Raw genomic sequence first — 55,675 nt, forward strand, 5'->3', positions numbered from 1 at the left:
CGGCGATCAACTCCTCGGGGCTCGTCTGGCCCTCCGGGTTGCCGATGCGCCGCGGGAAGGAGACGTCGAACTGCCCCGTGTTGGAAGAGTCGAGCGTGACGGACCCCTTGCCGGAGTTGAGACCGCCGGTCCAGTGAGTCGTGGCGTTGCGACTTGCCATGTTCGCTCCTCGTTTCGGCTGTTTGCGGCTTGTCGGTATCTCCGACCATAGGGTTTCGGGCTCACCGCAGCCCGACGAAGAACATCATCTCCTCCACGGCGTGGCCGAAGAACTCGTCGGCCGGATCGACCGTGCCGACGAACTGCCCGTTCAGCTCGAAGCTGATCGTTCCGAACAGCTGGGTCAGCGCGATGAGCGCGCGCAGCACGATGGGGACGGGCACCTCCGGCGCGAACAGCCGCACGAGCACGGCCGCCTGCTCGCGCAACTCGTCGGAGATGTGTGCGGTGGAGGGCGGCGGCCGCAGCCCGCCGGTGGCCCAGCCGGTGCGCAGCGCGCCGACGAGCGCGGCCGGTGCCCTGCCCGCGGGCGCGATCGTGTCCTGCGGCGCACGGTAGCCGGGTATCGGCGAACCGTAGATCAGCGAGTACTCGTGCGGGTGCGCACGCGCCCAGTCGCGCACGGCGTGGCAGCCCCGGCGCCACTGCTCGCAGGCATCGATCTCCCGGGCCACGGCGCGCTCGGCCGCCGCGCCCAGCGCGTTGTAGGCGTCGATGATCAGTGCCGTCAGCAGTTCGTCGCGGCTGGGAAAGTAGCGGTACAGCGCCGAGGACACCATGCCCAGCTCCCTGGCGACGGCGCGCAGGGACAGGCCGTGCGCTCCCGTCTCGGTGAGCTGTCTGCGGGCCTCGTCCTTGATCGCGACCGTGAGCTCGGCCCTGGCGCGTGCGCGGGCGGTGCGGGGGGCTGACATGCGCTCAGTGTGCCAGCGAAGAGAGCACCGCACAATTTAGAGAGCACCGATCTTGACCGTGAGCGCCGATCTGGTGTTCACTGAGCTGAATCGAGAACAGTGCTCTCCCAAGATCAGGAGATGACATGGCCGACGAACAGCCCCGCTACCTCAAGCCGAAGAAGTCGTCCAACCTCTTCCACGCCTCGGTCCAGGGGCTGACCAATCTCGGGGTCAGCATCATGGGCAGCCGGGTGCTCTACGTCCGAGGCCGCAAGACGGGCGAGTGGCGTACGACTCCGGTGAACCTACTGGTGTTCGAGGGCGAGCGGTACCTCGTCGCGCCGAGAGGCCACACCCAGTGGGTGCGCAACCTGCGCGCCGCCGGGGAGGGCAAGCTGCGGGTGGGCCGGAGGGTGGAGCGCTTCACCGCGGTGGAGCTGCCCGACGAGGACAAGCCGCCACTGCTGCGGGCCTACCTGAAGCGCTGGGCATGGGAGGTCAGCATGTTCTTCGAGAACCTCAAGGCCGACTCGCCGGAGGAGGACCTGCGCCGCGCGGCTCCCGGGTTCCCCGTCTTCCGCGTCGTCGCCGCCCACGGCAAGCCGTGACGGCCGCCGGCACCGCGGTGGACGCGGTGCCGGCGACCCATCTCCGCAGGTCTCGGTCGTGAGTGCGTGACAGTGTTCTAACTCGCGTGCGCACTCACGAGAGGTGACCGTCGCGGAGCAGCCGCGCGGCCGCCAGCGCCAGCGGGTCGAGGTCCTCGCCCTCGCTGTCCATGAGGCGGAGCAGCTCCGCCTTCATCCGCGGGTCCCAGAACATCCGGATGTGGGTGCAGATCGCCTCCGCCGCCCGCTCCGGCGGCTGGTGGCGGAACTGCACGGCGATGTCGTTGGCCATCCGGATCTGTGGCGATGTGGTGGTACTCATCGGCTCAGTCCACCAACGCCGGCTGTTCGTCCTGCGCCGCGCCCGCGGAGTCCCCCGAGCGCTTCAGGCCCACCTGCACCGCCGTCACCTTGTACTCCGGGCAGTTCGTCGCCCAGTCGGAGTTCTCGGTGGTCACCACGTTGGCGCCGGTCACCGGATGGTGGAACGTCGTGTAGACGACCCCCACCGGCATCCGGTCGGCGAGCACCGCTCGCAGTGACGTGGTGCCGACCCGGCTGGACATGGTGACCTCGTCGCCGCTCTCGATGCCGCGCACCTCGGCATCGTGCGGGTGGATCTCCAGCACGTCCTCCTGGTGCCAGGCGACGTTCGCCGTGCGCCGGGTCTGCGCGCCCACGTTGTACTGGCTGAGGATGCGGCCGGTGGTGAGGATCAGCGGGTACTTGCGCGTGCTGCGTTCCTGAGTCGCCACGAACGGCGTCTGCACGAACCGGCCCTTGCCGCGGACGAACGCGTCCACGTGCATGGTCGGCGTGCCCTCCGGGGCCTTGTCGTTGCACGGCCATTGCACGCTGCCCAGCTTGTCCAGCTTCTCGAACGACACCCCGGCGAAGGTGGGCGTGACCGCCGCGATCTCGTCCATGATCTCGCGTGAGTGCGAGTACGACATGTCGTAGCCCATGGCCTGCGCGATGTCGCACGCCACCTGCCACTCGTCCTTGCCCGTCTTGGTCGCCATCACCGGCCGCACCCGGTTGATCCGGCGCTCGGCGTTGGTGAACGTGCCGTCCTTCTCCAGGAACGAGGTGCCCGGCAGGAACACGTGCGCGAACTTGGCCGTCTCGTTGAGGAACAGGTCCTGCACCACGAGCAGGTCGAGTGCTTCGAGGGCCGCGTTGACGTGCTGGGTGTTCGGGTCGGACTGCGCGATGTCCTCGCCCTGCACGAACAGCCCCCGGAACGTGCCGTCGGCGGCGGCGTCGAACATGTTCGGGATCCGCAGCCCCGGCTCCGGCAGGATCGGGCGCTCCCACAGCTTCTCGAACACCTCGCGCACGGCGTCGTCGGACACGTGCCGGTAGCCGGCCAGCTCGTGCGGGAACGAACCCATGTCACACGAGCCCTGCACGTTGTTCTGCCCGCGCAGCGGGTTCACCCCGACGCCCTCGCGGCCGATGTTGCCGGTGGCCATCGCGAGGTTCGCCATGCCCATCACCATCGTCGAGCCCTGGCTGTGCTCGGTGACGCCGAGGCCGTAGTAGATCGCCGCGTTGCCACCGGTCGCGTAGAGCCGCGCCGCCGCGCGCAGTTCCTCGGCCCGCACACCGGTGATCGGCTCGACCGCCTCCGGGCTGTTCTCCGGCCGGGCGATGAACTCCGCCCACTCGTCGAACTCCTCGCACCGCTCGGTGACGAACGAGCGGTCGACGAGCCCCTCGGTGACCACCACGTGCGCCATCGCGTTCACGACGGCGACGTTCGTGCCCGGCGCGAGCTGAAGATGGTGCTGCGCCTCGATGTAGGGCGAGCGGACCAGGTCGATCCTGCGCGGGTCGATGACGACGAGCTTCGCGCCCTCTCGCAGCCTGCGCTTCATCCGGGAGGCGAACACCGGGTGGCCGTCGGTCGGGTTGGCGCCGATCACCACGATCACGTCGGACTGGGCCACCGACTTGAAGTCCTGCGTACCGGCGGAGGTGCCGAACGTCTGCTTCAGCCCGTAGCCCGTCGGCGAGTGGCACACCCGCGCGCAGGTGTCCACATTGTTGTTGCCGAACGCCGCCCGCACCATCTTCTGCACCACGTACACCTCTTCGTTGGTGCAGCGGGAGGAGGTGATGCCGCCGATCGAGCCGACGCCGTGCTCGGCCTGGATGTCCCGCATCTTCTCGGCCACGTAGCCGATCGCGGTGTCCCAGTCGACCTCACGCCACTCGTCGGTGATCTTCTCGCGGACCATCGGGCTGAGCTTGCGGTCGGGGTGCGTGGCGTAGCCGAACGCGAACCGTCCCTTGACGCAGGAGTGGCCCTCGTTCGCGCCGCCGTCCTTGTACGGCACCATGCGCACGAGCTCGTCACCGCGCAGCTCGGCCTTGAACGAGCAGCCGACGCCGCAGTACGCGCACGTGGTGAGCACGCTGCGGTTCGGCATGCCCAGCTCCACCACGGACTTCTCCTGCAGCGTCGCCGTCGGGCACGCCTGCACGCACGCGCCGCACGACACGCACTCGGAGTCCATGAACAGCTCGTCGGCGCTCGGCGAGACCTTCGAGTCGAACCCGCGGCCCTCGATGGTCAGCGCGAACGTGCCCTGCACCTCGCCGCACGCCCGCACGCAGCGGGAGCAGGCGATGCACTTGGACGGCTCGAAGTCGAAGTACGGGTTGCTGGTGTCCTTCTCCAGGTCGAGGTGGTTCTCGCCCTCGTAGCCGTAGCGCACCTGGCGAAGCCCGACCACACCGGACATGTCCTGCAGCTCGCAGTCACCGTTGGCGGAGCAGGTGAGGCAGTCGAGCGGGTGGTCGGAGATGTAGAGCTCCATCACGCCCTGCCGCAGCTTCTCCAGCCGCGGCGTCTGGGTGCGTACCTTCATGCCCTCGGCCACCGGTGTGGTGCACGAGGCCGGGGTGCCCTTTCGGCCGTCCACCTCGACCAGGCACAGCCGGCACGAGCCGAACGCCTCCAGGCTGTCGGTGGCGCACAGCTTCGGGATCTCGGTCCCGCTCAGCGCGGCCGCGCGCATGACGGAGGTGCCCTCGGGCACCTGCACCGGCATACCGTCGATCTCGACCGACACCGTCGCCGGGCCGGGCTTGGCCGGGGTACCGAGGTCTGGTTCCTTCAGCAAGCTCATTCGTTTCGCCTCCTCACGGCGTCGGAGTGAAGTCCTCCGGGAAGTGGTCGATCGCGCTGCGGACGGGGTTGGGAGTCAGACCGCCCATCGCGCACAGCGACCCGTCGGTCATCAGCTCGCAAAGATCGTTCAGCAGGGACAGGTTCCCGTCGGCGTCCTCGCCGCCGACGATCCGGTCGATCACCTCGACCCCGCGCGTGGCGCCGACCCGGCACGGCGTGCACTTGCCGCAGGACTCCTCCGCGCAGAACTCCATCGCGAAGCGGGCCATCGCCGCCATGTCCACCGTGTCGTCGAAGACCACGATGCCGCCGTGCCCGACCATCGCCTCCGCCTCGGCGAACGCCTCGTAGTCCATCGGCAGGTCGAGCTGCGAGGCGGGCAGGTACGAGCCGAGCGGCCCGCCGACCTGCACGGCGCGGACCGGCCTGCCGGTCAGCGTGCCGCCGCCGTAGTCGTTGACGAGCTTGCCCAACGGGATGCCGAACGCGGTCTCGAACACTCCGCCGCGCGCGATGTTGCCTGCCAGCTGGAACACCTGGGTGCCGCGCGAACGCTCGACACCGAGCGCGGCGTAGGCCTTGCCGCCGTCGGCGAGGATCGCCGGAACGCTGGCCAGTGTCAGCACGTTGTTGACGACGGTCGGCTTGCCGAACAGCCCGGTGATCGCGGGAATCGGCGGCTTGGCGCGCACCATCCCCCGCTTGCCCTCCAGGCTCTCCAGCATGGAGGTCTCCTCGCCGCAGATGTACGCGCCCGCGCCTACCCGCACGAACAGGTCGAAATGCAGGCCCGAGCCGAGCACGTCCTCGCCGAGCCAGCCCTGCGCGTAGGCGATGTCGATGGCACGGCGCATCGTGTTCACGGCGTCCGGGTACTCCGAACGGATGTAGATGTAGCCCTCGCGGGCGCCGACCGAGTGCGCGGCGATCGTCATGCCCTCGATGAGGCAGAACGGGTCGCCCTCCATGAGCATCCGGTCGGCGAACGTGCCGCTGTCGCCCTCGTCGGCGTTGCAGCACACGAACTTCAGCTCGCCCGGCGTGTCCAGCACCGTCTCCCACTTGATGCCCGCCGGGAAGCCCGCGCCGCCGCGGCCGCGCAGCCCGGACTCGGTCACCTCGGCGACCACCTCGGCCGGTGTGGCCTCGAGCGCCTTGCGCAGACCGGCCATGCCGCCGCCCGCCACGTAGTCCTCGGGCGAGAGCGGGTCGATGACCCCGACCCTGGCGAAGCACAGCCGCTGCTGGTCGCGCATCCACGGCAGCTCGTCGACCACTCCTTGCCGCAGCGGGTGGTCCGCGCCTTCGAACAGGCCGGCGGCGACCAGTTCGGGCACCGCGCCCGCGGTCACCGGGCCGTAGCCCACCCTGCCCTCGCCGGTCTCCACCTCGACGAAGGGTTCGAGCCATAGCATGCCGCGCGAGCCGTTGCGCACCAGCCGGATCTGCTCCCCGGCGTCCGCGGCCTCCCGCTGGATCGCCGCCGCCACCGCGTCGGCGCCGACCGAGGTCGCCGCCGAGTCGCGCGGCACGTACACCGTGATCATGTGGTCTCCTGTGTTCTGCGGGGCACCCGCGCCCGGTCGGCGTTCGTGAGCGGGGGCTTCGCAAGTTTCGCTCACGACGCCTCCGTGTTCTGCGGGGCACCCGCGCCCGGTCGGCGTTCGTGAGCGGGGGCTTCGCAAGTTTCGCTCACGACGCCTCCGTGTCCGCCAGGATCTCGATCAGCCTGCTCCGGTCGAGCCGCCCGTACATCCGGCCGTTGATCTGACCGGCGGGGCCCAGCGCGCAGTTGCCGAGGCAGAACACCTGATCGAGCGTCACCGAGCGGTCCGGCGTGGTCTGGCCGGGCTTGACCCCGAACACCTGCTCGGCGTCGGCCACCAGCTTCTCGGCGCCGACCGACTGGCAGGCCTCCGCGCGGCACAGCCGTACCGTGGCCGCACCCGCGGGCTCGGAACGGAAGTCCGAGTAGAACGTGATGACGCCGTGCACGTCGGCGCGGGACATGTTGAGCTCCGCGGCCAGCAGCGGCACGACCTCGGGATCGATGTAGCCGAACTCGGCCTGGATGGCGTGCAGGATGGGCAGCAGCGCCCCCCGCTCGTCCCTGTGCGCCTCGACCACGGCGCGTACCCGCTCCGCGACCGGGGCCCCGGCGCTGTCGATCGCCATACGGCCTCCTTCCTCTCGCGGTCATCGCGCGACCACGATCGCGTGGACGGGCCCTCTGCGCGCCGGGCGATCTGACTGCCCGGTGCTGGGCGGGCACCCCCACCATAGCTGTATACCGTATACACCGACTATGGTACTCGTGCGGTGACGGGGACAACAAGGGTACTTTCGGCAGGGTCGCACTGTCAGGACCGCGCGCCTCGCCTAGTGCGGCTGGTTGCGACTCGTGAGTGGCTACACGAGTTAGAACTCGCCTCCGCACTCACGAGCGGTGACCAGCGCTCGTGCCCACGATCACCCTGGTTGTGTTTGGCTGGCGGTATGGATTTCGAGTCGGTCGCCGACGAGCTGTACGGCGTGGACCGCGACGAGTTCACGGCGGTGCGCGACGAGCGGGCCGCGGCCGCTCGTGCGGCGGGCGACAAGGAGCTGGCCAAGCGGATCGGTGGCCTGCGCAAACCGACGAGCGCCGCCGCGCTGGTCAACGGCCTCGCGCGGGCCCGGCCGGACGAGGTGGGCCGGCTCGGTGAGGTCGGGGACGCGCTGCGCGAGGCGCATGCCGAGCTGGCCGGTGAGCGGCTGCGCGCGCTGTCGCGGCAGCGCCACGAACTCGTCCGGGCGCTCACCGAGCAGGCCGTCGAGCTCTCCGGCACGAAGGTGAGCGAGTCGGTGACCCGGGAGGTCTCCGAGACACTCGAAGCCGCGCTGGCGGATCCGGAGGCCGGGCGCGCGGTGGCCGAAGGCAGGCTCACCTCGGCGCTGCGGCCGGATACCGGCTTCTCGGGCGACTGGATGGCGGTCGGGCCGCCGAGGAAACCGGCGGCAGGCGGTAAGGACGGCAAGAGCGCGAACGGCAAGAAGAAGGACGGCAAGAGCAAGGACGACAGGGCCGAGATCGCCCGGCGCAGGCGCGAGGAGCTCAAGCAGGCCAGGGCGGCGCTGGCCGAGGCCCGTTCGGCACGGGACGACGCCGGTGCTGAACTGCGCGCCGCCGAACGCGAGGAGGCCAAGGCCCGCAGGCGCACCGAGGCGGCGCGCAAGGCGCTCGACGCGGCGGCCGACGAGGTCGAAAGGGCCGAACGCGCCGTGGCCGAGCTGAACCCCTCCTCCTGAACGTCCTTACGAGCCGGTGGCGAGAGCCAGGTACTTGGTGTCCAGGTACTCCTCGATTCCCTCGGCGCCGCCCTCCCGGCCGAAGCCGGACGCCTTCACCCCGCCGAAGGGTGCCGCCGGGTTCGACACGATGCCCGTGTTGATCCCGGCCATCCCGGTCCGCAGCCGCTCGCCGACCCGCAGCGCACGGTCGAGGTCGCGGGTGAACAGGTAGCCGACCAGGCCGAACTCGGTGTCGTTCGCCAGCGCGACGGCTTCATCCTCGTCGGCGAACGTGGTGATCGGCGCGACCGGGCCGAACACCTCCTCCCGCAGGATGCGTGCCTGCCCGGGGACGTCCGCGAGCACCGTGGGCGGGTAGAAGTACCCGGTCCCGGTCCCGGTCCCGGTCCCGGTCTCCGGCTCGCCGCCGGTCGTCGCACGTGCCCCTCGCTCGCGGGCGTCGTCGACCAGCTCGCGCACCTTCTGCCGCTGGTCCTCGCTGACCAGAGGTCCGACGGCGACGCCGTCCTCGGTGCCGTGCCCAGTCTTCAGGGCGGACATCTTCTCGGTGAGCCGCCGGGTGAACTCCCCGGCGACCGACTCGGCGACGTGGAAGCGGTTCGCCGCCACGCACGACTCGCCGTTGTTGCGCATCTTCGCCGTCACGGCGCCCTGGACCGCGGCATCGAGGTCGGCGTCGGAGAACACCAGGAACGGCGCGTTGCCGCCCAGCTCCATCGACATCCGCTGAAGGTTCGCCGAACACTGCTCGACGAGCGTGCGGCCGACCTCGGTGGAGCCGGTGAAGGACAGCTTGCGCACCCGGGCGTCGGCCAGCACCGGGTTCACGATGCTGCTTGCGGACGTGCTCGGCACGACGTTCAGCACGCTGCCCGGCAGCCCGGCCTCGCGCAGCAGCTCCGCCAGGTTGAGCATCGACAACGGGGTGAGCTGCGGTGGCTTGACGATCATCGTGCAGCCGGCCGCCACCGCGGGCCCGATCTTGCGTGTGCCCATCGCGAGCGGGAAGTTCCACGGTGTGACCAGCAGGCACGGGCCGACCGGCTGCTTGGTGACGAGCGTGCGCCCGCCGCCCGCGGGGTTGCGCGTGTAGCGCCCGTCGATGCGCACCGCCTCCTCGGAGAACCAGCGGAAGAACCCCGCCGCGTAGGAGACCTCGGCCCGCGACTCGGTGAGGCTCTTGCCCATTTCGAGTGTCATCAGCCGGGCCAGGTCCTCGGCGCGGTCGGTCATCAGCTGCCACGCCCTGCGCAGGATCTCGCCGCGCTCGCGCGGCGCGGTCCGCGCCCACTCGTCCTGCGCGGCGACCGCGGCCTCCACGGCGGCCTCCGCATCGGCGCCCTGGCCGTCGGCGATGTCGCACAGCCGCTGCTCGCTGCCTGGGTCGTCGACGCCGAACGTGCCGCCGCCATCAGCGTCGCGCCACTTGCCGTCGATGAGAAGCCGCTTGGGAACGGTGGCGATGACGTCGTCCATGTGCGCTGGCTACCCGGGTCGAGGTGGGGTGACACCTGGCAGCGGAAACGTCGATGCAACCGGAACCCGGCGCCGGTGCGTCCTGTCCGGTATGCGTGCTCTCCCTGCTCTCGCGCTACTCATGATCGCCGCCGCGGGCTGTGGTTCCTCGGTGGGTACCGGTGACGGGCGGCCGTGCACCGAGATCGGCGCGCGAGTCGGCATCGGGGTGCAGGTCGCGCCGCCGCCCGCGGGCACGAGCCTGCGCGAGGCCGCCGTCGAGGCGTGCTGGGAAGGGTCGTGCCGGACCGTGCCGGTCGAGCTGTCCCCCGCGACCGAGGTCGCGGAGACCACCTGCACCGGTGAAGGCCCGGACGACCCGTGCTCGGCCCGGCTGCGGGAGACCGGCGGGTATACCGGGTTCGCGCCCATGTCCGGCCTGCCCACCGGCCCGGTCCAGGTGACGCTCACGGTGACCGACGCCGACGGCGAGCGGTTCGCGCACCGCACGCTGGAGGTCACGCCGGAGCTCGTCTACCCGAACGGCCCCGACTGCGAGCCGGGCGGGCCGCAGGCTCAGCTGGAGGTCGACGAGCAGGGCCGGGTGCGGTAGCCGGGGCGGCCGGCTCACTTCGCCGCCGCGGCCTTCGATCTGGCGTGATACGTGTGGTGCCGTGGGAAGAGCTCCTCCAGCGTCAATGGCTGGCTGGTCAGGCTGCGCACGCCGACCTCGCTGAGCTGCCTGAGCACCTGGTCGAGGCCGTTCGTCTCGACGTCGAACCGCACATGGTTGCCGTCGACCCGCAGGTTGTGCACGTGGGGTTCGGAGAGCCCGTCCGGCCACGGGCGCGGTCCGGCCAGCTCGGCGGAGATCGAGGTGCGGGTGAGGTGCCGCAGCTCGTCGAGGGTGCCGGACTCGACGGCGCGGCCGCCCGAGACGATGCTCACCCGGTCGCACAGGGACTCGACCTCGGCGAGGACATGGCTGGCGAGCAGGATGGTGCGGCCCTGTTCGCGTTCCTCGTGGAGGGCGTACTGGAAGGTGGCCTCCATTAGCGGGTTCAGGCCCGTGGTGGGCTCGTCCAGGATCAGCAGGTCGATGTGCGAGGACGGCGAGGAGAGCGCCGTCACGACGGCCACCTTCTGCCGGTCGCCCTTGGAGTAGTCGCGGCACTTCCTCGTGGGGTCGAGGTCGAAGCGCTCGACGAGTTCCTTGCGGCGTCGCTGATCCAGTCCGCCACGCAGCCGCCCGAGCAGGTCGATCACCTCGCCGCCGGAGAGGTCCGGCCAGAGATCGACGTTGCCGGGCACGTAGGCGAGCCGGCGGTGCAGCTTCGCGGCGTCCCGCCACGGATCGCCGCCGAGCAGGCGCACCGTCCCCTCGTCGGCGTGCAGGAGACCGAGCAGGATCCGTGCGGTGGTCGACTTGCCGGATCCGGTGGGCCCCAGGAAGCCGTGCACCTCGCCGGTGGCGACCGACAGATCGAGGCCGTCGAGGGCCACCGTCCGGCCGAACGACTTGCGGAGGCCGGAAACGAAGATGGCGTCGTCCACGATCGCAAAAGTACAGTTGTTTTATAAAGTTGTGAAGTTAAGAAAATATATTGACCGGATGATCGCCGCCCGCCGTACCGGAGAGGATGGAAGGCATGTCCGACCGATCCCAGCCTGAGCGTGATCCCGGCTCGGCACGCGACGAGGAAGCAGTCCGCAGCTACATCGAGGACCTCGCGCTGACGCTGACGCAACTCGGCATGCCGCGGATGCCGTCGCGGGTGTTCGCCGCGCTGACCGCCTCCGACAGTGGCCGGATGAACGCCGCCGAACTCGCCGAGAAGTTGAGCGTCAGCCCCGCGGCCATCTCCGGCGCCGTCCGCTACCTGGAACAGGTCGGGATGGTCGGAAGGGAACGGGGACCCGGTGAGCGGCGGGACCACTACCGGCTCTACGACGACCTCTGGTTCGCGTCCTTCCTCAAGCGCGACCGAATGATGCGGATGTGGCGCGACGCCACCGTCCAGGGAGTGGCGGCCCTCGGCGCCGACACCCCCGCGGGCAGGCGGCTCGCCAGCATGGCGGACTTCCTCGACTTCATGGTGAAGGAGATCCCCGCGCTGTTCGAGCGGTGGCAGCAGGAGCGGGATGAGCGCGAGCGCCGCGCGGGCTGACCTGGTACCCGGCTCGTGAGTGGCTACACGAGTTAGAACTCGCGTAGCCACTCACGACCCTGCGGCTCGGCGACCCCGGAGAAATTTCTTCGGTTCTCGTGTATCTGGACGGCCTCCCGCTGCGTCCTATGGGGCAGTAACGAGTTCGATCGCCTGGAGGATGCATGAGCGCCGACCACCCCTGCGTGGCGGAGATCGCGACGATCCGCGATTCCCTCGCCGGGATCGGTGACCCGTGGCGGTGCGGCGAGACCCGGCTGAGCAGGCTTTCCGCCGAGTCACGCAGGGCGAGGCTCGGCGTCCCCGCCCCGTCCGCAGAGGAGATCACCGCGCGGGCCGACGTCCCGGCCCGGATGGCCGACGTCGCGCTCCGCGCGGCCGGTGCGCCGGTGGCCGCCGTGCACGCACCGACCCCGCACCTTCCCCCGGCGTTCGATCTGCGCGATGTCGGTGGCCGCAACTACGTCACCCTGGTCAAGGACCAGGGCGAATGCGGCTCGTGCAGCGCGTTCGGCGCGATCGCGGCGCTGGAGAGCACGGCGGCGTACACCAGGGGCGCCCCCGGTCTCGGGCTGGACCTGTCCGAGGCGCACGCGTTCTTCGGCCACGCCGCGGCCCGCGAGGCCATAACGCCCGACGGCACCTGGCCGGACGAGCTGCTCCAGGACTTCGTCACGCTCGGGGTGACGTTCGAGGACCACTACCCGTACTCCGACGACGACTCCGGCTCGCTCGACCCGCGCTGGACCGACCGGGTCGCCCGGGCGGAGGACGTCGTCGACCTCAGCCGTGATCCCGCGGCGATCAAGCAGCACATCTACGGCTACGGGCCGGTCACCGCCTGCCTGGTCGTCTACGACGACCTCTTCCACTACACCGGCGGCGTCTACCGGCACACCACCGAGCAGACCAGCGGCGGGCACTGCGTCGCGCTCGTCGGCTGGGACGACGAGGCGGGCTGCTGGATCGCCAAGAACTCGTGGGGCCCGGAGTGGGGCGAGGACGGTTTCCTCCGTATCGCGTACGGCGAGGCCTACATCGAGGACTACCCCGATCCGCGGCCGACGACCCTCGGCTGCACCGGGGTGAACTTGCGGGGCTGGCTGCCCGCGCAGCGCGCGCTGCGGTTGTTCGCCACCGCCCACGACGCCAACGGCTGGGTCTACCTGGAGAACCTGGGCTGGACCCGCCTGTCCGGAGGAGCACACAGCACCACCAACAAGCTCGCGATGCTGACCTTCGCCAGGGCGAACGGCGGCGTGATCGCGCCGTACATCGTCGACGACGAACTCAGCATGATCCAACTCGTCCAGTGAAACACCGAACAACCACAGCACCGAACAACGACGACCGAGGGGAGCACGATGTCCGACGACACCGTGACCGAGAAGCCCGAGCAGGCGGAGCCGGTCGACCCGGACAGCCCGGACGCACCGCCGCCCGCACCCCCGACCGGCTGGGACCCGTACGCCCCGCCGCCTGCGCCCACCGGCTGGGATCCGTACTCGCCGCCTCCCGCGCCGCCCGCACCGGCCGGCTGGGACCCGTACGCGCCGCCGCCTGCGCCCACCGGCTGGGATCCGTACTCGCCGCCGCCCCGGCCGGCCACGCCGCCTGCGCCCCCCGGCTGGGATCCGTCCTCGCCGCCGCCCCGGCCGGCCACGCCGCCTGCGCCCCCCGGCTGGGATCCGTCCTCGCCGCCGCCCCGGCCGGACCCGCCGCCTGCGCCCACCGGCTGGGATCCGTACTCGCCGCCGCCCCGGCCGGACACGCCGCCTGCGCCCACCGGCTGGGACCCCTACACGCCGCCACCCGTGCAGGGCGGTGCCGCGCCGCCGCGGCCCGCCCCCGTCGGCAACGGCTCCGGTGCGGTGTCCGGTGGCTGGGTCCACCACCGGTTCATCACGCACCTCTGGTCCTACAACGCCTCGCCCGGCGTGTGGGCCGGGGTGCAGGGCGTCGGCTGGAAGCGGCTCTCACCCGCTTCGGAGTCGGGGCACAGCCATCTGACCATGCTCGCCCTGCTGGCCAGGAACAACCGGCTGGCGGTGTCCTACCACGAGGACGCGCACGGGCAGATCGACCAGCTCGTGGTCTGAGGAGCTGCCCGCAGAGGCTGGTGGCGGCCGGCAGTCGAGGGGGCCGTCGGCCGCCACCACCCCGGACCACGGTCCGGGAGCAAGAAAACGGGAGGGGCAGTGGCACTGGTCCGGCTCGCGCAGTCCGATGCGGGGCGCACAGCGGAACTGCGTGTCGGGGACACGGTGGAGCTACGCCTACCGGAAATCCGGACGTCCGGATACCAGTGGTCACTGCGCCTGCCGGAAGGGGTCCGGCTGGTCGTCGACGAGTACGTCCGTGGGGGTGATGACCATCCGGAAGCGGAGTCCCGCGGGGCTGGGACTCCAGGGGGAGGTGGGGTACGCCGGCTGGCGCTCGACGTCGTGGGCGCCGGTCGGCACCTCATCGAGGCCGAGTTGGCGCGGTCCTGGGAGACCAGGCCGCGCCGCTCGGTCGTTTTCGTACTGTCCGCTAGGCCGAACGAGTGAGCTATGTATCCCAGTTTCCCCAGTGCCCTCCTTTGTTCCGACAAGCCCGAGATACTGCCAGCGCCGACTTGACTAGCGCGTACCTGGAGGGCTGCTGCGGTGACCGACGCTCGAACCGCCGAGGCGGATCCTCCGTGGGAGGGTCTGCGGGGTCACGACCTGTACGCGGCATGCATGCACGAGGCGCGGGTGGGTAACCGTGCGGCCATGAACCGGCTCGTTACCGAGCTGACTCCGCTCGTGTGGCAGGTGGCGCGGGGCAACGGGCTCGACGCGCACACCGCCGAGGACGTGGTGCAGACGGTGTGGCTCGCCCTGTTCCGGCACCTGGACCGGCTCACCGACGCAAGGGCGCTGGCCGCCTGGTTGATCACCACGACGCGCCGGGAGGCCCAGCGTGTCGGCAAGAAGCCGCGGTCAATGCCGTTGACCGACGAGCTCGCGGAGGCCGTGCCGAGCACCCAGCCCGCGCCTGAGGCGGAGGCCGTGCGCGTGGACCGCGACCGGCGGCTCTGGCAGGCGTTCGGCGAGCTGCCGCAGCGGTGCCAGGAGCTGCTGCGGCTGACGGTTCTCGCGGGGCGTGCGGAGTACCGGCTCGTCGCCGAGACCCTGCGCATGCCCCACGGCAGCATCGGTCCGACCCGGAGCCGATGCCTGAAGACGATGCGGGACCTGCTGGAAGCTCAAGGGGGCAGCGCATGAAAGAGGGCACCTACCCTGACGACGACACGCTGCTAGCCGAGCTCGGCCGGGTCGTCGACCAGGTCGACCCGCCCCCGGCGGGTCTGGCCGAGCGTGTCCAGTTCGCACTCGCCCTGGAAGACCTCGACGTCGAGGTCGCCCGCTGGGAACGGGCGGACGCCATGGCGGGTGTGCGCAGCGTGGATCAGGGCACCATCACGTTCACGGTCAGCGACCTCACCGTGATGATCAACCTCACGAAGGTCGGCATGGGCCATCGCATCGACGGCTGGCTGGTGCCCGAGGGGGAGTACGGGGTCGAGGTCCGGGTCGCGGGGCACGGCTCCTCGTCGACCACCGCGGACGACGGTGGCCGATTCGTGCTCGACTCCGTGCCGCGCGGAACCACCCAGATAGTGGTGTACATCGACGGCGCTTCGTGTCGCCGCACGGTGGTCACACCCGCCGTTGTGCTGTAGCTCGTCCGGGCGAAGACCGCGGTTGACTGATGTGCTCATATAGACCGCGTGCGCGGTGCCTCCCAATCGAATCGAGCCCTCGCCGCCGTCCTGGACCTGCATCGCCGGGCCAACGACGCGGCCGGCAGCGCACACAACATCGAGGCCATCCGGCTGCTGCGCCGCGCACTGCGCCGCCTTGACGCGGCGCCGGATACCGGAGCCGACCGCGTCGCGGCACGAATCCGGGTGCTGATCAGCCTGGCGCTGGCCACCTCCGAGGTCGGTTCCACCGCTGAGGGCTTCGCGGGCCTGCGTGCGGCTGAGGAGCAACTCGGCAACCTGCCGGACGGCCGGGACCGGCGGACCCTGCCCGCGGTGATCTCCGGACAGCGTGCCCTGCTGCTGTTCCGCATCGGCCGCCCGGCCGAGTCGCTGGCGCTGTTCGACGCCATCATCCCGACGCTGGAACGCGGTGGCGGTGACAGTGACGACGACGGGCTGCTGCTCACCCGCACCGTCACCAACCGGGCCCAGATCCATGCCGAGATGGGCAACCTCGACGCCGCGTCCAGGGACTTCCAGCGAGCGCTCACGCTGGCCGCCGAACACGGGCACACCCGGCTGGCCGGCAAGGCCCGGCACGGGCTCGGCGACCTCGCGCAGCTCACCGGGGATATCCCCGGCGCACTGCGCCACTACGACGAGGCGGCCCGGATCCTGGAGTCCGCGGCACCGGGCTGGGTGGCCAGGGTACGGCTGGACCAGGCGCGGGCACTGCTGGTCGCGGGCCTGGCGGAAGAGGCGGCCCGGCATCTCGACGAGGCGCTGCCCGACCTGCGCCGCAACCGCGTGATCCAGGACGTCGCCGAGGCGGAGGTCGCGCGGGCGGCCGCTGCCATGCTCCAGGGCGACTACGAGATGGCCCGGCGGCTCGCGGTCGCAGCCCGCCGCCGGTTCCTGCGCCGGGGCAACCGGCCGTGGGCGGAGGTCGCCGCGCTCACCCGGCTGCGCGCCGACACGATGGCGGTGCTGGCCGGGGACGCCCGCCCGCCCGCGCCGCTGCCCGCGAACCTCGTCGGTCTCGCCGACCGGCTCGCCGATCTCGGCCTGCGCGACGAGACGGCGGCGGCACGGCTGCTCGCGGTCCGGCTGCTGTTGCGCCGTGGCTCGGTGGCAGCGGCGAAGGAACAGCTCGCGCGCGTGCCGAACCCGCAGCGGACCTCGCCGGTGGACCACCGGATGCTGCTGCGGCTGTGCCGGGCGGAACTGGCCGTCGCCGAGGGCCGGGTGCGCTCGGCGCTGGCGCAGGCGCGCAACGGGCTGGCCGAGCTCGGCTGGGCCAGGGACCGCATGGGCGGCCTCGACCTGCTCTGCGGCACCGCGGTCCACGGTCAGGAGCTGGGCGGGCTCGCCGTCGGGATGGTGCTCTCCCGGGCACGTGGGCAGGCAGGTGCCCGGCGGCTGTTCGCGTGGCAGGAACGCACCCGCGCGCAGGTCTACCGCTACGAGCCGCTGCCCGCGATCGACGATCCGGTGCTGGCGAGGCACATCACCGAGATGCGGCAGGTACAGCGCACCGTTCAGCAGCGCAGGCTCGGGGGCAAGCCTGTGACGATGCTCGAACACCGCTACGCCTGGCTGCAGCGGGAGGCCAGCAGGCTCGGCTGGTACACGAGCCAGTGGGGCAGGCCCCGTCCGGTGTCCGCGCCGGAGGAGGTCGCGGAGCGGCTCGGCGACCGGGTACTGGTGAGCCTGGTCGGCAACGGTGACTCACTGGCGGCCGTGGTCGTGCGTGACGGCCGGTTCCGGCTGGTGCGGCTCGGTTCGCTCGCCGAGGCCGTGGAGATCACCAAGCAGCTGCACGCCGATCTCGACGCGCTCGCCCCGGACCAGCTCCCGGAGCCGCTGGTTACCGCTGTCAGCGGCTCCGCCCGCCGGCGCGCCGCCCGGCTGGACGAGCTGCTGGTCCGGCCGCTGGCGGACCAGCTCGGCGACCGGGAGCTGGTGATCGTCCCGCTCGGCTCGCTGTACGCGCTGCCCTGGGCGGCGCTGCCGTCGCTGCGGGGCAGGCCGCTGTCGGTGGCGCCGTCGGCGACGGCCTGGCTGGCGGCGGTCAGCGGCCCACGGCCCGAACCGGTGGTGCTGGTCGGCGGGCCCGGCGTGCCCGGTGCGGTCGGGGAGGTGCGGCAGCTGCGGGCGGTCTATCCGGGTGCGCGGCTGGTGGAGGGCGAGGACGCCACCAGCGCCGCCGTGCTCTCCGCGCTGGACGGCTCCGGGCTGGCGCACCTGGTGGCGCACGGCGCCCATGAGCCGGCCAACGCGCTGTTCTCGCGGCTGGAGCTGGTGGACGGCCCGCTGTTCGCGCACGAGACGGCGCGGCTGGGCCGGCCTCCTGAGCGGGTCGTGCTCGCGGCGTGCGAGCTGGCGATGAGCCACATCCGGCCAGGCGAGGAGGCGCTGGGATTCGCGGGCGCCCTGTTGGCCAGCGGCTCGCGGACCGTGGTCGGCGCGGTCGCCAGGGTCGGCGACCGTGCGGCGGCGGACGCCATGACCGACCTGCATCGCAGGCTCGCGGCGGGCACCTCACCGGCCGTCGCGCTCGCCGAGGCCACGGCGGTGGACCCGCTGCGCCGGCCGTTCCTGTGCCTCGGCTCGGGGTGAACCCGGCGCTCAGCCGCGCTCGGCGGCGCGGACCAGGCGGGCGGAGAGGAAGCGGATCGCGCCGAGCAGCAGGACCCGGGCGAGCGGTCCCGTGCCGGGCAGCGCCTCGGTGAACGAACCCCGCCAGCACAGCTCCGTGCCGCCCTCGGCGACGGGCGTGAACAGCACCTCGGCGCGGTAGTCGCGCACCGGCGCGGGCGGGCCGGCGAAGGTGTACACGTGCCTGCGATCGGCCTCGTACTCGATGGTCTGCTCGTGCATCAGGAGCGGCCAGGCGCCGACCTTGCGGATCGCCCCCACCCCGCCCGGGTCGGGGTCGCCCCGCCGTTCCCAGCCGGACACGACGATCAGTGGCTTCGCCCACTCCGACCACAGCGCGCCGTCGGTCTCCAGCCGGAACAGCTCCCGCGGCGGCGCACTGCTCGTCCGCCGGACCTCGAACGAGTACGTCCCGCCCACCGTCGGCCTCCTCTGCTCACGCGATTCACTCGATGTCCGCAAGACCCTAAACGGCGTCAGTCAAGATGGCGGCGTGCGCCCGTCCCGTGCCGACTTCGCCCCGCCGCGCTGGCTGGTCCACCTGCTGCGCAGCACGACCACGCCGGTGCCCTGGTCACGGGCGGTGCGAGCCGCCGTCGCGCTGTCCGCCCCGCTGGCCGTGGCGTTCGCGCTCGGCGACGTCCGGATCGGCGCGCTGGTGTCCACCGGGGCACTGCCGACGCTGCTCGCCGACTCCGCGGGGCCGTACCGGTACCGGGCACAGCGCCTCGGCGGGGCCGTCGGCGCCGCGGTGGCCGGCTTCGCGATCGGCCTGTTCACCAGCGCCGACCCGGCACTGTCCATCCCCGCGGTCGTACTGGTCGCCGCGATCTCGGCGCTGATCAGCGCCGCGGGCAGCAACGCCTCCGTCGCCGCGCTGCAACTGCTCGTGTTCACCGTGCTCGGCACCGGCCAGCACGCGCTCGGCACCGAGCCGGAAGCCGCCTTCGTGGCCTTCTGCGCGGGCGGGGCGTGGGGGCTGCTCGTGGCCCTCGTCGGCTGGACGGTGCACGCCACCTCGCCCGAACGCAGCGCCGTCGCGCAGGTCTACATCGAGCTCGCCGGGATGCTCTCGGCCGGCGACGCGGCTACGTCGCTGGCCGCCCGGCAGCAACTGACCAGCGCGCTGAACACCGCCTACGACCGGCTGCTCACCGCCCGCTCGTGGCTGTCCGGGCGGGACGCGACCTACCGGGAACTGCTCAACCTGCTCTCCGCGAGCACTCCCGCGGTGGAGGCGTCGGTGGCCGTGGTCAACGCGGGCAGCCGGGTGCCCCGCGAGCTGGTCGAGCACTTCACGGCACTCGCGACGGCCGTGCTGGCCCGGGCGCCGCTACCGGAGCCGCCGCGCGGGAGTTCCGACGACCAGGCGGTCGCGGCCCTCTACGCGGCACTGGCCAGGATCGGCAAGGGCGAGCCCCGCGAGCGGCGCGCCCGTGTCCCGCCCTGGCAGCGGGTCGCCGAATGGGGGCGCTCGCTCACGTCCGGTCCGCTCACCTGGATCGCCGCGCTGCGCCTGACCCTCTGCGTCGCGCTCGCGGAACTGGTCGGCGTGCTGGTGCCGACCGAGCGCTCGTACTGGATCACGCTCACGGTGGGGATCGTGCTGAAGCCGGACTTCGGCTCGGTGTTCGGCCGCGCCGTGCTGCGCGGGCTCGGCACGGTCGTGGGCGTCGGGTTCGGTGCGGCCGTGCTCGGGCTGGGCGTGCACGGTCTCGCCCTCGTGGTGCTGGTCGCGCTGTTCGCGGCGGGCGCGGCGATCGGCAAGGTCCGCAACTACGGCATCCTCAGCGCGTTCATCACGCCGCTCATCATCGTGCAGATGGACCTGACGGCCGGTGGCGACTGGCCGCTGGTGCTCGCCAGGCTGGTGGACACCGCTCTGGGCTGCGCGATCGTGCTCGTGTTCGGCTATCTGCTCTGGCCCGGCAGCAGGCGGCCGAGGGTCGGCGGGCGGCTGGCGGAGGTCGCCGAGACCGTCGCCGGTTACGTCGAGCGCGGACTTCTGCCCGCCACGACGGCCCACGACCGGGCCGAACGCTCCCGCTGCCGCCGCCGGGCCTACCGCGGGCTCGCCGACCTGCGTACCGCGTTCCAGCAGGTGGTGGTCGAGCCCTCCGCCGCGGGCAGGCAGGCGGCCGCGTGGTGGCCGGCGATCGTGGCGCTCGAACGCGTCACCGACGCCGTGACGGAGGTCGTCGTCGCGGTGGAGCACGGCGCCGAGCCGCCCGGCGAGGCCGCTGTGCGCCTGCTCACCGGCGCGCTCGGCGAGCTCGCGACCGCGGTCCGGCAACAGCGCGAACCCGCCGAGGTGGAGCTCCCTGGCACCGACCGGCTCGCCGGTGTGACCGACGCGCTGGAGGCCGCGTTCGACGCCGTACGCGGCCCCGGCTTCACGCGGACTTGACGGTTCCGGTGTTTCTGCTCATCAAACGGGTGCCCCACGTTGCGAACGCGCGGAAATGCTGGTCCATTGAAGATATGGACTTCAACAACCTGAAGAAGAAGGCGCAGGACGCGCTGGGCAAGAACAGTGGCAAGGTCGAGCAGGGGCTGGACAAGGCGAGCGGCTTCGCCAAGTCCCGGTTCGGCAAGCAGGCCGACAAGATCGACGGCGCGACGAGGAAGGCGAAGGAGTTCCTGCACAAGCAGGAGGGCGGCGGCAAGGGCGGCCCCGAGGGCGGTGGCCAGCAGCCGCCGAGGTGACCCCGGATGTGGCATCGGCCGTGGTGACGCACCGGTGCCACATCGGTCCCGCCGGGGCGCGGCGAGTCAGGTGACCTCGCCGATCGCGGTGTCCCCATCGATCGCGGTGATCCGCCCGCCACGCTCGCCGAGCGCCAGCAGGCCGTCGCGGGCGTCGGGTGCCGCGAGGTTCACCCGTACCCCGGTCCGTGCGGCCGAGCGCTGCTCGGCGAGGGACCGGACGCCGTTGTAACCGGCCTGGATCGTCGCGGCGAGTCCGCCGGTGGAGGCGAGCGAGCCGCGGGCCGCGCCGAGCTTGCCGAGTGCCTCGTCCAGGACCGGCAGCAGCGCCGCGCGGTTGCCCTCGGCCATCGCGCGCACCAGGTCGGGTCGCGTGCCTGCCACCCGGGTGCCGTCGCCGAACGAGCCCGCCGCGAGCGTGGCCGCGAGCGGCCCGCCGTAGGCACCGACGGCGGCGAGGACCGCCGCGAGCAGGTGCGGCAGGTGCGAGATCCTGGCCACCGTCTCGTCGTGCGCGCTCGAACCGAGGGGCACCACCTGGGCGCCGGTGTCCAGCGCGAGCGTGGTGACCTCCGCCCAGGCCGCCAGGTCGGTGTCCTCCTCCGCGCACACCACCCAGACCGAACCCGCGAACAGCGTCGAGGAGCCCGCGGCCCAGCCCGACTTCGCGGTGCCGGTCATCGGATGCCCGCCCACGTAACGGCAGCCGGGAGCGAGTTCGCGCACCGAGTCGAGCACCGGCGCCTTGACGCTGGTGACGTCGGTGAGCAGGCATCCAGGAGCGTGCTCGCCGACCTCGCGGAGCACGTCGCCGACCGCGGTCAGCGGCACCGCGAGCACCACGATCGCTTCATGCTCGGCCGCCCTGCGCAGCGCGCCGGGCAGGTCGGTCGACACGTCGTAGCCGTCGGCGCGGGCCTTCCCGGCGTCCACCGCGGAGTCCGTCGCGCCCCACACCGTCCTGCCCGCGGTGGCGGCGGCGCGCAGCAGCGAGCCGCCGATCAATCCGAGGCCGATCACGCACACGTCTCGCACGGGGCACATCCTGCCTTACCCGCGCAAGGTGTCGAGCGCGAACGCGGCGTACAGCGCGACGCCGTGCGGAAGCGCCGCCTCGTCGTAGCGCACCCGGTTCGAGTGGTTCGGCGCCACCTCCTCGACGGCGACCTCCGGCGGGCACGCGCCGAGGAACGCGAAAGCGCCAGGCACCCGTTGCAGCACGTACGAGAAGTCCTCGGCGCCCATGATCGGGTCCGCCAGCTCAAGCGCGTGCCGCTCGCCGAGCACCTCCCCGGCCAGGCGCAGGACCCGTTCCGCCTCACCGGGATCGTTGACCGTCGGCGGGTAGCCCGGCTCGATGTCGACCAGCACGCGGCAGCCGTGCGCGGCGCCGACGCCCTCGCACACCTTCGCCAGTTCCGCGCGGACGAGCTCCCTCGTGCCCTCGGACAGCGTGCGGATCGTGCCCTCCAGCTCGGCCGTCTCGGGGATGACGTTGGACGTCGTGCCCGCGCTGATGCGGGTCACCGAGAGCACCGCAGGCTCGAAGACGCTCACCCGGCGCGTGATCATCGCCTGGAGTGCTCCCACCATCTCCGCCGCGGCGGGGACCGGGTCGAGCGCGTGGTGCGGCGCCGAGCCGTGGCCGCCCCTGCCGGTGACCCGCACGAAGAAGCTGTCGGCGGAGGCCAGGATCGGGCCGGGCCGGGTGCGGATCTGCCCGCTCGGCGCGTTGGCGTAGGTGTGCAGCGCGAAGGCGCGGTCCACCCGGGAGCCCGCGGCGTCGAGCACCCCCTCGTGGATCATGTGCCGGGCGCCGTGGAAACCCTCCTCACCGGGCTGGAACATGAACACCACCGACCCGGCCAGCTCGTCGGCGCGCGCGGCGAGCAGCCGGGCCGCCGAGGCGAGCATCGCGACGTGCGTGTCGTGACCGCACGCGTGCATCGCGCCGGGGATCTCCGAGGTGAACTCGGCCCCGGTGTCCTCGGTCATCGGCAGGGCGTCCATGTCACCGCGCAGCAGTACCGCCGGGCCGGGTTTACCACCGCGCAGCACCGCGGTGACCGAGGTCGTCGACCTGCCCTGGGTGATCTCCACCGGCAGGTCCTCGATCGCGCGCAGGATCGCCGCCCGGGTCTCCGGCAGGTGCAGGCCGAGCTCGGGGCGCCGGTGCACCTCGCGGCGCAGGGCGACGGTTCCTGGCTGGAGCGCCCTTGCCTCGGCCAGCAGGGCGGCGAAGCGGGCGTCGGGTAGCGAGGGCAGCTCGGTGGGTCCGGTCATGGTCTCGATAGTGGCACGCGTCGTGCGCGATTTCGGTGATCGGGAAGGTCTCCGCGGGTATACGGTGGGGCACATGGCGGTGAAGGAACCGATCACGGGGTTCGGAGTGGCCGTCGTGCGCGAGGACGGCCGGTGGCAGTGCACCGCGTTGGACGCGGCCGCGCTCGCGGAGCTTGACGCCGCGATCACGGAGTTGCGCAAGATGCGTTCGCCCGGCGCGGTCTTCGGGCTGCTCGCCGTTGACGACGAGTTCTTCGTGATCGTCAGACCGAGTCCCACCGGGGTGTCGCTGCTGCTCTCCGACGCCGCGGCCGCGCTGGACTACGACATCGCCGCGGACGTGCTCGACCTGCTCCGCGTGGACCCGCCGGACGAGGACGACGAGACGGTGTGGCCGGAGGGCGACCTCGAGATCCTCAGCGATCTCGGGATGCCCGGCGCCGAGCTCGAGGTGATCGTCAACGAGGTTGAGCTCTACCCCGACGAGCAGCTCCAGATGATCGCGCAGCGCTGCGGCTTCGACGACCAGTTCTCGAAGCTGCTCGACGAGCTGTGACCCCCGGCGGCACCGAGGCCGAACGAGCGGTCCGGGCGGCCCTCGCGGTGGCACGGGAGGCCGGGGACACGGCCGACGTGCCGGTCGGTGCCGTGGTGTTCGCGCCGGACGGGACCGTGCTCTCGCGGGCGCGCAACGCCCGCGAGGAACTGGGTGATCCCACCGCGCACGCCGAGGTACTGGCGCTGCGGGCGGCGGCGCGCGAGTTCGGCGAAGGCTGGCGGCTCGAGGGCTGCACCCTCGCGGTGACCGTCGAGCCGTGCACGATGTGTGCCGGTGCGCTCGTGCTCGCCAGGGTGGCGCGCGTGGTCTTCGGCGCGTGGGAGCCGCGCACGGGTGCGGTCGGCTCGCTCTGGGACGTGGTGCGCGACCGCAGGCTGAACCACCGGCCCGAGGTGTTCGGCGGGGTGCTCGCCGACGAGTGCGCCGCGCTGCTGGCCGGCTTCTTCGCGGGTCAGCGCGACCCCGCGGACCCTTTCGAGGCGCGCTGAGGGCGTGCAGTACGCTTGTCGGCGGTAGCGTGTCCGAGCGGCCTAAGGAGCACGACTCGAAATCGTGTGACGGTTAATCCCGTCCGTGGGTTCAAATCCCACCGCTACCGCTCTGCCGGACAGAACGCCGGGTGCCCCGAGAACGGGCACCCGGCGTTCTGCCGTTCGCAGCAGGCCGGCCTCGTGAGTGGCTACACGAGTTCTAACTCGTCTACGCACACACGAGGCGCGGCGGCACCGGTCCTGGGGCGGACTGTAGGTTCTGCGGAGTTACGGTCGGATTACTTCGCTCCGCTAAGTGAAACTCTGTCGCTCCCCCCAACGATGCGGAGAGTATGGCTTCTGAGGGGAACCGCAGCACACCCGTGTCCGCGATCGGCCGGGCGGCAGTCGTGCTGCTCGGGGCCACCCTGATGGTGGCCGGTCTGCTGGTGGCGGTGCCCGCGCCGCCGACCTCGGCCGCGCCGACCCTGCCACCCGGCTTCGTGCTGCGCGACCAGCCGAGCGGGCAGGCGCCGTGGGCCCTCACCGACTTCGCGTACCTGCCGGGCAACGGCGGGCTGCTGAGCACCGGCAAGGAGGGCACCGTCGCGTGGGTGTCGCCGGAAGGGCGATCCCGGACGATCGCCCAGCTCCCCGCCGCCACCGAGGGCGACCTGGGCCTCGTCGGCCTCGCGGTGGCGCCTGACTACGGCACCTCCCGCCGGATCTACCTCGCCAGGTCGGTCCCGGTCGGTGGCGGCCGGGTGTACCGGCTCGAACGCTATGCCGTGACCGGCTCCCCCGAGCCGACGGGGCTCACCCTGGAGCGGGTGCTGTTCGAGGAGCCGGGCGGCGCGGTCGTGCACGGCCTCACCGGGATCGTCGCCGCACCGGACGGCACCCTCTGGGTCTCCTTCGGCGACGACGCCGACTACACCAAGGTCGACCCCAGGGCGCTGGGTGCACTCGACCTCGACGTGCTGCGCGGCAAGATCCTCCACCTGACCGCCGACGGGCTCGGCGTTCCGGCCAACCCCTACTACGACCCCGCGAACCCCGACTCCGCCCGCAGCAAGGTGTACGCCAGCGGCTTCCGCAGCCCGTTCCGGCTGTCGCTGGACGCGCGGACGGGACAGCCCGTGGTGGGTGACGTCGGCTGGAACACCTGGGAAGAGATCGACGTGGTGCAACCCGGCCGCTCCTACGGCTGGCCGTGCTGGGAGGGCTCGGCACGCACTCCCGGCTACACCGACCTGGCCGGCTGTTCCGGCGTCGCCAACACCGAGCCGCTCGTGGCCCTGCGGCACGGCACCGGGACCGACCAGGCCAACAGCGTCACCGGCGGCATCTTCTACTCCGGCACCAGCTACCCCGAGCAGTACCGGGGCGCGTACTTCTTCGGCGACTACACGCGGAACAAGCTCTGGTCAATGCGCTTCGACGTGCAGGGCAACCTGACCGAGCCGCCCCAGAGCCCGCCACTGGGCGTCGACATCGGACGGCCGGTGAAGTTCGCCGCGGCGGCCAACGGCGACCTCGTCTTCGCCGACATCGGCACCGGCAAGCTGAGCAGGCTCAGCTACACCGAGGGCAACACCGCGCCGGTCGCGAAGGCGGAGCTTCGCACCGATCCGGCGACCCGGACGGTCACGTTCGACGGCGCAGGCTCCTACGACTTCGACGGCGACGCGCTGAGCTACGCATGGGACTTCGGTGACGGCGCGACCGGCACCGGGGCGCAGGCAACGCACACCTACGGCGAGAGCCCCGAGCGGTTCACGGCGACCCTGACGGTGACCGACACGCTCGGCGCGAGCGACACCACGGAGATCGCCGTGCTCCCCAGCAACCACTCGCCGGAGCTGGATCTGGTCACGCCGGGCGACGACGTGGAGTTCGCAGTCGGGGAGCCCGTCCAGCTCAGTGCGACTGCGACGGACGCCGAGGACGGCGCGCTGACCGTCAGCTGGACGAGCAGCATCCAGCACTGCCCCGAGGATGCCACCTGCCATGCCCATCCCGGTGTGAGCGGGGACGGCCCCGCGTACTCGCTGCCGTTCACTGATCATCCGGACTCGCGGATGGCGCTGACCGCCACGGTGACCGACAGCGAGGGCATGTCCGCGAGCCGGACCTACACCGCCTGGCCCCGGGAGCACCTGCTGACGCTGCACAGCAACGTGCCCGCGTCGCTGCAGATCCCCGTCGAGGGCGGCGTCAGCTCGGCGATGGTCGCCGAGGGTGCGACGTTCGACGTGATCGCGGCGGACACCGCGCGCGACGGTGTCTCCTCGTTCGCGGCCTGGACGGACGGCGTGGGCAGCCGCTCGCGGACATTGACCATGGGTGGCGAGGACCTCACCCTGAACGCGCACTACTCGACCCCGATCGAGCAGCGCTACGAAGCCGAACCGGAGCTGCGCGCGCTGCTGGGCGCGCCGACCGGCCCGGAGATCGTCGACGGCGCCGTGCACCATCGGGCCTACGAGCAGGGCAAGCTCTACTGGTCGGCGGCGACCGGCGTGCACGAGGTGCACGGCAGAAACCTCGACCGCTACCTCGCCCTCGGCGGGCACGGCCGGTTCGGGCCGCCGAGCACGGACGAGCGGCCGACGCCGGACGGCGTGGGCCGGTACAACCACGTCTCGGGTGACCCGGCGACGGGCCCTGCGTCGATCTACTACTCGCCGGGCACCGGCGCCCACGGAGTGTGGGGCGAGATCCGGCGGAAGTGGGCGGCGCTGGGCTGGGAGCGGGGCCCGTTGGGGTACCCGCCGACGGACGAGCGGCCGACGCCGGACGGCGTGGGCCGGTACAACCACTTCGCCGGTACCCCGGCAACGGGCCCCGCGTCGATCTACTACTCGCCGGGCACCGGCGCCCACGGTGTGTGGGGCGAGATCCGGCGGAAGTGGGCGGCGCTGGGCTGGGAGCGGGGCCCGATGGGGTACCCGGCGACGGACGAGCGGCCGACGCCGGACGGCGTGGGCCGGTACAACCACTTCTCGAAGGCGGCGTCGATCTACTGGTCGCCCGGCAACGGTGCGCACGAGGTGTACGGTGCGATCCGCCGGCGCTGGGCCTCGCTCGGCTGGGAGCGGTCGTACCTGGGCTACCCGACCAGCGGGGAGTTCAGCGTCAGCGGCGGCAGGCGGAACAACTTCCAGCACGGCTACATCCGCTGGTACAGCAGCACCAGCGCCGTCGTCGACCGCCGCTACTGACTCGCCCGCCCTCGTGAGTGTGAAACCGCGTTCTAACTCGGTTTCACACTCACGAGGGCGCGGACCNTCGGGTGACCCGGCGACGGGCCCTGCGTCGATCTACTACTCGCCGGGCACCGGCGCGCAGGGAGTGTGGGGTGCGATCCGGCGGAAGTGGGCGGCGCTGGGCTGGGAGCGGGGCCCGATGGGGTACCCGGCGACGGACGAGCGACCGACGCCGGACGGCGTGGGCCGGTACAACCACTTCTCGAAGGCGGCGTCGATCTACTGGTCGCCCGGCAACGGTGCGCACGAGGTGTACGGTGCGATCCGCCGGCGCTGGGCCTCGCTCGGCTGGGAGCGGTCGTACCTGGGCTACCCGACCAGCGGGGAGTTCAGCGTCAGCGGCGGCAGGCGGAACAACTTCCAGCACGGCTACATCCGCTGGTACAGCAGCACCAGCGCCGTCGTCGACCGCCGCTACTGACTCGCCCGCCCTCGTGAGTGTGAAACCGCGTTCTAACTCGGTTTCACACTCACGAGGGCGCGGACCACGTGACCGGCGCGGACCTCGACGTCCAGCGTGTGCCCGCCTTCCAGAGGGCAACGAGCGGCGATCGCGCGGCCGTCCAGTTCGCCGGCCTGCCGGACCCACTCCAGCCAGGCCAGCACGTCCGGCGCGGCGCCGGTGACCGTTTCCGCGGGCAGGCCCCACGCGGCCTCCACCCCGGCGACGGCGCGCAGGTAGCAGTGCAGCGACCACGGCACCGTGGCCAGCCGCGCGAGCACGGCCAGCGCCGCGTTCTCGTCCGGCACCGTCACCTCGCGGAGACCCTCGGCGAGACCCACCGGCCGCGCGTCCGGCCGCACGCGCAGCACCACCCCACGGCGCCCGTCCGGCGGCGGTGCCGGAAGCCGGACCGGCGGTCCCGGGAGCAGCTCCGGAACCGCCGGGCCCCACGGGCGGACGGCCGCGACGAGCGCATCCAGCCCGCCGCACGCCGTCGTCCGGCCCGTCGGCGCCGTCACCAGCCAGCCGCCGGGACACGCGCTCACCCGCAAACCCGGCCGGGCGGCCAGCCGCAGCGCCGCGTGCGCGGCGGCCGTCCTGGCCGGCAGGCCGGCGAACCACGGCCGTGTCCAGTCGGCGGCCGTGCGATCCCCGCAGGCTCCGCACATCTACGGCATCACATCCCCGGAGTTCGGGCCGAGCGTCTGCCCGACGAACAGGTTCCCGCCCGGATCGCTCGCCAGCAGCACCGCGGCCGGGGCCACCTCCTCCGGGGTGCCGAACCGGCCGAGCGGCAGCTCGGCCCGCTTGGCCACCTTCCATTCCTCGGTGATGCCCGCGACCATCGGTGTCTCGATCGGCCCAGGCGCGATCGCGTTGACCAGCACGCCCCGATCGGCGACCTCCAGCGCGAGCGACTTGGTGAGCCCGAGCACCCCGGCCTTGGCCGCCGAGTAGTGCGCCAGCCCGCGGCCGCCCTTGATCCCGAGCTGCGAGGCGATGTTGACGACCCGGCCGAAGCCACGCTCGACCATGCCCGGCACGACGTGGCGGCAGCACAGGAACACCCCGGTGAGGTCGACCGCGATCGTCTCCGCCCACGTCTGCGCCGACATCTCGGTCAGCGGCGACTCGGTCAGGATGCCCGCGGAGTTGACCAGTACGTCGATCCGGCCGAGCCGCCGGTTCGCCTCCTCGACCGCCGCGCGCACCGAGTCCTCGTCGGTGACGTCGATGCGGACGGCGGCTTCCGCACGGTCGGCCACGACCACCTCGGCGCCCTCGCGGGCGTAGGCCGCCGCGATCGCGCGGCCGATGCCGCCGGTCCCGCCGACCACGAGCGCGGTCCGGTTCTCCAGTAGTGGCAAGGGAGCCTCCTCAGGTCGGCATCCGGACGGTGAGCCCACCGTCGACGATCACGGCCTGCCCGGTGATGTACGACGCCTCCGGCGAGGTGAGGAAGCGGATCGCCGCCGCCACCTCCTCCGGCCGTCCCGCCCGGCCGAGCGGGATGCCCCGCCCCGCCCGGTCGAGCCCGTCCGGGCCGAGCGAGTTGACCGGGTCCAGCGACTGCGGCGTGACGACGTATCCGGGAATCACCGTGTTGACACGGATTCCGCGCGGCGCGAGCTCCACCGCGAGACTCCGGCACAGCCCGAGCACGCCCGCCTTCGCCGCCGCGTAGTGCGCGTGCTCGGCCCAGCCGTACACGCCGCCCGCGATCGACGACACCGCCACCAGCGCACCGCCGTCCATCAGCGCGGCGGCCGAGCGCAGGGTGCGCAGCACCCCGGCGAGATCGACCGACAGCATGTCGTCCCACGCGGCGTCGGTGAGCTCGGCGAGCGCCGCCCTGTGCAGCACCCCGGCGTTGGCCACCGCGATGTCGAGCCTGCCCCATTCGGCCACGGCTCGCTGCGCGAACGCCTCGACCTGCGCGGAGTCGCGCACGTCCACCTCGTGCACCACGCATTCGCCACCGGCCGCCCGGACTGCCCTGACCGTCTCCAGTGGATCGTGCGGATCGCCCGGAAAGGTGCCGAGCACGGTCCGCACACCGCGCTCGGCGTAGGCGACGGCGAGCCCGCGGCCGATCCCGCTCGCGGCGCCGGTGATGGCCGCTACCGTCATCCCTCGAGCACCTCCGCCTTGCGGGCGCCGAACATCACGAACCCGGAGAGGAACGTGCCGACCGCGCCGACGATCAGCGCCGCCTCGCCCCAGTCGCTTCCGGCCGCGAGCAGGGCCGTCACGATCGCGCCGGCCAGGATGGCGCCCGGCTGGGACAGCGCGTTGAGGAACGCGGTGCCGGTGGCGCGGCAGCGCGTGTCGTAGCACTCGCCCATGTAGAACAACAGCGCGGCGTACGGGCCGACGAGGAAGAACATGCCGAGGGAGTAGAGCACGATGACGGCGATCGTTGCGTCGGCGACGGTGAGCATGAGCGCGAACAGCACGCCGGAGGTGATCCAGCCGAACGCGATGACGTTGCGGCGTCCCAGCTTGTCCCCGATCCAGCCGTGCGTCACGTAGCCGAGGTAGCCAACCGCGTTGATCACGATCAGCATCAGCAGCGAGTTCGAGAAGCTGACCTGCTTGCCCTCGGTGAGCACCGTGGTGCCGAGCACGCTGAACACCTGGATGCCGAACCAGTTGGTGAACCAGGCGAAGCCGAGCACGAGCGTGTTGCGCAGCGCAGCGCCGCGGAAGATCGCCACCAGCGGGGTGGACGCCTGGTCCTCCACCCCGTAGGCCCTGGCCAGTTCGGCGGCCTCCGCGCCCTTGCCTGCCTTGCGCAGCTTCCGCAGCTCCAGTTCGAGCTCGAACTGCGGGCTCTCCCGCAGGCCCCGGCGCATCAGGGCGATCAGGAGCGCGGGGAACACGGCGAGCAGGAAGCAGCCCCGCCAGCCGATCAGCGGCAGGAACACGGCGACGAACGCGGCGGCCAGCAGCACGCCGAGCGGCCAGCCGCCCTGCACGAGGCTGTAGACGAGGCCACGCCGCTTCTTGATCGCCTCGTCCTCGGTGACCGCGTAGATTTCGTTGAGGTACGTGGCGTTCACGGCCTGCTCGGAGAGCCCGAGACCGCCGAGCGCCCGCACGCCGACGAGGTAGGCCGCGTTCGGTGTCGCGGCGGTGGCCGCCGAGGCGAGCGCCGTGCCGGACACCGTGAGGATCATGCCCTTGCGGCGGCCGATCCGGTCCACGACCGGCCCGACGCCCAGCGCGAACACCGCGGTCCCGACGGAGACCAAAGTAGACACCAGTGCCGCCGTGGCCGCGGTCCAGCCGAACGCCCCGGCGATCTCGGGCAGCAGGGTGCCGAACATGATGTAGTCGAAGACGGCGAACAGCCACGCGAAGAAGGCGATGATCGTCGCCTTCCGGGTGGCGCGGACACCGATGCGCGGGAACGTCTTCGTCGTTCCCGGCGTGCTTGCCGTGGGAGTTCCGGACATGGGAGTGCCCTTCCAGGAAGACACAGTGCGTACGGGTCGGGGAGCGGGGTCAAGCGCGCGGGGACCGCGCCAGGAAGTCGTCGGCGATCTCGTCGAAGGTCGCCCAGCGCACACCTTCGTGGCCGCTGATGTGCTCGATGAGTCGTTGCAGCATCAGCAGTGTCTGCGGGCGGCCGGACACGTCGGGGTGGATCGTCATGGTGAACGCGGCGTAGTCCAGCTCCTGGTACACCCAGTCGAACTGGTCGCGCCACAGCTGTTCCAGGTGGCGCGGGTTGACGAACCCGTGGCTGTTGGCGCTGGCCTTCACGAACATCATCGGCGGCAGGTCGTCGAGGTACCAGTTGGCGGGGATCTCGACGAGCCCGGTCTCCTGCCCGCGCACGAGCGGCTTCATCCACTCCTGGGCGGGCCGGGAGTAGTCGATCTTCGTCCAGCTGTCCCCGACCCGCACGTAGTACGGCGTGAAGTCGTCGTGCATCAACGAGTGGTCGTACTTGATGCCGCGTTCCAGCAGGAGCTCGTTGGTGACCGGGGAGAACTCCCACCACGGCGCGACGTAGCCGGTGGGCGGGTTGCCGGTCAGCTTCTCGATGAGTTCGATGCTGCGGTCCAGGATCGCGCTCTCCTGCTCGCGGGTCATCGCGACCGGGTTCTCGTGTGAGTAGCCGTGCGCGCCGATCTCGTGCCCCGCGTCGACCACCATGCGGGTCTGGTCGGGGAACGTCTCCAGCGAGTGGCCGGGAACGAACCACGTGGTGCGCAGGTCGTTGCGCTCGAAGAGGCGGAGCAGCCGGGGGACGCCGACCTCCCCGGCGAACAGCCCGCGGGAGATGTCACACGGGGAGTCCTCACCGCCGTACGAGCCGAGCCAGCCGGCGACGGCGTCGACGTCCACGCCGAACGCGACGAGAATTTCCTTGGCCATGAGCCTTAGTTCCTTTCGGTCAGAGACGAGCGCCCGCGCAGCTCACCGGCGACCCTGGCGGGATCGCGGTAGCAGCCGAGCAGGGCGGTGAGCAGCACGCGTGCCTGTGCGGGACGCAGGTCGCCGACCGGAACGGCCCCCGCCTCGACGAGGTCGATGCCGCCGCCGTTGCGGTACAGCTGCGCGACCGGGCCGGCGTGCACGCGCGTGGAGAGGGCCACGACGACCCCCGTATCGGTCAGCCGGGCCACGGCATCCCGGATCGCCGGGTTCGCGTTGCCCGCGCCGGTGGCCTCGAGCACCACCCCGCTCGCGCCCGCCGCGACCACGGCGTCGAGAGCGACCGGGTCGGTGCCGGGATAGCAGGCCACCACGTCGACCCGGACGCCGCCGAGGTCGAAGGCGGCCAGGTCGAGCGCCGCCGAGCGGGCGGGTGCGGTGGTGAGCTCGACGGTTCCGTCCAGGACGTGGCCGATCGGGCCGCCGTCCGGCGCGGAGAACGCGGCGGGCGCCAGGGTGTGCGTCTTGCGCGTGCCGCGGGCGGTGAAGACCTGCCCGCCGAAGGTGATCAGTACTCCGTGGTCGCGGGCCGCGGTTGCGGCGGCGACCGTGATGGCGTCCGCGAGGTTGCGCGGGCCGTCACCGTCCGGCGCGTCGGCGGGCAGCTGCGCTCCGGTGAACACGACGGGCCTCGGATCGGTGTGGAACAGCTCGGCGAGGAACGCCGTCTCCTCCATGCTGTCGGTGCCGTGCGTGACGACGACGCCGAGCACGTCGGGGTCGGTGAGCGCGGCGTGTGCCCGGTGCACGATCTCGCGCATCTCCCGCGGGGACAGCAGGTAGCTGCCGAGGCAGAACACGTCGGCCCCGTCCAGCACGACCCCAGGATCGACCGGCAGGCGCTGCAGCAGCGCGCTCGCGTCGTCGTGGGCGACGCCCCGGCGGGTCGCGATGGTTCCGCCGGTGGACAGGACGACGACTCTACGCACGCGATGAACCTCCTCGAGCAAATTGCCCAAACGTTTGGGCCAAACGTTTGGGTATCATGGCTCAGAGGATGGCCGGAGTCAATGAACCCGCTGTTACGATCCTGGAAAACCGTTCGGCGGCTGAGGCGGAGCGAGCAATTGGGAGCGGACAGAACGCCGCCGGTGACCCTGCGGATGCTCGCCGATCGGCTGGGGCTGCACGTGTCCACGGTGTCGCGCGTGCTGCACGCCAAGCCGGACGAGAGTCACCGCGCGGCCTCAAGCGCGACGGTCGAGCGCATCCGCAGGCTCGCCGACGAACTCGGCTACCGGCCCAATCCGCACGCGACTAGCCTGCGGACCCGGCGCAGCAACCTCGTCGGCGTGCTCGTGCCCAGGCTGTCGGACATCGTGCTCGCGACGATCTACGAGGGGATCGAGGAGTCCGCGGGCGAACACGGCCTCTCCACCTTCGTCACCAACACGCGCGACGTCCCCGGCATCCAGCGCGCCCGCACGGAGATGGTGCTGGCGCGCAGGGTCGACGGAATGATCTTCGGAGATGCCTATGTCGACGCGGAGTTCCTCGGCGAGGTCGCCGCGAGGGGTGTTCCGTTCGTGCTCGTCAGCAGGCGGGCAGGGGACTATCCGTCGGTGACGTGCGACGACTACCTCGGTGGCCGGATGCTCGGCGAGCACCTGCTCGGCCTCGGGCACCGCGACGTCGCCGTCGTCGCGGGCGAGCCGTACGCGAGCACCGGCATCGACCGCACGGGCGGCTTCGTCGACGCCTACGCCGACGCCGGGGTCGAGATACCGCGGCACCGGATCGTGCACTCGCGGTTCGACGCGCGGGGCGGGCACGAGGCCACCGAAGCGCTGCTCGCCGGGGGCGAGCGGCCGTCGGCGATCTTCGCGGTGAACGACTTCGCCGCGATCGGTGCCTTCGGGGCGGTGCGCGACCAGGGGCTGCGGGTGGGTGCCGACATCGCCGTGGCCGGCTTCAACGACACCCCGTTGGCCGCGGAACTGCCGGTGCCGTTGACCACGGTGCGCTCACCGATGCACGAGATGGGCCGCCGCGGGATCGACCTGCTGGCCCGGCTGCTGCAGGGCGAGCACGTCGAGTCGGAACGCCTGCGCCCCGAACTCATGATCCGCGCGTCCACCCACCCCACCGCCTCGTGAGTCTGAAACAGAGTCAGCTCCGCCTTGCGGGGACACCCGCACCCGAGCTGGTTCCTCACTCACGAGCGGTGAGCAGGGCGCGGAGCTGGGCGAGCAGGTCACCGCGGCTGGTGGCGCCGAGTCGCTGCCGCATCCGGGCCATGTGGTGCTCCACGGTCTTGGCCGAGATGTAGAGCCGGTCGCCGACCTGCCGGTAGGTCAGCCCGGCGACGACGAGTTCGGCCACCTGGTACTCGCGCTCACTGAGCCGGGCGGTGCCGCCCGGCTCGGCCGCCGCATCCCCCGCGGCGTCGGTGCCCGCCCTGCCCTGCAGCATCCGTGCGCAGTCCAGCAGCGCGACCATCGCCTTGCGGTCGGTGGTCCGGATCGCGGCCTGCCCGGCGAGCCGCGCACCGTCCCACCACAGGCCCGCGCCGTGCAGGCCCCGCGCCGCCGCCTCCGCTCGTCCCGGGTCGACGGCTCCGCCGATCACGTCGAGCCAGCATTCGGCCGCCTCGGCGACCGCGGCGAAGTAGGCCCCGTGGCCTGCGCCCGCCGCCAGCGCGGAGGCGTGCTCGCGGGCCTCCTCCTGCCGCTCGCCGATGATGGCGGCATGCAGGCAGCTCCAGTGCAACGGAGTTGTCCACAGTGGAGGATCGCCGAGGGTGTGCAGCAGGTCCCATGCCCGCCGCAGATGATGTGCCAGCCGGTCGCGGTCGCCGAGCCGCGCCGCCGCGACCGCGAGCTCGCCGAAAGGCAGCAGCGTGAACAGGTCGACCGGGTGGCGGATCACCGCCTCGCAGGCTTCGCCCCAGACCAGCCGCAGCGCGGCGAGGTCGCTGGACCGTCGCGCCAGGCCGGCCCGCAACCCCACCGCGAACAACCAGTCCCTCGGGGGCAGCTCCTCGCCGGCGGCGCGCAGCCGTTCCGTGGCGAGTTCGGTGTTGCCGCGCACCATCGCGACCCACGCCAGCAGCAGCCGGTGCCGCGCGGCCAGCGCGGTGTCGCCGCACTCGGCGGCGACCGCCCGTTCCAGCAGCGGCTCCGCGATGCCCAGCTCGCCACAGTGGATGCCGACGACGGCGCCGAGCGCCGCCGGACTGTCCGGCAGCAGCACCGACCGGCCGACGGGCTCCAGCATCTCCGCCGAGCTGACCAATGTAGACAGTGCGGCGGTCGGCGCTCCGGAGATCGACTCCAGCAGCGCTCGCGCGGTGGCCGACATCGCCCCGGCGAGCAGCGTCGGGGGTTCCCCGCCGGACGGCTCGTCGAGCAGCCGCCGCGCCTCGTCGGGGCGGCCGGTCCCGAGCAGGCCGAGTGCGGCGTACACGGTGGACAGGGTGCTGCCGGACCAGCGGTGCAGCTCGGCGCTGCGGGCGAGCTGCCCGCGGTGCGCCAGTGCGGTTCCCGACACCCTGGCGCCATCGGCGCGGTCCGGGGCATCCGCGCTGGCGACCACCTCGTCGGCCAGCCGCAGCGCGGTGTCGAGATCGCCTGCGCGTGCCGCGACCTCCGCCCAGCGCGCGCCGACCGTGATCGCCGGAGTGCCCGCCGCCACGGCGGCGCCGTACAGCCGCGCCGCCAGCGCCGGATCAGCAGGGGCGGCCTCACCGGCCGCGGCCTCGAACGCCGCCGCGGTGTCCGTCCCCGCGGCGACTCCCGAGTCGAGCAGTGGCCGCACCAGCGGAAGCACCGGCCCGCCGCGGTCGAGCCGCAGCCGCACGAGCCGCCGGTGCACCGCCTGCCGCCGGTCCGCGGGCACCAGGTTCCGCAGTGCCCGTGCCGCCAGCGGCAGTAGCGTGCCGTCGTGCGAGAGCAGGCCGGCCGCCCGCGCCGCCTCGATCATCTCGCCGACGTCGTCCTGGCCTCGGCCCAGCAGCTCCCCGAGGAGGTGCACATCGAGCCCGGCGCCCGAGTCGGCGGCGACCAGCAACCGCAGCGCGTCCGGTTCGAGCCGGTGGAACTCGGTCCGGAACTCCGCGAGCGCGGCGGCGGGCACCTCGGGTCGCGGCCGTGCGTCGAGGGCGCGGGCGAGCCGCACCACGAAACCGGGTACCCCGCCGGTCTCGGCGTGCACGAAATCGGTGAGCCTGCCCGGCTCGTGGCCGAGAACGGCCCCGGTCTGCGCCCGGTCCAGCGGGCGGAGCACAATCTGCGCCCGCAGCCGCGCGAGCACGTCGCCGAGCGCCACCGGCCGCGGCCACGGCCGTGCCGCGATCACCAGCCCCGCCCGGTCGTCGGCCGCCAGCCGCAGCAACTCGGCGAGGTCGTCCTCACCCAGCGCGTGGGCGTCGTCGACAAGCACCAGCTCGGCGTCGGTCGGTGCCGCGGGCTCGGCGAACCGCGCCACCGGAATGCCTGCCCGCGCGCATTCCCCGGCCAGGTGTTCGAGCAAGGCGGTCTTGCCGTAGCCGCCGGGTGCCACCACCGCCAGCCGGGCAGGCGCGAGGCGCCCGGCCGCGACGGCCGCGCACAGCTCGCGGGTCGGCTCGTCGAGCACGAGCTCGGTCCGGGTGGCTTGCGGTGTGCTCAACGGCCCTCGTCTCGGTCAGTGGTCGAAGCCGCCTTGCGGGCGAGGGAGAAACGCCGCTTCGGTGGCTCCAGCGGCGTGATCTCCACCGGTGGCCGCTCCGGCGGCGGACCGATGTCGTCCACCTCGCCGTCGTCGTACACCGCGGGCAGCTCCTGGCTGCCGGTGACCAGCGTGCCGGTCGCCGTCCCCACCGGCTCCGCGGGCCGCGCCGCCTCGGTCCGTGGCTGTGCGGCGAGCGCGGCTCCCCGGCAGAGCGCCGTGCCGGGGTCGTCGTCGACGACGATCGGGCACGACAGCGAGGAGAGCATAGTGGTCGCGAGCCGGCCGGCGAGCGGGATCCGTGCCGTCCCGCCGACCAGCACCACCGCGGCCAGCTTCTCGGCAGGCACAGTGGAGGCCATCCGTTCCAGCTGGGCCACGGCCGCGGTCAGCACGGGTCTGGCCAGCGCCTCGAACTCCGCCCGGGTCACATGCACGCCCTCGGTCACGATCACCTCGGGCAGCATCGACAGCCGCTCCTTCGCGGCGGCGCAGGCCGCCCGGAGCCGGGCCATCGCCGCCGGGTCGGCGGAATCGCCGCCCGAGCGCTCCAGCACGTGCTGGACCAGGAGGTCGTCCAGGTGTGCGCCCGCCTCGTGCTCGGCAGGCTCGGAGTGGGTGAGCAGTTCGAACCCGTACGGCCCGCGCCGCAGCACCGCGGTCTCCAGATGCTCGCCGCCGATCCGGCACACCGCCAGGGTGGCGCCGACCTCGACGCCGTGGCGGGCCAGGTGGCTCTCCGCCGCGGTGATCGGACTCGGCAGCGCCAGCACTCCCGGCAGTTCGGCCTGGTCGAGCGCGTCGTGCAGCAGCCCGCGCCGGTAGGCCGACCAGCCCGGCGGGTGGGTCACCACGATGCGCTCGGCCGCGGTTCCCTCCGCCTCGGCGACGCTGTCGGCTATCCAGCCGATCAGGCCCGCGGTGAGCGTCTCCGCCGGGTAGGTGGTGTCGCCGAGCACGAACGGAACGGGATCGCCGACCCGGTTCAGGAACCCCCGGGCGATCCGCTCGGGTTCGGTGGCGGCGCGCTGCAATGCGGCCTGCCCGACGAGCAGGGCACCCTCCGGGGAGACGTGCAGGACCGAGTCCACCCAGGGCGCTCCGGCCTGCAGGGGAACCACTTCCGGGTTCCCCCAGGGGCCCCTGCCCCACCGGCAGACGGCGGCCGTCGTGCGCGTACTACCGAGGTCGATCCCCAGGACGTGGCGCATACTCGACGGTTCCTCACGATTTCTCGGCTACCCGGAAGGGTGCTTCCTTTCGTACCAAAGAGGCACACCCGAATGACACCCCGGTGAGAGTCCGCACCGGATTCCCCTAACCCCCTAACGAACCCCGGTCGCCGGTCCCGGGCGGGTGGGGGGCAGGACCCGGCGCCATCCCCGATGCCCTCGGCGTGCCCGCGCCCATACCGTCCGTATCAGGCGCTTCGCGCCGTGGAGAGTTCACACACAAGGAGAGATTCGTTGTCTATCTCGGACCAGGGCCAGACGCTGCACGACTTCGTGCTCAACCTGCTGGGCGACGCGACCGCGCGTTCCGCGTTCGCCGAGGACCCCGCACACGCACTGTCGTGCGCCGGCCTCAGCGACATCACCGCGCAGGACGTGCAGGAAGTGGTTCCGCTGGTCATGGACTACGCCGACGGTTCCCAGCTGCCCGGCGCGGGCTCGCTCGGCTCCGGCCTGGGTGACCTGCCCGCCGGTGCCGACGGCATCGAGGGCGCGATCCAGCAGCTGCAGAGCGTGGCCGGCGCGGCGGGCGAGGAGCGTTCCGCCCACGACCTCGGCGGCTTCAGCCTCGCCTCGGACGGCAGTGCCGACGGCTTGACCGGTTCCGGCTCGTTCACCAGTGACCAGTTCGCCGCCTGGAGTGGCCTTTCCGCCAGCCAGGACGGCGGCGCGGCGGCCGCGACGGCTTCTTCTGATGCCGGTGAGTTCGCGGCCTCGGGCAGCGGCGGCCTCGAAGGTGCCGTCGGCGGCGTGAAGTGGGCCAACGACCTCGCCAGCGGCGGCGGCAACGGCGAGATCAGCGCCGACGGCGCGAGCTTCAGCAGCACCAACGACTCCGAGCTCACCGGGATGTTCTCGACCGAGGGCGGCGCCGGGCTGGAGAGCAGCGGCGGAGCCCTCGGCTGGGACAACGAGCTCGGGAGCGGCTTCGCCACCACCGACGTCAGCCCGGAGGGCGGCACGAGCCGGCTCGCCGTGGACTCCGAGCAGGGGCAGGCGGCCGCGTTCGGCGGCGCGAGTGCGGAGGGCGCCACCGGCGGCGTGGCCACCGGCACCGACGAGCTTTCCTTCGAGGGCAGCGCCGTCGGCACGCCGGAGGCGATCGCCGCGGGTGGCTCGACCGCGACCCCGTTCGGCACCTACGGCGTCGAGCTGAGTGGCGACCCGGAGCAGCCTTCGGTGCCGGAGTTCGACACCACCGGTGACCTGGCAGGCGCGCTCGACTCCGACGCGCTGGGCCGCAGCAGCGAGACCGCCGCGGCGAGCACCGTGGCGTCCTTCGTTTCCGACAGCGCGCCGTTCGGGGTGCCGTCGGTGCCGGCCCCGGCCGACCTTCCGGACACCGGATCGCTGCCGGTGGACGTGCCCGCCGACGTTCCGGCCGACGTCCCGGCGAACCTGCCGACGGACCTGCCGGCCGACCTGCCCGCGGACGTGCCCGCCCAGCTGCCGGACACCGGCTCCCTGCCCACGGACGTGCCCGCCGACGTCCCCGCGGACCTGCCGACGGATCTGCCCGCCGATGTGCCGGGCCTTTCGGACCTGCCGGTGGCCAACCCGCTGCCGGAGCCGCAGGAGCTGCCTGGCGAGGTGCGCGACGGGCTCGAGAACAACCCGGTGAGCGACGCCGTCGGTTCCAGCCCGCTCGGCGGAGTCGCCGACGCGGGCAACCTCGAGCTGCCCGCCGAGGCGCCGGCCGTCGGCGATCTGGATCTCGGCTGATCTCGGAGCGGTAACAGGCTGGGCTCGTGAGAATCACGGGCCCAGCCTTCACTGCGCAGAGTAAACAGGGCACACTTCCGTGCGATGATGGCTTCGCCCTGGCTCGACGTCCTGGATGACACCATCCGGGCCTGCGCCGCTCACGAGCGTGAGGACCTGGCCGAACGCCTTCGGATCCGCCGCACTCAGCTGGTGGAGCCGAAGGTGCGGGTGGTCGTGCTCGGCGAGTCGAGCCAGGGCAAGAGCCAGCTCGTCAACGGATTGCTGAACGCCCCGGTGTGCGCGGTCGGTGACGACCTCACCACCACGGCACCCGCTGTGATCGAGCACGCGGAGGCGCCGGTCGCCACGCTCGTCACCGGCGACGACGGCGTACGGGCCATCGAGTCCGCCGACCGCACGCCCGCCCCCATCGAGTCGGTCACCGCCAAGGCCAACGCCGACGCCAACGCCGTGCGGGCCGAGATCGGCCTGCCCCGGGAGTTGCTCGCCACCGGCCTCGCGCTGATCGACACCCCGCCGATCGGAGCGCCCGCGGCCCGGCACACCCGCAACGCGCTCTCGGTACTGCCGCAGGCCGACGCGGCGCTGCTGGTCTCCGACGCGACCCGCGAGCTGTCCCCGACCGAGCTGGACCTGCTCACCCGCGTCACGCAGCTCTGCCCGACCGTCGTGGTCGTGCTGACGAAGATCGACCTCGTGCCCGGCTGGCGGCAGGTGGCGGAGCGTAACCGCGCACATCTCGCGCGGGGCGGGCTGCCCGCGACCGTCCTCCCGGTCTCCGCGTCGTTGCGGCTCGCCGCCGCCCGCACCAAGGACTCGTCGCTCAACGAGGAATCGGGCTTCGGCGCGCTGGTGCGGCACCTGCACCGGGACATCGCCGGGCACGCCGACCAGCTGCGCAGGCGTTCGGTGGCCGCGCTGACGCAGATGACGGTCGACCAGCTGCTCGGCCCGTTGCGCGAGCGGCTGGCCGAGGCAAGAGCGGGCGACACGGACGAGCTGACGGCGCGCTACCAGGCCGCAGGCCGCAGGCTGGAGGAACTGCAGCGGGAGTCGGCCCGCTGGCAGACACTGCTTTCCGACGAGGTCGCCGACCTGATGGCGGATCTCGACTTCGACCTGCGCGACCGGACCCGCCGCATCCTGCGGGAGGTTGACGAGTACTTCGAGGTGGCCGACCCGGCGAAGGACTGGGAGGTGTTCGGCGAGTGGCTGCGCGCGAACCTCACGACCGTCGCCGAGACGAACTCGAACTGGCTGCTGGACCGGTTCGAGTGGATCGCCCGCAAGATCGCCCGGCAGGTCGCGCCGCGCCGCCCGGGCGCCCTGCCCGAGGGCTGGCTTGGCAGTACCCCACTCGACCACGTCGGTGACCTGCGGATGCCCAACGTGGAACGGTTCGGGGTGGGCCAGAAGCTGTTCGTCGGGATGCGGGGCTCCTACAGCGGGCTGCTGATGTTCGGCCTGGCCACGACACTGGCCGGGATGCCGCTGATCAACCCGATCTCGATCGGCGCGGGCGCGGCCTTCGGCGCCAAGAGCGTGTTCGAGGAGCGGGGGAACCGGCTGAAGCGGCGCCAGTCGGCAGGCCGGACCGCGGCGCACCGCTACGTCGACGACTTCTTCCTCACCTACGGCAAGGAGAGCAAGGACACCGTCCGGATGATCCACCGCGAACTGCGCGACCGCTGCACGGCGGTCGCGCACGAACTGCGCTCGGAGATCACCGAGTCGGCGAAGCACATCAAGCAGGTCATCGACGCCGACACCGCCGAGCGGACCACGCGCGCGCGGGAACTGAGCCGAGGCATCGACGAGCTCGCGCACCTGCGTAAGCGGGGTCAGGCGCTGGCCGCGTCCGGCGCCGTTCGTGGGCTGACGGCGTGAACCTGCCGGAGCTGACGTGGTCGCTGCTCGGCCGTGCCCTCGAGGCGTACGCGGACAGCCCGCAGGCCACCGCCTGGCTGCGCAGGCACCTCGCCCGGTTCCACGATCCGGTGCGGCTCGCCGTGGTCGGTCCACGGCGGTCGGGCAAGTCCACGATGATCGACGCGATCGCGGGGGAGCGGCTCACGACACCGGGCACGTCGAGCCCGGAGATGACCTGGTACCACGTGCCGCAGAGCAGATCCCAGCCCGAGCTCATGCTGATCGACACGCCCGCCGTGGACGGCGAGACCGAGCCGCGCGTCGTCGAGGGCATCTGCATGGAGGCGGACGCGGTGCTGTACCTGATGCGCCAGCCGCACGACGACGACCTCGCCTTCCTGCGCGCCGTGCAGGACCACCCCGTCGCGCGCGCGGCGCCGGTGAACTCGCTCGCCGTGCTCTCGCGCGCCGACGAGCTCGGCGGCGGACGGGTGGACGCGCTGATCTCGGCAAGGCAGATCGCGCGCAGGCACCGGCGGGACGCCGGGCTGAGCGGGCTGTGCCAGGATCTGCTGCCGGTTGCCGGGCTCGTCGCGAGCGCGGCCAGGACGCTGCGGGAGGAGGAGTTCGCGGCGCTCGGTGCCCTGGCCGCGCAGCCGAAGCGGGAGCTGGAGCCGCTGCTGCTTTCGGCCGACCGGTTCGCCGCCGCGGGTGAGCGCGCGGAGCTGCTCTCCCGTTTCGGGCTGTTCGGGATCCGGCTGGCGACGACCCTGATCCGCCAGGGTGCGAGCGGGCAGCCCGCGCTGGCCGCGCAGCTGTTGCAGCGCAGCGGGATGGCGGAACTGCGTGATGCGATCGCGCAGTACTTCACCGATCGCCGGGACGTGCTGAAGGCGCGGTCGGCGCTGATCGGGTTGGAGGTGGTGCTGCGGATGGAGCCGCGGCCGGCCGCAGCGGGCCTCGTCGCGGAGCTGGAACGCACGCTCGCCGGTGCCCACGACTTCCGGGAGCTGCGCCTGCTCGCCGCTCTGCGCACCGGTCGGGCGCGGCTGCCCGAGGAGCTGTCCGAGGAGGCGTTCCGGCTCGTCGGCGGGCACGGCACCGGCGCCACGGAACGGCTGGGCATGCAGGCGCCGGAGCCGCACCTGCGGCAGGAGGCGATCAGTGTGCTGCGGCGGTGGCAGGAGTACGCCGAGAACCCGTTGCTCGGCGCGGCGGAGCGCCGCGCTGCCGCGGTGGTGATCCGCAGCTGCGAGGCGCTGGCCACGTCGTGAGCCTGCGGCGGCGGGGTAGCGTCAGCCGCATCGCGTAGCCGAGTCGGAGGAGAGAAGACGATGCCCGAGCCGGAGTCCCCGACCGAGACAGTGCGAGCCTTCCTGGCTGCACTCGAGGAACTCGACATCGACCGGGCGGTCACGTTCGTCGCCGCCGACGTCGTCTACCAGAACGTGCCGCTGCCACCGGCCCGCGGCGTCAAGGCGTTCGAGAAGCAGCTGCGCACGATGGCGAAGTACAGCTCCCGTTTCGAGGCGAGGCTGCACCACATCGCCGCCGACGGACCGGTCGTGCTGACCGAGCGCACCGACGTGCTGGCGGCCGGGTCGTGGGAGGCCGAGTTCTGGGTGTGCGGCACCTTCGAGGTGCGTGAGGGCCGGATCGTGCTGTGGCGGGACTACTTCGACTGGACCACCTTCCTCGCGGCGAGCGTCCGCGGCGGTGCGCGGGCGCTGGCGGCGACGGTGTCGAAGAGGCTCGGGCGACGGGAAAAGCCCGGCAACCGTTAGCGCACCGTTCTTCCGTCCTTCACTCGTCTGGGTAATGATCGCGGGACCATCTCCCCGACGAGAGGACCGCGGGTGACCTCGCCACTGCGTCGAAGGACCATCGCCGGAGCCACCGCGATCGCGGCCGCCCTGGCGTTGGTGACCGCGCCGGCCGCCGGTGCGGCCGGCACCGGCCCCGTGATCGCCGAGGTCTACGGCGGGGGTGGCAACTCGGGAGCGACGCTGACCACCGACTTCATCGAGGTGGCGACCGCCGGGCAGCAGGCGGCGAGCCTGGCCGGGCTGAGCGTGCAGTACCTGCCCGGCTCGCCGAGCGCGTCGAGCCGCTGGCAGTCCACGCCGCTGACCGGCACCGTCGAGCCGGGCGGCCGCTACCTCGTCGCCGAGCGGCGGGGTGCGGGCGGCAGCGTCGAGCTGCCCACGCCGGACGCCGAAGGCGGGATCGCGATGAGCGCGACCTCGGGCACGGTCGCGCTCGTGACCGGCACGGACGTCCTGACCTGCCGCACCGCCGCCGACTGTGCCGCCGAACCGCGAATCATCGATCTCGTCGGCTACGGCGGCGCGACCGTGCGCGAAGGTGCACCCGCCCCGGGGACGAACAACACGACCGCGGTGGCGCGGACCCAGCTTGCCGACACCGACGACAACTCCGCCGACTTCGCCGCGGGCGCCCCGACACCGACGAACGCCGCGGGCGAGACATCGGGCGGCGAGGCCCCTGACCCGGTGTCCGCGCGGATCCACGAGGTGCAGGGCACCACCAGGATCTCGCCGCTGGCGGGTGAGGCCGTGACCGTTCCGGGCGTCGTCACGGCGACGCGGACGTTCGGCTCCAGCCGTGGCTTCTGGTTGCAGGACCCCGATCCGGACGACGATCCCCGCACCAGCGAGGCGCTGTTCGTGTTCACCGGTTCGAGCACGCCCGGCGTGGCGCCGGGGGACGCGCTGAGCGTGACCGGCACGGTCGCGGAGTACTACCCGGACAACCCGGCCACCTCCGACTACCAGTCGCTCACCCAGCTCACCGGTGCGCAGTGGACGGTCACCACCACCGGTGGCGCCGTACCGGAGCCGCTGGCCATCGGACCGGACACCGTGCCGGGTGAGCTGGCCCCGCGGCCCGGCGGCAACATCGAGGGCCTGCCACTGGAGCCGGGCACCTACGCGCTCGACTTCTGGGAGGCACACGAGAGCGAGCTGGCCGGTGTCAGCGACGTCCGGCTGGTCAGCCGCAGCACCGACTACAACGAGCTGTACGTCACCACCAAGCCCGGCGAACACCCGAGCGCGCGTGGCGGCACCGTCTACCTGGGCTACGAGCGGCCCAACACCGGCATCCTCAAGATCGAGTCGCTGATCCCCTTCGCGCAGCGGCCGTTCCCCCGGGCGAACACGGGCGACGTGCTCACCGGCGTGACCTCGGGCCCGATCGAGTACGACCGCTTCGGCGGGCACACCCTGATGGCGAACGTGCTCGGCGAGGTCAAGGACAACGGTCTTGAGCGCGAGGTCACCCGCAAGCAGCGCGGTGGTGAGCTCGCGGTCGCCACCTACAACGTGGAGAACCTGTCCGCCGCCGAGGACCAGGCGAAGTTCGACGCACTGGCGCGCGGCGTCGCCGAGAACCTCGCCGCGCCGGACATCGTGACCCTGGAGGAGATCCAGGACAACAACGGCCCCGCCGGGGTCGGTGACGGCGTCGTCGCGGCCGAGGAGACGCTGCGCCGGTTCGTCGAGGCGATCGTCGCGGCGGGCGGGCCGCGCTACGAGTGGCGGCAGATCGACCCGCGGGACCGCGCCGACGGCGGCCAGCCGGGCGGCAACATCCGGGTCGGCTTCCTGTTCAACCCGGCCCGGGTGGCCTTCGTCGACCGTCCGGGCGGCGACGCCACAACGGCGGTGGCGGTCGAGTCGCGGCGCGGCAAGGCACGGCTGTCGATCTCACCGGGGCGAGTCGACCCGGAGAACCCGGCCTGGGAGGACAGCCGCAAGCCGCTTGCCGGTGAGTTCGTCTTCCGCGGCCGGACCGTGTTCGTGGTGGCCAACCACTTCGCGTCGAAGGGTGGCGACCAGCCGCTGCACGGGCGCTTCCAGCCGCCGACGCGCGGTTCGGAGGTGCAGCGGATCGAACAGGCGCGGGTGCTGCGCGGGTTCGTCGACGAGCTGCTGGCGGCCGACCGCCGGGCGAACGTGGTGGTGGCCGGGGACATCAACGACTTCCCGTTCTCGCCGGCCGTGCGGACGCTGACCGAGGGCGGCGCGCTCACCGCGCTGATCGACACGTTGCCGCGGAACGAGCGGTACAGCTACGTGTACGAGGGGAACTCGCAGGTGCTCGACCACGTGCTGATCTCCGCCGGACCGCGCCGGGTCGACTACGACGTGGTGCACATCAACGCGGAGTTCGCCGAGCAGGCCAGTGACCACGACCCGCAGGTCGTGCGCTTCATCCCTCGGTGAGCCCGCCCTCGTGAGTGCGCACGCGAGTTAGAACTCGGGTGCGCACTCACGAGTGACGGGGCAGGCTCCCTAACCGAGCAATAACGCCAGGACGGGCGCGGGCACCGCCCACACCGACGAGGAAAGATCGGTGATGTTCTTCGTGGCGAGGACACCCCGTCCATACTTTGCTTCCAGCACTCGGCTCTCGGACCGCCAGCCGGACGGCACCCACTTCGACTCGACGGGCACCGTCCAGCGATCGCCGCACGGACTCGCCACCGGCACTGGCGCAAGGTCGACTTCGTTACCCGCTCCGGTTCGGACATACCCGATCGTGTCCGCGTTGGTCAGCCTCCCCGGGCTGGCCGCGTCGAGCGCGCGGGCCACGGCCGTACCGAGTGCCGCCTCGCTCAGGGTGCTGAAGTCTGGTTGGGACAAACCGGGGCGCAGTCGTGAGCCGAGCCACGCCAGGATCGGATCCGCAAGATAGAGCTTCGCCTGCGCACCTGCCACTCGGCGGCCCGAGTCACCGACTTGGGGACACCAGATGGCCGCGAAAGTGGCAACAAGCCGGTTAAGGCGGCTGGTCAGTGCATCGCGGCCGAGCCCAAGTCGGTTGGCCGTATCGCGGATGTTGAGTGGCGAACTTCCCCGGGAATGTAGCTCGGCGATCAGCAGCGGTACGGAGTCCCGGGGCGCCGCGGGATCGATATCGGCCGATAACCACGCCGCCAGGTCAGTGAGGAACTCGGCGGAGGTCATTCCCTCTCGATGATGCTCGGTGACGGCACGAGGAAATCCCCCCGCTTCCAGATAGCGTTGCCACGCCAAATCGAGATCTTCTGTGAACGGTTCTAGTGTCCGAATTGCTTCGGCGGCGTCGGCCGACTGGAGATCAGCGGGGTCGGTCACTGGAGGCAGCGGAACATCCGTACCGATCGAGGCCAGATGGTCCCGGAACGACATCGGCAGCAAAAGACGGAATGGAGTCCGAGCACCCCCTGTACGTCCTGCGCCCAGATCGCGAACCGCTTCCTCCGCGTAGGCGGCGGACGAGCCGGTCAGGACCACGGTCTGCTCGCCGAAGTTCGAGTTGTCCCGCAGGCTCTTGACTTCGGATGTCCAGCCCACGATCGACGTGATCTCGTCGAACACCCATACGCGCCTCGCGTCCGGTGCCGCCCGGGTCAGGTCCGTCCCGAGCGCGACCGTCCGACGCAGCTCACGTGTGGTGAACGTGTCGCCGGGTGCGTAGATGACCTGCCAGGGGGAAAGGTCGTGTCGACTGCACAGCGCGGCAATGAGGTCTTTCAGCGCCACGGATTTGCCGACCCGCCTGGGCCCGCGCACGACGTAGAGGCCGTTGCCCACCGGAGCGGTCGCGATGTCGTCCAGCGTGGTCGCCCGATAGCCGAGGTCGTACCGCGCGCGTTCCCGCAGTGAGCGATCTTGGCTGGTCCAAAGCGTGGGATCGCCGTCCGTCGCCGCAGCCCGCCACCACGGATTCATCTGCCGGAGGAACGCCCTCAACTCATCGTCGCGCACACGGTGACCGTAGCGTAGCGAGATAGGTTCTGGCGGGACGGCCCGCCAAAACCGGGGGGGTTTTGGCGGGACGAACCGCCAAAACCGGTAAAGCCCCCCTCGTGAGTGCGCACGCGAGTTAGAACTCGGGTGCGCACTCACGAGTGCTAGCGGGAGCGCCAGCCCAGGTTAAGGATCGCCTGCGTGAGCTCGTGGTAGGCGGACCGCACGTCCTCCGCGTAGCGGTCCATCAGCTCGCCGCGCGCGGAGTCGGCCGGCGCCGGCGGCTCACCCGCGTCGAGCCAGGACAGCCGGGACACGTTGTCGCACGCCATGCGCCACCACCGCTGCGCACGCTCGGCCATTCGCTGCTCCCGCTCGGTGGCCGCGGTGACGGCCGCCGCGGCCGCGCCGATCTCGGCGTCGAGCTCCGCGGCCCTGGCCAGCTCCCACGAGCGCAGGTCGTCGGCCGCCTTGCGGGCCAGCGCGATGACCTCCTTGTAGCGCATCGCGGCGGTGGCGTCGTCACTCATCGTCGGGCTCCGGCCGGTGGAAGGGGATGACGACCTCGGGCGAGGAGTGCGTGGTGCGGTCGAAGAACAGCGCGCGGCCCGGCCGAGGCGCCCAGTGCACCACCTGCCCCGCGCACAGCGGGCTGAGCTCGTTGCCCTGCACGTCCAGTGCCGCCCAGGCGCCGATGTCGTCGGTCCCGCCGAAGCCCAGCGTGTCCTTCAGCCGCGCGATGCCGCGCCACCAGCCCAGCACGTGTAGCCCCTTGCCCGGCCCCTGCTTGAGCAACACCCGCAGGTGGTCCAGACCGCTCTGCTGACCGGGCGCCTTCTGCTCGAGCGCGGGCAGCGCGGCGTCGACACCGTAGAGCACGAGCATCCGGTGGGTGCGAACGTCGGACAGCTCGGCGGCCAGCGTGGCGCACCGGTCGGGCAGGTCGCCGGGATCGACGACGTCAACCTTGTGCCCTCCGGCGGTGAGCCGGTCGGCCAGCTCGGTCACGGCGGACCGGCATGCGTCCACCGGGCAGGCGAGCACGAACTCGACCTCGCCGGGCTGGTACTGGCGCGCCAGCGAGCGCGCGGCCGAGTCCAGAATGGACAGCGCCTCGCGGGTGCTCGTGCCGAGCACCGCCAGGTTGCGGCCGGGTGCCCCCGACATCTCCGCCCCGCGCGCGGTGTCGGCCACGTCGATCGACTGGCCGACGAGAGCGAACGGGCGCGCGGCCGGTCCCAGCCCGGTGAAGGCGGGTGACGTGTCGAGCCGCGGCGCGTGCGCGCCGTCGAACAACCGGGGCTGTGCCTGCCCGGCGTAGCGTTCCCACAGCTTCCGCTGTAGCGCGGGGAACACTCCCTTCGCGCTGGCGTCCGGGACGTGCGCGAGCTGGTTGCCGTGCGCGACACCGGAGTCGTGGTTGATCACGGCGTGCCAGCGCGGCGCGGCGACGGCGGCCTGGTTGGCCTCCGCGAGCACCCGCCGCGCCTTGGGCATCGCGATGCGCAGCGTGCACTGCTCGAACACCGCGGGCTTGCCCCAGAACGCCTCGATCCCGGCGATGTCCTGGCTCGCGAGTATGAGATGGATGCCCTGCGACCGGCCGCGGCGGGCGATGTCCTCCAGCAGCGAGGTGGCCAGTGAGGTCACCGTGTCGCGCCCGGCGAACAGGTACTGGAACTCGTCGATCACGGCGACGATCCGCGGCCAGTGCCCGCCGGGGTCCTGCTCGCGCAGCTCGGCCAGGTTGGTCACCTCGTGCTCCTTGGCCGCGGCGGAGCGCCTGCGCATCTCGTCGGCGAGGAACCGCAGCAGGGCCAGGCCGAACTCGCGGTCGGTGTTGACGTTGACCCCGACCAGCCGCGCGTGCGGCAGCCAGCTCTCGTCCTTGCGCCCAGGAGCCAGGCCCGCGAACGACACGCCCTCCTTGAAGTCCAGCAGGTACAGCGACAGCTCGTCCGGCGGATACCGCGCGGCGAGGCTGCCCAGCAGCGCGTAGAGGAAGTTGGTCTTGCCCGACCCGCTCGGCCCGCCGATCAGCGCGTGCGGCGTGGCGTCACCGATCACCACCTCGACCGGTTCGCCCTCGTGGAAGCCGACGGGGGCCCGCAGCTCGCGGCCCGAGTGCTCACGACCGAACTCGGTGGGCAGCAGGTCCGGGAAGGAGCGCGGGCCGCCCTGCTTGGCGACGAGTGCCTCGGCGATCCGCCCGGCCGCGGTGCCCGCCTGCCCGGCGGGCAGCGGCGGGTCGAGGTTCACCACCAGGTCGGTGCCGGTCATGCTGCTGATGGCACGCCGGTCGTCGAGCAGGCTGATCGTCTCCACGGCGCCACCGAGCACGGTCGGCACGTCCACCAGGATCAGCGAGATGCCCGCGTCGAGCGCGCCGCTGGCCACGCGCTTGAGGTCCCGCAGCTGCTCGGGCGGCAGGTCCTCGCCGTTGCCGTAGAGCACCGCGATCCGCCACGGCTCGACGCGCTTGCCGGTGGCCTCGCGCAGCGCGCGCAGGGACGTGTGCCCGGCCTGCATCGTGTGCGCGTGGATGCGGCGGATGTGCCCGGCGAACTCGTCGAGCAGGTCGACCAGCCGCGCCGGGTCGTGCACGGTGAGGGCGCTGGTGCGGCTCAGCGCGTAGAAGTTGGGCAGTACGGCGGTGAGCTGGCCGACGTCCCACAGGTGGACCTTCACCGCGCCCGGCTCGAACGTGCTGAGCACGCGCAGCAGCAGGCTCTCCACCAGCGCGTCGACGGCCTCGCGGGTCCGCGGCGCGGAGGTGATCGACAGGTGCGACTCGTCCAGCAGCGGCACCGCCACGTCGAAGGTCAGCTCGGTGCCCGGCGTACGGCCGGCCGCGGACCCGTCCACAGTGGAGGAGCCGATGCGCCACAGCTCAGGCGCGCGGACGCCGGGGTTGGTGCCCACCCGGCCCAGCCAGTCGCCGGGCGGACGGCCCGCGGGTCCGGGCGCGGCGGCCGTCACCAGCTCGCGCAGCCGCTTCGGCCCGTCGGCCCACTCGCCGTAGAACTGGGCGCGGACGCTGCCGAGCCAGGTGAGCACGTCGGCCATCGCGGGATCGCGCATCCGCTCGGCGACGCGTGGATCCTCGTCGGCGCGTTCCATCCCGGCCCGCACGATGAGCTGTTCCAGTTCCAGCTTGGCCAGGTCGGCCTCCGCCGCCGTGCGGGCGTTGCGCGCCGCGCCGAGGGCCAGCCCGATCCGGTTCCGCAGCTGGTCGAGCGCGGCCATCACCCGGCCGCGCCGCTCGCTGGACCTGCGTCCCATCCCGGCTACAGCCTCGACCGGTAGCGATCGAGCAGGTCGTCGATGCCGCTGAGCCGCCCGTGCTGCCGGTCGATCTGTGCGAGCGCCTGCGCGAGCTGAGGGGGCAGCCAGGGCTGGGCCTGTGCCTGCGCGTCGACGATGGCCCGCCGCGACTCCTCGAGCAGGGACCTGGCCTGGTCGGTGTGTGCGCGGGCGTCGGCGACCCCGGCGTGCACCGCGGTCAGCAGTTGGTGCAGGGCGTCGAGCGACATGGACTCCTCAGCTGTCTACAGGCGCGCCGAGTAGGCGTCGGCGGACGAGATGCAGGCCTGGATCGTGCTCTGCGTGCCGTTGATGCCCTGTAGCGCCTCGGCGAGCAGGCCGTGTGCCTGGTTGACCTCCTCCTGCGTGCTGCCGGAGGTCGCCTGGGCCAGCGTCTGCTGGGCCTCCTCGAGCGACTGGGCGGCCTGCTGAAGTGCGGCGACGCTAGCGGAAGCCTTCTCGTTCGCGAGGGCGATCCCCGCGCGGATCTCTTCCACTCCGGGCATGGGGCGGACTCCTTGGTGAAGCCGGGTGTCTCGATACCAACGTAGCGTGACCGAGCGACTCCGGACAGCTGTCATGTGGGCGATAGTGTGACTACTTTGCGCATCCGTCTACGGCAGAACGCCGGACCGTGGAGCGGCCCGGCGTTCTGCCGTGTCGAGGCGCGGAGCAGGGATGCCCGCTCGGTCCGAGCTCGAATCCCTGCGATGGCACGAAGACTAGTGGAGGGCCGTCCGGACCCGAACGCAGCCCCGTCGGCGTTGGCGTGCCTGGGAAAACGGATTCACCCGGCCGTGCCATCGCAAGCCGGCCGTCGCCGAGCGTTCAGGGGGCGTCGTCACCCTGCGCGCGACCGACGCGCGCGAGGAGCCGCTCGCTGAGCACGACATCGTGCGGCAGCCGTTCGAGTTCCCGCCAGTCCACGACGACTCCCTGCCCGCGGAGATCGGCGGCGAGCGCGGCCCAGTGGTCGGCCTCCATGTCCGCCCGCGAGTGTCCGCCGAACGGCTCGTCCGGTCCGACCACGACGCGGGACGTCTCCTCGATCTCCTCGGCCGACATCGTGGGCCAGGGACCGGAGGCGCCGCCGCCGGAGACGGCCCAGCCTCGGTCGTCGAGGAGCAGCAGCCGGCGACCGTCCACGAGTTCGGCCTCCTGGCGCAGGGAGACCGATACCTGCCGCGCGCCGGCAGCGTCGTCGAGATCAGCGAAGGTCACCAGGCGCACTACCGCGGACATCTGCTCATACTCTCAACCCAGCCCGTTACCCGGGCCACGGATTTTCGACATCCGAGCCGGCTCGAAGACCTACCGCCGTGGAAGGGGATCCCGTGCTCGTCCTCCGCTCGATCGCGCTGTTCGTACTCGCCGCCATCGCCGAGATCGGCGGAGCCTGGCTGGTGTGGCAGGGGGTCCGCGAGCACCGCGGCTGGATCTGGATCGGGGCGGGCGTGATCGCCCTTGGGCTGTACGGCTTCGCCGCGACCCTGCAGCCGGACCCGCACTTCGGGCGGATCCTGGCCGCCTACGGTGGCGTGTTCGTCGCGGGATCGCTGGCGTGGGGCATGGTCGTCGACGGCTACCGGCCCGACCGGTTCGACGTGCTCGGCGCCCTGATCTGCCTGGCCGGGGTCGCGGTCATCATGTACGCCCCCCGCCACTGAGGCATTGAGGCATTTGAGGCATTTGAGGCATTGAGGCATTGAGGCATTGACCGAAGGCGTTATGCCGGGTCCTCCTGCCTGCGATGCCGCCACCCGGGGCGGTAGATCCCCGCGACGGGCGTGGCCTCGATGCCGTCGACCGCGGCCGGGCGGCGCGAGGGCGAACCGGCCCGGCGGACCGCGAGGTAGACGACGATCACGAGCAGCGCCCCGGCGACGGCGTCGAGCAGGTAGTGGTTGCCGGTCGCCAGCACGACGACGGTCGTCATCAGCGGATACAGCCACATGATTCGCAGCGCGGGGTGGCGCAGGAGGTTGGCCGCGAGCGCCACCCATACGGCCCACGCGACGTGCAGGGACGGCATCGCGGCGTACGGGTTGGCAAGGCTGAGCAGGCCACCGTCCGGGCTGGCCGAGCCGAAGATGTCGCGTTGCACGAGCGTGTCCGGTGCGTTCGCCAGGGCGAGCCGGGGCGGGGCCAGCGGGACGACCCAGAAGCAGACCAGCGCCGCCAGGCTCGAAAGGAACAGTGTCGAGCGCATCCACAGATAGCTGTCGGGACGCCGCCACCACAGCAGCAACAGCAGGCCGGCCGTCACGAGGAAGTGGCTGCCGACGTAGTAGTAGCCGGCGAGGGCCGCGAGCTGCGGACGGCCGTCGACGAGCCCGTAGAACCACGGCTCCACCGCGAGATTGAGGGTCTGTTCGAGACGGTAGAGCGCCTCCGAGTGCGTCAGCGCGACGGCGGCGTCGCCCGAGACCGCGACCCACAGCAGCTGGAAGGCCCCGAACCCGAAGCCCAGGAGCAACACCTCGACCCACCACCGGGGTCGCCGCACAGCACTCGGACGCTCGACCTCCGTCATATCAACGCCCCCACCCGCCTGGGCACCGCCGACCACCTCGCTCACCCCCGGTACGCAGCGTCACACGCGGGACGCCATACGTCCGACAGAATTTTCGGACCATACAGCGTCAGCATGCCCAAATCTTCGGCAACTTATTGCCGCGGCGCGCGATTCTCGTTGGACTTCGACGGCCGGCACGTCCCCTTTGCGGCGGAGTCGCGGCGATCGGTGAGCAAGGTCATAGTGGGGCGGGCGGCGGAGAATTCGCCCCGGACAGTCGTCCGCCGGGCACCCGCGTTGCGTGGGGTGCCCGGCGGCTCGACTACTCGGCTGGCGGAGGATACGGGATTCGAACCCGTGAGGGCTTTTACACCCAACACGATTTCCAATCGTGCGCCTTAGGCCGCTCGGCCAATCCTCCGCGCGAAAGCGTAGCAGGGCGGCCGCTGACGGACCGTTACCGGGTGGCGGCGGTGTCCGGGGTGACGATGTCGTCCGCGAGCGGGGCGACGGCCGCGATGATGGTGTCCGTGGTCGGGCCCGGCACACCGGCGGCGAGCAGTGCCGCCGTCAGGTGCTCGGCCACCCGGTCGAAGTGCTCCTGGTGGATGCCGCGGCCGCGGTGGATCTCCTTCATCGGCCGTCCGCCGTAGTTGTCCGGCCCGCCGAGCGCGCCGCGAAGAACTCGACCTGCCTGCCCTTGAGCCGGGCCATGTTCGTGCCGGCGAAGAATCCCGCCAGTTCCGGGTCGTCGAGGACCCTCCGGTAGAAGTCGTCGACGACCGTGGCCAGGGCTTCCTGGCCACCGATCTGCTCGTAGACAGTGGTCATACTTCCTCCGCATCCGTACCGGACTTCCTGAGCCTTTCGGGCAGCCGCGCCAGCTTGTCGATCTCCTCCGCGAACGCCGAGGACGTGGCCTGCAGTTGGACCTGCACCGCGTGGCTGAACGCGCGCAGCCACGCCAGCCTGCGTTCCATCTCCTCGAGTTCGGCGGCGTAGCCGTCACCCGCGCTGGCCCGGTACGCGTGCGCCGCCTGCTGGGCGGCGTCCTCCGCGCGTTGCTGCGCGTCGTGCAGGATCGCCTCGGCCTGCCTGCGGGCGTCGACGGTGACCCGGCGGCAGTGCGCCTCCGCCTGCGCGATGTAGGCCTCGCCTGCAGCTGTGCCTCCGACAGGAGGTTCACCGCCTGCACGTCGAGCTGCGTTCCGGCCTGGGCGGGCACCGCGTCGACGTTCTCGCCGTGGTCGCGGTACCAGTTGCGCAACCGATCGTTCTCCGCGCGCAGCCGGGCGTGCTCGGCCTCCCCTGCGGCGATCTCCTCGGCCAGCCTGCGCTGGAACAGCTCGACCTCGTCCGGGTCGACCCCGCGGCGGCCCAGTGGCGACTTCCTGAAGGTGATGTTGCGGATCCGGTCGGGGGTGAGGATCCGCCGGAACCCGGGATGGCGGTGGTCATTGGCCTGCAATGTCATCCTGAATGATCCTCGTCCGCTGAACGGAAGCCGGTGAGGTCTGGTGCCGCGCCGGCGTAGCTGTTGAACTCCTCGCAGTGAACGTGGTCGGCTGCGATGCCCGCGGCCCGCAGCGCCGCGCGGGTGCCGGAGACCATTTCCGGGGAACCGCACACGTAGATCTCCTCATCGGGCCACGGCCCGTAGCCGAGCGCGACGTCGACCAGCCGGCCGCGCTCGCCCCGGAAGCTGGGGTCGTCCGAGGTCGCCGGGATCACGCGGAGCCCGGGCATGGAGCGCTCGAACGCGTGGATGGCCTCCGCGTCGTAGAACTCCCCCGCCGTGCGGGCACCGACGAACAGATGAACGCGGCGCTGGACGTTCTCCTTCGCGATCTGACCGAGCATCGCCTTGAACGGCGCGAAGCCCTGCCGCCCGCGAGGAACACCACGTCCTGCTTGTGGTCGAGCGTCAGGCTGTCGCCGGCGGCGGCGCCCAGCCGCAGCACCTCGCCGACCTGCACGGCCTGCACGAGCGCGGAGCTCACCGGCCCGCCGTCGACCAGCCGCACGTGCAGCTCGATCAGCCCGTCCGGCCTCGGTGCGTTCGCCGGTGAGTAGTAGCGCCACAGCCTGGGCCGCAGCTGCGTCTCCACGGCGATGCTCTGACCGGGTACGTACGGCAGCGGCACCCGGGGGCGCACGGTGAGCACCGCGACGTCGAGGCTGCGCCGTTCGTGTGCGACCACCTCGGCGTCCCACCACGGCGGCGACGACTCGGCGGCGCCCTGTGCCGCCTCGTTCATCACCTGCGACACCAGGCCGTATGCCTCGGTCCAGTCCGAGGCGAGGTCGCGGCTCCACTCGTCGGCCAGGACGTGCTGCAACGTCGCAAGCAGCGCCTGGCCGACGGCGGGGTAGTGCTCCGGCGCGACCGAGAACTTCCGGTGGTCCCTGCCGAGCTGTTGCAGGAAGGGCACCGCGTTGTCGAGATCGTCGACGTGGGCGACGATGTGCCCGAGCGCGGTGACCAGCTTGTCCCGCTGCCCC

Annotated in this window: 50 protein-coding genes, 2 tRNA genes and 4 pseudogenes (2 of these 56 running past the window's edge); 24 read left to right on the forward strand and 32 right to left on the reverse strand. The window is 72.0% G+C overall.

The window, feature by feature from the left end; all coding sequences use genetic code 11:
• A protein-coding gene (locus JAP66_RS02490) for an OsmC family peroxiredoxin (RefSeq protein ID WP_199429798.1) crosses the window boundary here: on the reverse strand, nucleotides 1-160 show its 5' end (the start). The gene continues 275 nt to the left of window position 1, outside the view; 160 of the gene's 435 nt are visible here — the first part of the coding sequence; it begins with the start codon at nucleotides 158-160; its stop codon lies off the left edge, out of view.
• Nucleotides 161-221: 61 nt separating this feature from the next.
• Entirely contained in the window at nucleotides 222-914 is a 693-nt protein-coding gene (locus JAP66_RS02495) for a TetR/AcrR family transcriptional regulator (RefSeq protein WP_199429799.1), read from the reverse strand.
• Nucleotides 915-1,039: 125 nt separating this feature from the next.
• On the opposite strand from JAP66_RS02495, the gene JAP66_RS02500 reads away from it, so the two are divergent.
• The gene (locus JAP66_RS02500) at nucleotides 1,040-1,504 is read left to right on the forward strand and encodes a nitroreductase family deazaflavin-dependent oxidoreductase (RefSeq protein WP_199429801.1); all 465 of its coding nucleotides are present in this window, start codon (nucleotides 1,040-1,042) and stop codon (nucleotides 1,502-1,504) included.
• A gap of 94 nt (nucleotides 1,505-1,598) precedes the next feature.
• On the opposite strand, the gene JAP66_RS02505 is transcribed toward JAP66_RS02500, so the two are convergent.
• The 4 genes from JAP66_RS02505 to JAP66_RS02520 all read right to left on the reverse strand — a co-directional run bounded on the left by JAP66_RS02505 (nucleotide 1,599) and on the right by JAP66_RS02520 (nucleotide 6,818).
• Complete coding sequence (locus tag JAP66_RS02505; RefSeq protein WP_199429803.1) at nucleotides 1,599-1,826, reverse strand: formate dehydrogenase subunit delta; 228 nt, start codon at nucleotides 1,824-1,826, stop codon at nucleotides 1,599-1,601.
• A gap of 4 nt (nucleotides 1,827-1,830) precedes the next feature.
• The gene (gene fdhF / locus JAP66_RS02510; protein ID WP_199429805.1) at nucleotides 1,831-4,641 is read right to left on the reverse strand and encodes a formate dehydrogenase subunit alpha; all 2,811 of its coding nucleotides are present in this window, start codon (nucleotides 4,639-4,641) and stop codon (nucleotides 1,831-1,833) included.
• Between the two features lie 13 nt (nucleotides 4,642-4,654).
• The gene (locus JAP66_RS02515; protein ID WP_199429807.1) at nucleotides 4,655-6,190 is read right to left on the reverse strand and encodes a formate dehydrogenase beta subunit; all 1,536 of its coding nucleotides are present in this window, start codon (nucleotides 6,188-6,190) and stop codon (nucleotides 4,655-4,657) included.
• Between the two features lie 145 nt (nucleotides 6,191-6,335).
• Complete coding sequence (locus JAP66_RS02520; RefSeq protein ID WP_199429809.1) at nucleotides 6,336-6,818, reverse strand: NADH-quinone oxidoreductase subunit NuoE family protein; 483 nt, start codon at nucleotides 6,816-6,818, stop codon at nucleotides 6,336-6,338.
• 321 nt (nucleotides 6,819-7,139) lie between these two features.
• On the opposite strand from JAP66_RS02520, the gene JAP66_RS02525 reads away from it, so the two are divergent.
• On the forward strand, nucleotides 7,140-7,931 hold the full coding sequence (locus JAP66_RS02525) for a hypothetical protein (protein ID WP_199429810.1): 792 nt from the start codon (nucleotides 7,140-7,142) through the stop codon (nucleotides 7,929-7,931).
• A 6-nt stretch (nucleotides 7,932-7,937) separates the two neighbouring features.
• Here JAP66_RS02525 and JAP66_RS02530 read toward each other — a convergent pair whose 3' ends face one another.
• The gene (locus JAP66_RS02530) at nucleotides 7,938-9,410 is read right to left on the reverse strand and encodes an NAD-dependent succinate-semialdehyde dehydrogenase (RefSeq protein WP_199429812.1); all 1,473 of its coding nucleotides are present in this window, start codon (nucleotides 9,408-9,410) and stop codon (nucleotides 7,938-7,940) included.
• Nucleotides 9,411-9,501: 91 nt separating this feature from the next.
• Between JAP66_RS02530 and JAP66_RS02535 the strand changes: the two genes are divergently transcribed.
• Complete coding sequence (locus JAP66_RS02535; RefSeq protein WP_199429814.1) at nucleotides 9,502-10,002, forward strand: hypothetical protein; 501 nt, start codon at nucleotides 9,502-9,504, stop codon at nucleotides 10,000-10,002.
• 14 nt (nucleotides 10,003-10,016) lie between these two features.
• Here the strand turns inward: JAP66_RS02535 and JAP66_RS02540 are convergent, their stop codons facing one another.
• Nucleotides 10,017-10,943, reverse strand: coding sequence for an ABC transporter ATP-binding protein (locus JAP66_RS02540; protein WP_199429816.1), 927 nt, complete (start codon nucleotides 10,941-10,943; stop codon nucleotides 10,017-10,019).
• A gap of 95 nt (nucleotides 10,944-11,038) precedes the next feature.
• On the opposite strand from JAP66_RS02540, the gene JAP66_RS02545 reads away from it, so the two are divergent.
• From JAP66_RS02545 to JAP66_RS02575, 7 genes are all read left to right on the forward strand, one after another.
• Complete coding sequence (locus JAP66_RS02545; protein ID WP_199429818.1) at nucleotides 11,039-11,557, forward strand: GbsR/MarR family transcriptional regulator; 519 nt, start codon at nucleotides 11,039-11,041, stop codon at nucleotides 11,555-11,557.
• 164 nt (nucleotides 11,558-11,721) lie between these two features.
• Complete coding sequence (locus JAP66_RS02550; RefSeq protein ID WP_199429820.1) at nucleotides 11,722-12,873, forward strand: C1 family peptidase; 1,152 nt, start codon at nucleotides 11,722-11,724, stop codon at nucleotides 12,871-12,873.
• 48 nt (nucleotides 12,874-12,921) lie between these two features.
• A complete protein-coding gene (locus tag JAP66_RS02555) occupies nucleotides 12,922-13,656 on the forward strand; it encodes a hypothetical protein (protein WP_199429822.1) in 735 nt (244 codons plus the stop codon).
• Nucleotides 13,657-13,821: 165 nt separating this feature from the next.
• Entirely contained in the window at nucleotides 13,822-14,106 is a 285-nt protein-coding gene (locus JAP66_RS02560) for a protease inhibitor I42 family protein (protein WP_307849418.1), read from the forward strand.
• Between the two features lie 99 nt (nucleotides 14,107-14,205).
• Nucleotides 14,206-14,808: an RNA polymerase sigma factor gene (locus JAP66_RS02565; protein WP_199429826.1), complete on the forward strand. Its 603-nt coding sequence runs from the start codon at nucleotides 14,206-14,208 to the stop codon at nucleotides 14,806-14,808.
• The gene (locus tag JAP66_RS02570) at nucleotides 14,805-15,266 is read left to right on the forward strand and encodes a carboxypeptidase regulatory-like domain-containing protein (RefSeq protein ID WP_199429828.1); all 462 of its coding nucleotides are present in this window, start codon (nucleotides 14,805-14,807) and stop codon (nucleotides 15,264-15,266) included. The genes JAP66_RS02565 and JAP66_RS02570 overlap by 4 nt, the downstream gene beginning before the upstream one ends.
• A gap of 48 nt (nucleotides 15,267-15,314) precedes the next feature.
• Nucleotides 15,315-17,909 carry a CHAT domain-containing protein gene (locus JAP66_RS02575; RefSeq protein WP_307849407.1) on the forward strand — a complete coding sequence of 865 codons (2,595 nt, stop codon included), beginning with the start codon at nucleotides 15,315-15,317 and terminating at the stop codon, nucleotides 17,907-17,909.
• Nucleotides 17,910-17,918: 9 nt separating this feature from the next.
• On the opposite strand, the gene JAP66_RS02580 is transcribed toward JAP66_RS02575, so the two are convergent.
• Nucleotides 17,919-18,368 (reverse strand): SRPBCC family protein, encoded by a 450-nt coding sequence (locus tag JAP66_RS02580; protein WP_199429830.1) that lies wholly within the window; start codon nucleotides 18,366-18,368, stop codon nucleotides 17,919-17,921.
• 73 nt (nucleotides 18,369-18,441) lie between these two features.
• On the opposite strand from JAP66_RS02580, the gene JAP66_RS02585 reads away from it, so the two are divergent.
• Both JAP66_RS02585 and JAP66_RS02590 read left to right on the forward strand, forming a co-directional pair.
• A complete protein-coding gene (locus JAP66_RS02585; RefSeq protein ID WP_199429832.1) occupies nucleotides 18,442-20,355 on the forward strand; it encodes an FUSC family protein in 1,914 nt (637 codons plus the stop codon).
• 74 nt (nucleotides 20,356-20,429) lie between these two features.
• A complete protein-coding gene (locus JAP66_RS02590; protein ID WP_199429834.1) occupies nucleotides 20,430-20,654 on the forward strand; it encodes an antitoxin in 225 nt (74 codons plus the stop codon).
• Between the two features lie 66 nt (nucleotides 20,655-20,720).
• Here JAP66_RS02590 and JAP66_RS02595 read toward each other — a convergent pair whose 3' ends face one another.
• Together JAP66_RS02595 and JAP66_RS02600 are read right to left on the reverse strand one after the other, a co-directional pair.
• The gene (locus JAP66_RS02595) at nucleotides 20,721-21,698 is read right to left on the reverse strand and encodes a prephenate dehydrogenase (protein ID WP_210769534.1); all 978 of its coding nucleotides are present in this window, start codon (nucleotides 21,696-21,698) and stop codon (nucleotides 20,721-20,723) included.
• Nucleotides 21,699-21,704: 6 nt separating this feature from the next.
• Nucleotides 21,705-22,937 carry a M20 metallopeptidase family protein gene (locus JAP66_RS02600; protein ID WP_199429836.1) on the reverse strand — a complete coding sequence of 411 codons (1,233 nt, stop codon included), beginning with the start codon at nucleotides 22,935-22,937 and terminating at the stop codon, nucleotides 21,705-21,707.
• A 73-nt stretch (nucleotides 22,938-23,010) separates the two neighbouring features.
• On the opposite strand from JAP66_RS02600, the gene JAP66_RS02605 reads away from it, so the two are divergent.
• The 5 genes and pseudogenes from JAP66_RS02605 to JAP66_RS02625 form a co-directional block, all read left to right on the forward strand.
• Nucleotides 23,011-23,493 (forward strand): tRNA adenosine deaminase-associated protein, encoded by a 483-nt coding sequence (locus JAP66_RS02605; protein WP_199429838.1) that lies wholly within the window; start codon nucleotides 23,011-23,013, stop codon nucleotides 23,491-23,493.
• Nucleotides 23,490-23,984 (forward strand): nucleoside deaminase, encoded by a 495-nt coding sequence (locus tag JAP66_RS02610; protein WP_199429840.1) that lies wholly within the window; start codon nucleotides 23,490-23,492, stop codon nucleotides 23,982-23,984. Before JAP66_RS02605 ends, JAP66_RS02610 begins: the two co-directional genes overlap by 4 nt.
• Before the next feature lie 23 nt (nucleotides 23,985-24,007).
• Nucleotides 24,008-24,094: transfer RNA gene (locus tag JAP66_RS02615), tRNA-Ser, on the forward strand.
• Nucleotides 24,095-24,319: 225 nt separating this feature from the next.
• On the forward strand, nucleotides 24,320-27,190 hold the full coding sequence (locus tag JAP66_RS02620) for a PQQ-dependent sugar dehydrogenase (RefSeq protein ID WP_372448930.1): 2,871 nt from the start codon (nucleotides 24,320-24,322) through the stop codon (nucleotides 27,188-27,190).
• A 91-nt stretch (nucleotides 27,191-27,281) separates the two neighbouring features.
• Nucleotides 27,282-27,656 (forward strand): annotated as a pseudogene (locus tag JAP66_RS02625) (LGFP repeat-containing protein); the annotation flags it as partial.
• A gap of 32 nt (nucleotides 27,657-27,688) precedes the next feature.
• On the opposite strand, the gene JAP66_RS02630 reads toward JAP66_RS02625, so the two are convergent.
• Genes JAP66_RS02630 through JAP66_RS02655 form a run of 6 tightly spaced genes read right to left on the reverse strand, consistent with a single transcriptional unit; the run spans nucleotide 27,689 to nucleotide 33,055 of the window.
• Nucleotides 27,689-28,348, reverse strand: coding sequence for a hypothetical protein (locus tag JAP66_RS02630; protein ID WP_199429844.1), 660 nt, complete (start codon nucleotides 28,346-28,348; stop codon nucleotides 27,689-27,691).
• Nucleotides 28,349-29,047, reverse strand: a complete 699-nt coding sequence (locus tag JAP66_RS02635; protein WP_199429846.1) for an SDR family NAD(P)-dependent oxidoreductase — start codon at nucleotides 29,045-29,047, stop codon at nucleotides 28,349-28,351.
• A 10-nt stretch (nucleotides 29,048-29,057) separates the two neighbouring features.
• A complete protein-coding gene (locus JAP66_RS02640) occupies nucleotides 29,058-29,810 on the reverse strand; it encodes an SDR family NAD(P)-dependent oxidoreductase (RefSeq protein WP_199429847.1) in 753 nt (250 codons plus the stop codon).
• Nucleotides 29,807-31,138: an MFS transporter gene (locus JAP66_RS02645; protein WP_199429849.1), complete on the reverse strand. Its 1,332-nt coding sequence runs from the start codon at nucleotides 31,136-31,138 to the stop codon at nucleotides 29,807-29,809. Before JAP66_RS02645 ends, JAP66_RS02640 begins: the two co-directional genes overlap by 4 nt.
• Before the next feature lie 49 nt (nucleotides 31,139-31,187).
• Entirely contained in the window at nucleotides 31,188-32,066 is an 879-nt protein-coding gene (locus JAP66_RS02650) for a polysaccharide deacetylase family protein (protein ID WP_199429851.1), read from the reverse strand.
• Between the two features lie 5 nt (nucleotides 32,067-32,071).
• On the reverse strand, nucleotides 32,072-33,055 hold the full coding sequence (locus JAP66_RS02655; RefSeq protein WP_199429853.1) for an asparaginase: 984 nt from the start codon (nucleotides 33,053-33,055) through the stop codon (nucleotides 32,072-32,074).
• 138 nt (nucleotides 33,056-33,193) lie between these two features.
• Between JAP66_RS02655 and JAP66_RS02660 the strand changes: the two genes are divergently transcribed.
• Nucleotides 33,194-34,222 carry a LacI family DNA-binding transcriptional regulator gene (locus tag JAP66_RS02660; RefSeq protein ID WP_235998661.1) on the forward strand — a complete coding sequence of 343 codons (1,029 nt, stop codon included), beginning with the start codon at nucleotides 33,194-33,196 and terminating at the stop codon, nucleotides 34,220-34,222.
• Nucleotides 34,223-34,277: 55 nt separating this feature from the next.
• On the opposite strand, the gene JAP66_RS02665 is transcribed toward JAP66_RS02660, so the two are convergent.
• Nucleotides 34,278-36,734: a helix-turn-helix domain-containing protein gene (locus JAP66_RS02665; protein ID WP_199429857.1), complete on the reverse strand. Its 2,457-nt coding sequence runs from the start codon at nucleotides 36,732-36,734 to the stop codon at nucleotides 34,278-34,280.
• Nucleotides 36,731-37,984: an Hsp70 family protein gene (locus JAP66_RS02670; RefSeq protein ID WP_199429859.1), complete on the reverse strand. Its 1,254-nt coding sequence runs from the start codon at nucleotides 37,982-37,984 to the stop codon at nucleotides 36,731-36,733. Before JAP66_RS02670 ends, JAP66_RS02665 begins: the two co-directional genes overlap by 4 nt.
• A 255-nt stretch (nucleotides 37,985-38,239) precedes the next feature.
• Between JAP66_RS02670 and JAP66_RS02675 the strand changes: the two genes are divergently transcribed.
• From JAP66_RS02675 to JAP66_RS02695, 5 genes are all read left to right on the forward strand, one after another.
• Nucleotides 38,240-39,727, forward strand: coding sequence for an IniB N-terminal domain-containing protein (locus JAP66_RS02675; RefSeq protein ID WP_199429861.1), 1,488 nt, complete (start codon nucleotides 38,240-38,242; stop codon nucleotides 39,725-39,727).
• A gap of 84 nt (nucleotides 39,728-39,811) precedes the next feature.
• The gene (locus tag JAP66_RS02680; protein WP_199429869.1) at nucleotides 39,812-41,617 is read left to right on the forward strand and encodes a dynamin family protein; all 1,806 of its coding nucleotides are present in this window, start codon (nucleotides 39,812-39,814) and stop codon (nucleotides 41,615-41,617) included.
• Nucleotides 41,614-42,873: a P-loop NTPase family protein gene (locus JAP66_RS02685; protein ID WP_199429871.1), complete on the forward strand. Its 1,260-nt coding sequence runs from the start codon at nucleotides 41,614-41,616 to the stop codon at nucleotides 42,871-42,873. The genes JAP66_RS02680 and JAP66_RS02685 overlap by 4 nt, the downstream gene beginning before the upstream one ends.
• Nucleotides 42,874-42,933: 60 nt before the next feature.
• Nucleotides 42,934-43,383, forward strand: a complete 450-nt coding sequence (locus tag JAP66_RS02690; protein ID WP_199429873.1) for a limonene-1,2-epoxide hydrolase family protein — start codon at nucleotides 42,934-42,936, stop codon at nucleotides 43,381-43,383.
• A gap of 72 nt (nucleotides 43,384-43,455) precedes the next feature.
• Nucleotides 43,456-45,846 (forward strand): DUF8508 domain-containing protein, encoded by a 2,391-nt coding sequence (locus JAP66_RS02695; RefSeq protein ID WP_307849408.1) that lies wholly within the window; start codon nucleotides 43,456-43,458, stop codon nucleotides 45,844-45,846.
• 69 nt (nucleotides 45,847-45,915) lie between these two features.
• Here the strand turns inward: JAP66_RS02695 and JAP66_RS02700 are convergent, their stop codons facing one another.
• From JAP66_RS02700 to JAP66_RS02725, 6 genes are all read right to left on the reverse strand, one after another.
• On the reverse strand, nucleotides 45,916-47,373 hold the full coding sequence (locus tag JAP66_RS02700) for an AAA family ATPase (protein WP_199429875.1): 1,458 nt from the start codon (nucleotides 47,371-47,373) through the stop codon (nucleotides 45,916-45,918).
• A 146-nt stretch (nucleotides 47,374-47,519) separates the two neighbouring features.
• A complete protein-coding gene (locus tag JAP66_RS02705) occupies nucleotides 47,520-47,885 on the reverse strand; it encodes a hypothetical protein (RefSeq protein WP_199429877.1) in 366 nt (121 codons plus the stop codon).
• On the reverse strand, nucleotides 47,878-50,637 hold the full coding sequence (locus JAP66_RS02710) for an FtsK/SpoIIIE domain-containing protein (protein ID WP_199429879.1): 2,760 nt from the start codon (nucleotides 50,635-50,637) through the stop codon (nucleotides 47,878-47,880). Before JAP66_RS02710 ends, JAP66_RS02705 begins: the two co-directional genes overlap by 8 nt.
• Nucleotides 50,638-50,642: 5 nt before the next feature.
• Nucleotides 50,643-50,888 (reverse strand): hypothetical protein, encoded by a 246-nt coding sequence (locus tag JAP66_RS02715; RefSeq protein WP_199429881.1) that lies wholly within the window; start codon nucleotides 50,886-50,888, stop codon nucleotides 50,643-50,645.
• Nucleotides 50,889-50,903: 15 nt separating this feature from the next.
• Nucleotides 50,904-51,164, reverse strand: coding sequence for a hypothetical protein (locus tag JAP66_RS02720; protein ID WP_199429883.1), 261 nt, complete (start codon nucleotides 51,162-51,164; stop codon nucleotides 50,904-50,906).
• Nucleotides 51,165-51,486: 322 nt separating this feature from the next.
• A complete protein-coding gene (locus JAP66_RS02725; protein ID WP_199429885.1) occupies nucleotides 51,487-51,900 on the reverse strand; it encodes a hypothetical protein in 414 nt (137 codons plus the stop codon).
• Nucleotides 51,901-51,992: 92 nt separating this feature from the next.
• Here JAP66_RS02725 and JAP66_RS02730 point away from each other — a divergent pair, with 92 nt between their 5' ends.
• Nucleotides 51,993-52,325, forward strand: a complete 333-nt coding sequence (locus JAP66_RS02730) for a YnfA family protein (protein WP_199430047.1) — start codon at nucleotides 51,993-51,995, stop codon at nucleotides 52,323-52,325.
• Between the two features lie 59 nt (nucleotides 52,326-52,384).
• Here the strand turns inward: JAP66_RS02730 and JAP66_RS02735 are convergent, their stop codons facing one another.
• The 7 genes and pseudogenes from JAP66_RS02735 to JAP66_RS31935 all read right to left on the reverse strand — a co-directional run.
• Nucleotides 52,385-53,137, reverse strand: a complete 753-nt coding sequence (locus JAP66_RS02735) for a phosphatase PAP2 family protein (protein WP_199429887.1) — start codon at nucleotides 53,135-53,137, stop codon at nucleotides 52,385-52,387.
• 367 nt (nucleotides 53,138-53,504) lie between these two features.
• Nucleotides 53,505-53,594 (reverse strand) — tRNA-Ser (locus JAP66_RS02740).
• A gap of 36 nt (nucleotides 53,595-53,630) precedes the next feature.
• Nucleotides 53,631-54,004: pseudogene (locus JAP66_RS33140) on the reverse strand (group I truncated hemoglobin).
• Nucleotides 54,001-54,153, reverse strand: a complete 153-nt coding sequence (locus JAP66_RS02750) for a hypothetical protein (protein ID WP_199429889.1) — start codon at nucleotides 54,151-54,153, stop codon at nucleotides 54,001-54,003. Before JAP66_RS02750 ends, JAP66_RS33140 begins: the two are co-directional and overlap by 4 nt.
• 383 nt (nucleotides 54,154-54,536) lie before the next feature.
• Nucleotides 54,537-54,647 (reverse strand): annotated as a pseudogene (locus JAP66_RS33145) (hypothetical protein); the annotation flags it as partial.
• The gene (locus JAP66_RS02760) at nucleotides 54,644-55,033 is read right to left on the reverse strand and encodes a ferredoxin reductase domain-containing protein (RefSeq protein WP_235998663.1); all 390 of its coding nucleotides are present in this window, start codon (nucleotides 55,031-55,033) and stop codon (nucleotides 54,644-54,646) included. The pseudogene JAP66_RS33145 and the gene JAP66_RS02760, both read right to left, overlap by 4 nt.
• An 89-nt stretch (nucleotides 55,034-55,122) precedes the next feature.
• Nucleotides 55,123-55,675, reverse strand: a pseudogene (locus JAP66_RS31935) (globin domain-containing protein) (its annotated part continues 131 nt past the right edge of the window); the annotation flags it as partial.

This window comes from Qaidamihabitans albus (genome assembly GCF_016464705.1).
In the GTDB taxonomy this organism is placed as follows: domain Bacteria; phylum Actinomycetota; class Actinomycetes; order Mycobacteriales; family Pseudonocardiaceae; genus Qaidamihabitans; species Qaidamihabitans albus.

Bases quoted from the DNA above. Each gene is read 5' to 3' on its own strand.
- JAP66_RS02535 (WP_199429814.1), top strand. From the start codon at position 9,502: ATGCGTGCTCTCCCTGCTCTCGCGCTACTCATGATCGCCGCCGCGGGC.
- JAP66_RS02640 (WP_199429847.1), bottom strand. From the start codon at position 29,810: ATGACGGTAGCGGCCATCACCGGCGCCGCGAGCGGGATCGGCCGCGGG.
- JAP66_RS02620 (WP_372448930.1), top strand. From the start codon at position 24,320: ATGGCTTCTGAGGGGAACCGCAGCACACCCGTGTCCGCGATCGGCCGG.
- JAP66_RS02495 (WP_199429799.1), bottom strand. From the start codon at position 914: ATGTCAGCCCCCCGCACCGCCCGCGCACGCGCCAGGGCCGAGCTCACG.
- JAP66_RS02505 (WP_199429803.1), bottom strand. From the start codon at position 1,826: ATGAGTACCACCACATCGCCACAGATCCGGATGGCCAACGACATCGCC.
- JAP66_RS02555 (WP_199429822.1), top strand. From the start codon at position 12,922: ATGTCCGACGACACCGTGACCGAGAAGCCCGAGCAGGCGGAGCCGGTC.
- JAP66_RS02680 (WP_199429869.1), top strand. From the start codon at position 39,812: ATGATGGCTTCGCCCTGGCTCGACGTCCTGGATGACACCATCCGGGCC.
- JAP66_RS02515 (WP_199429807.1), bottom strand. From the start codon at position 6,190: ATGATCACGGTGTACGTGCCGCGCGACTCGGCGGCGACCTCGGTCGGC.
- JAP66_RS02725 (WP_199429885.1), bottom strand. From the start codon at position 51,900: ATGTCCGCGGTAGTGCGCCTGGTGACCTTCGCTGATCTCGACGACGCT.
- JAP66_RS02545 (WP_199429818.1), top strand. From the start codon at position 11,039: ATGTCCGACCGATCCCAGCCTGAGCGTGATCCCGGCTCGGCACGCGAC.
- JAP66_RS02705 (WP_199429877.1), bottom strand. From the start codon at position 47,885: ATGAGTGACGACGCCACCGCCGCGATGCGCTACAAGGAGGTCATCGCG.
- JAP66_RS02520 (WP_199429809.1), bottom strand. From the start codon at position 6,818: ATGGCGATCGACAGCGCCGGGGCCCCGGTCGCGGAGCGGGTACGCGCC.
- JAP66_RS02750 (WP_199429889.1), bottom strand. From the start codon at position 54,153: ATGGAACGCAGGCTGGCGTGGCTGCGCGCGTTCAGCCACGCGGTGCAG.
- JAP66_RS02550 (WP_199429820.1), top strand. From the start codon at position 11,722: ATGAGCGCCGACCACCCCTGCGTGGCGGAGATCGCGACGATCCGCGAT.
- JAP66_RS02645 (WP_199429849.1), bottom strand. From the start codon at position 31,138: ATGTCCGGAACTCCCACGGCAAGCACGCCGGGAACGACGAAGACGTTC.
- JAP66_RS02530 (WP_199429812.1), bottom strand. From the start codon at position 9,410: ATGGACGACGTCATCGCCACCGTTCCCAAGCGGCTTCTCATCGACGGC.
- JAP66_RS02525 (WP_199429810.1), top strand. From the start codon at position 7,140: ATGGATTTCGAGTCGGTCGCCGACGAGCTGTACGGCGTGGACCGCGAC.
- JAP66_RS02760 (WP_235998663.1), bottom strand. From the start codon at position 55,033: ATGCTCGGTCAGATCGCGAAGGAGAACGTCCAGCGCCGCGTTCATCTG.
- JAP66_RS02710 (WP_199429879.1), bottom strand. From the start codon at position 50,637: ATGGGACGCAGGTCCAGCGAGCGGCGCGGCCGGGTGATGGCCGCGCTC.
- JAP66_RS02650 (WP_199429851.1), bottom strand. From the start codon at position 32,066: ATGGCCAAGGAAATTCTCGTCGCGTTCGGCGTGGACGTCGACGCCGTC.
- JAP66_RS02720 (WP_199429883.1), bottom strand. From the start codon at position 51,164: ATGCCCGGAGTGGAAGAGATCCGCGCGGGGATCGCCCTCGCGAACGAG.
- JAP66_RS02715 (WP_199429881.1), bottom strand. From the start codon at position 50,888: ATGTCGCTCGACGCCCTGCACCAACTGCTGACCGCGGTGCACGCCGGG.
- JAP66_RS02590 (WP_199429834.1), top strand. From the start codon at position 20,430: ATGGACTTCAACAACCTGAAGAAGAAGGCGCAGGACGCGCTGGGCAAG.
- JAP66_RS02605 (WP_199429838.1), top strand. From the start codon at position 23,011: ATGGCGGTGAAGGAACCGATCACGGGGTTCGGAGTGGCCGTCGTGCGC.
- JAP66_RS02630 (WP_199429844.1), bottom strand. From the start codon at position 28,348: ATGTGCGGAGCCTGCGGGGATCGCACGGCCGCCGACTGGACACGGCCG.
- JAP66_RS02670 (WP_199429859.1), bottom strand. From the start codon at position 37,984: ATGCGCCACGTCCTGGGGATCGACCTCGGTAGTACGCGCACGACGGCC.
- JAP66_RS02595 (WP_210769534.1), bottom strand. From the start codon at position 21,698: ATGTGCCCCGTGCGAGACGTGTGCGTGATCGGCCTCGGATTGATCGGC.
- JAP66_RS02500 (WP_199429801.1), top strand. From the start codon at position 1,040: ATGGCCGACGAACAGCCCCGCTACCTCAAGCCGAAGAAGTCGTCCAAC.
- JAP66_RS02600 (WP_199429836.1), bottom strand. From the start codon at position 22,937: ATGACCGGACCCACCGAGCTGCCCTCGCTACCCGACGCCCGCTTCGCC.
- JAP66_RS02570 (WP_199429828.1), top strand. From the start codon at position 14,805: ATGAAAGAGGGCACCTACCCTGACGACGACACGCTGCTAGCCGAGCTC.
- JAP66_RS02690 (WP_199429873.1), top strand. From the start codon at position 42,934: ATGCCCGAGCCGGAGTCCCCGACCGAGACAGTGCGAGCCTTCCTGGCT.
- fdhF (WP_199429805.1), bottom strand. From the start codon at position 4,641: ATGAGCTTGCTGAAGGAACCAGACCTCGGTACCCCGGCCAAGCCCGGC.